This is a genomic window from Cupriavidus sp. SK-4, assembly GCF_000611125.1.
GTDB classification, from domain to species: domain Bacteria; phylum Pseudomonadota; class Gammaproteobacteria; order Burkholderiales; family Burkholderiaceae; genus Cupriavidus; species Cupriavidus necator.
In genome coordinates, this window is sequence record NZ_JFJW01000057.1 from 55,951 (window position 1) to 110,498 (window position 54,548).

Here is a 54,548-nt window from a genome sequence, read left to right on the forward strand (position 1 = left end):
TGCAATGGCGCCGCGACGACGCGCGCCTGCTGATCACGGAGATGCGCGACGTCATCAAGGACGTGATCGAATTCCAGGCGCCGCGTTGCCTGGTGTAGGCCGCCTCTCGCAGGGTAGATTTGGCGCAAGGTGCGCGGATTTCGCAGACGGCTGTACAACCGTTGCCTCCATGAGTGGCGGTGGCACGCCAGTTGCGAGCCTGGAACGACATTTGCGTGGGAATCTTCAACCCGCCGGCAGATGGCGGGCCCTGAACAGCGCCGCGGACATTGCATCTGCCATGGCCCATGCCGGATGACCGCGGCTGTCATGGAGACGACCATGCCAAGGGCATCGAGCATAGCCCAAGCCAGGGCAGACAAGAGAGCAGGCAAGTCGCCGACCACCCAGGCCGGCCATTTCGTTCACGACGAAATCGAAGCCGTGCGCAAGGGTAAGCACGGCGTGCGCTCGGCCAAGCAGGCCATAGCGATCGGTTTGTCGGAGGCGCGCCGCGCCGGCGTCGACGTGCCGCCGAAGAAGGGCGCGACCAAGGCGGAAACCAAGTCCGCCGCCGCCGCCAAGGCCGCGCCGCAACGCGCGAGTTCAGAAAGCACGGCCAAGCGGTCCCAGGCCGCGCTCAAGGCACTCAAGCGCGAGAGCACCGCCGGTGCTTCTCCCAAGGCGCTGTCCGCCCAGGCCAAGAGCGCAGCAAGCAAGCGCACCGCGACCGATCGCTCGGCTGCCGCGAAGAAGGCCGCCAGCACCAAGGGCGCTGCCGGTCGCTCCGAAGCGGCCCGCAAGGCCGCTCGCACGCGTGCGGCAAAGAAGGAGTCAGCCCGTTAGCGCCACGGCCTTGCAGGCCCGCTTATCCTTTGCGGAGCCGCGGGTCTTGAATCGCCGTTTGGGTGCTCCCCCTCCCGCAAGTGAACTGACCCCCGGAAGTTGGAGACAACTTTTGGGGGTTCTTACATGGGCAGGTACCCCGAGCAGTTCAAGCTGTCGGCTGCGCCGCACGCGAGCGCAGCCATGACCCTGATGGCCGCCGGCGGCGGGGCTTCATGGAGGGGCGAGAAATTCCGAGATCCGTTCCCACATCGCTGGCGGGTTCGAATACATCGGGAAATGCCCGCATCGCGGAATCTCGGCAAGTTCCACGCCGTTGCGCTGCAGCAGTTCCAGGTAGGACAGCGTAGCGTTCTGCTCGCCATACATGAACATCCGCGGGCAGGGCAGCCCCAGGAACTTCGTCATCAGGTCGCCGTGGTCGGACAATGCCACCATGGATTCGAAGATGCCGCGGACCGCGTCGGCGCGAACCTTGTGCCGCAGGCTCGCCGCATACAGCGGACTGGAAAAGCAGGGGGACTGCCAGGTACGCTCAATGAAGTCCGCAAAGAAGGCTTCGGCGTCATCCGTGCGGTGCGAGATGAGCTGCCGGCTCAGGAAGCAGTCCTCCGGCGCCACATTGCCTTCGATGTCGATGAAACTGAGGACCCGGTCCGGGACGCGATGCGCCAGCATGAGGGCCGTCAGCCCACCCATGGAATGCCCGATCAGGTGGAAACGCTGGACACCGTAGTGGTCCAGCACGGCGAGCGCGATATCGACGAGGAAGGGAATCGAAACCCGCGACAGGTCTTCGCAAGCCGTTTCCCCGCAGCCGGGCGCGTCGTACGCGATGATCGCGCGGTGCGCGAGCCTGGGCTGCAGTACGACGTCCGCATAGTCCTCCTTGGTCGATCCGAAGCCATGCAGGAAGACAAGGGGAGGGCCTTCGCCGGCCGAACGCAGGCATGACAGGTCGATGCTGGCGCCATCCACGGATAAGGGCAGGCGTTGCTTGGTGAGTGCTGTTGGCAATGACACGCTGGTGACCTCTACAGGCGGATGGGAGCAGGGGGCAGGCTGTGACGATCCTGCCGGCCTGGCTGGTTGGCGTAAAGGCTGCCTAGTCCTTCAGTGACAGGCAGAACTGCCGGATTGCCCGACACGCCTGGCGCAGCGAATCGGTGTCGAGGGCATAGGCAATCCGGATATAGGGGCCCAGCCCGAACGCGCTGCCATGCACGACCGCCACGTTGGCTTCATCCAGCAGCGCGCCGGCGACGTCCTCGTCGGTGGCCAGCAAGGTACCTGCGGCCGTGCGCCGGCCCAGCATGCCTGCGCAGGATGCGAACGCGTAGAACGCGCCCGCAGGCACCGGGCATGCCAGCCCCGGGGTCTCGTTGAGCATGCCGACCATCAGGTTGCGGCGTTCCTCGAACACGGCACGCGATTCCCGGATGAAGTCCTTCGGCCCGTTCAGCGCGGCCAGTGCGGCATGCTGGGAGATCGAGGAGGCGCCGGAGGTCTGCTGGCCCTGGACCTTCTCCATCGCTTCCAGCAGCCAGCGCGGTCCGGTGCCGAAGCCGATGCGCCAGCCAGTCATGGCGTAGGCCTTGGACACGCCGTTCATGGTCAGCGTGCGCGCGGCGAGGCGCGGTGCCACTGCCGCGATCGTATGGAAGCCGGCACCGTCGAAGGTCAGGTGCTCGTAGATATCGTCCGACAGCACCAGCACATGCGGGTGGGCCAGCAGGACCTCTGCCAGCGCCGCCAGTTCATCGCGCGTGTAGACAGCGCCGGTAGGATTCGATGGCGAATTCAGGATGAGCCAGCGCGTGCGCGGGGTGATGGCGCGGGCCAGCGCGTCGGGCGTCAGCTTGAAGCCGACATCCGCGCCGCACGAGACGATGACGGGAACTGCCCCGGACAACTGGACCATCTCCGGGTAGCTGACCCAGTAAGGCGCTGGCACGATCACTTCGTCCCCGGCATTCAGCGTCGCCGACAAGGCGTTGTAGATCACCTGCTTGCCGCCGCTGCAGACGATGGTGTCCTGCCAGCCTACGTCAAGGCCATTCTCGCGCTGGAACTTGGCGGCAATCGCCTCGCGCAGCGGGCGCATGCCTGCCACTTGCGTGTAGCGCGTGTGGCCCGCACGGATCGCTTCGATCGCGGCGTCACAGACATGTGCCGGGGTGTCGAAATCGGGTTCGCCGGCGCTCAGCGAAATGATCCGCGCGCCGGCGGCTCGCCGCGCGGCCACGCGATCCATGATCTTGTAAGTCGCCGAAGCCTGCGCGCTGGCCAGGTTGAGGTTCAGTCGTGCAAGGTCGGGCTGCATCACGCTTTCCTCTGCAGGGTGTGATAACCAAGGGCCTCACGCGCCTGGCCCAGCGTCTTGCCGCCGGCGATGTGCTCGCGGATCCTTGACTCGACCGCCTCGATCGTCCGTGCCAGTTCGGCGACTTCACGCGCGCGTTCGCGCGGCACCACCACGACGCCGTTGGCATCGGCCACCACGATGTCGCGCGGACAAACGCGGGCCGTGCCGATCGAGACCGGGGTGTTGACGGCTTCGACCTGGACCCGGTCCTTGCCGGTACGCATGAAGCGTCCCCGTGTAAAGAGGGGATAGCCGTCGCCCAGTGCCCTGGAGACGTCGCGGCAAACGCCGTCGATCACGGTGCCGGCAATGCCGCGGGCGCCGGCGTATTGCGTCATGATGTCGCCCCAGACCGTGCAGTCGGTGCGGCTGTCGTTGTCGATGACCACCACGTCGCCGGCGGCCACGTCGTCAATGAAGTCCCCGACCGTGCCCGGCGGCGTGCTTGCCGGCACATACCTGACCGTGTAGGCCGGCCCGACCACGGTCTGGCGGTAGTTGTCCAGCGGCGCAATGCCCAGGCACTGGCCCGGCAGCCCGAGCTTGTCCATGGCGTCAGAGACGCCTGGCGTATCCAGGCCTTCGAACAGGGAAACCAGTTCCTTGTCCAGCGCGCTCATTTTGCTTCCTTTGCGTTGATGGCTTCGAATTCCTTGTCGTGCATGACTTCGGCCACCGAGCGGCCGGCACGTACCGCCTGGACCATGCCGTCCTGGCGGCGGGCGATGCGCTCGCCCAGGTCAAGCACTTCCTCGATACGCGCAGCGGGCACGAATACCGTGCCGCAGCGGTCTGCAATCACGTAGTCGTCCTGGTTCACGACGACGCCGCCAAAGACCACTGGTTCGCCGGATCCCACCTGCACCACGCGATTGCGCGCGCTGACCATGGTCACGCCGCGGCCGAAGACCGGGTAGCCGATGGATTCGCTGCCCTCGATGTCGCGGCTGACGCCGTCGATCACGGAGCCACGGATCTTCTTCGCGGTCGCCGCGTTGGCGAGGATGTCGCCCCAGCAGGACACACCCTCGGTGCCGCCGGCAATCACCAGGATGCGGTCGTCGCTCCGGACTTCGGCGATGACGGGGGAGATCAGATGTACCGTCGGCTTCGCATCGGTTTTCGGTCCGAGCTGGATGGTACTGGCACGGCCGACGATCTTCGGGCAGTCCCAGAGCGGCCGGATTCCGTAGGTGGCGCCGCGCAGGTCAAGAAAATCGAGCGCATCGGAAACGGTGTTCGTGTCCAGGGAAGCAAGGCGGTCAAGCAAGGCGGCTGTCATGCTGGGGTCGACTCAGGTTGCAGGGCTTTCACTTTGGGCGCTACAGTTGAATCTGTAAATTCCGAAGATTGGAAGCTTTCCATAGGTTCAACGTATCAGAGAAAAATGATCAACTTCAGACTGGTTCGACATCTGTGGCTGTTCCTGGCGGTTGCCGAAGAAGAGCACTTCGGGCGTGCGGCGAAACGGCTGGGCATGTCCCAGCCGCCGCTGACGGAGCAGATCCAGACGCTGGAGAGTGCGCTGAAGGTCAAGCTGTTCGAGCGGTCGCGCCGAGGCGCAAAGCTGACACCCGTCGGGGCCGCGATACTGCCGGCAGTGCAGAAATTCGCCGAGCAGCTTGAGCGGCTCGAACTGGCGGTCAGAGAGGCGGTCCAGGGGCAGAGCGGCATGCTGACCATCGGCGCCATCTCGTCCGCCATGGTCGATACGTTGCCGGGACTGATCGAGTATCTCAAGGCACAGCATCCGCAGCTGACCATCTCCGTCAAGGAAATTGACAGCGTGGAGGCCGTGCCGGCCCTCGAACGGGGCGACGTGGACCTGGCGTTCGCCCGGCTTGAAGGCGAGCTGGGCGCATCCATCCAATCCGTGCCGCTCAAGGAAGACCGTCTCGCCGTTGCCCTGCCGAGGACGCACCGGCTGGCCGAGATGCCCCGCATTCGCCTGGCTTCGTTGGCGGATGAGGCGTTCGTCATCTTCTCCAGGCACGTGAGCCCGGTCTACTATGACAGCCTCATCATGACCTGCAGGGAAGCCGGCTTCTCGCCCCGTGTCCTGCACGAAGTGCGCAGCGTCTCGTCCCAGATTGCCTTTGTCGGATGTGGGCAGGGGATTGCGCTGGTGCCTGCCTCACTGAAGAAGGCCGCGCCGGAGAATGTCGTGGTCAAGCCGCTGAAAGAGGCTGTCAAGGTGGTGACGACTGCGATGGCCTGGTCGACCAGCCGGGAGAATCCGATGGTCGAGGCCGCGATCGCCGCAATCTCGGCCGGAAAAGTTCGGGGAATGCCTCGGTAGCCAAAGCATTCCGCAATCAATAGGTTTGGCAGAATGAAACGTTCTATTCATCGGAATTTACAGAACACTCCAGGTGGGTGAGAGTGCAAGCCAATGTGCCGCTGGCGAAATTTTCGTGAGCAGGCGAAACCCTAAGGCAATGGAGTCTGACCTTGGCTGCCTCAGCATTCGTTATCAATCCCGCTCCCCAACTGGCACCGGCGCGAGTGGTGGAAGCACTCCAGGATGTGGTTACCGCGCATATCAGCGATAATTTGCAGCGGTTGTCGGGGGTGACCGGATTGACCCGCTTCAACCGTAGCAGGAAGCTTCTTGGGACGGCATTCACCGTCAAGGCCAGGCCTGGCGACAACCTTCTCATTTACAAGGCATTGATGGAGCTTCAGCCGGGGCACGTACTGGTGGCCGATGGCGGTGGCGACTGCACCAATGCACTGGTGGGCGAACTCATCATGCTGTATGCGCAGCAGAGAGGCTGCGCTGGCTTTGTGCTCGATGGCGCCATCCGCGACACCGCAGCGTTTCATGAGGCGGATTTCCCCTGCTATGCGCGCGGGGTCAGTCACCGTGGTCCCTACAAGCTGGGGCCAGGTGCGATGAACGTGCCGGTCTCCGTGGGCGGCCAGGTGATTTCACCGGGCGATATTGTGGTGGGCGATGAAGACGGCGTGGTGACGTTCCCCGCCGCGGAGGCAGACGCCATCCTCGATGCTGTCAGGGCTACTGCCATGAAGGAGAACGCCATCAAGGCCGAGATCGGTACTGGACTGCGCGAGCAGGAATGGCTGCACAAAGTGCTTGTGCCGCACGGACTATAACCAGGGCAAGTCAAGGGACGGTTCGCGCTGGCCGGCCGGCTGCTCACACCGATGGTCTTTCACGTTGTGTATCCGGGGCTTCCCCATGGAAGCAACTTTGCCGACCACCCTGAATCGAGAGCCACAGATGCAATTGCCCCGCAAGCTGTTTCACATGGCCGCCCTGCTGGCCTCACTGGCTGCAGTCGGGCAGGCGCCCGCGGCGCCCTACCCGGACCATCCTGTCGAACTCGTGGTGCCAAGCACGGCTGGCGGCGGTACCGACACCGTTGCGCGGGCCTTCAGCGAAGCCATGCGCAAGTATCTGCCGCAGCCGCTGACCGTGGTGAACAAGCCGGGTGCCAGCGGCGCCATCGGCATGACGGATGTGGCTCGCGCCAGGCCGGATGGCTACAAGCTCGGCATCATCATCGCCGAAGCCGTGATCGTCCCGCATCTCGGGCCGACCACCTTCGACGCCGCCGAGCTGGTGCCGATCGCACGCCTGAATGCCGATCCGTCTGCCATCACGGTCAAGGCCGACTCGCGCTGGAACACCATCGAGGTGTTCCTGGAATTCGCCAAGGCGCACCCGGGGGAGGTGCAGGTCGGGAATTCCGGGCCGGGCTCGATCTGGCACCTGGCGGCGACGGCGCTGGAGGACAAGGCGTACGTCAAATTCAATCATGTGCCGTTCTCCGGTGCGGCGCCGGCCCTGGTGGCGTTGATGGGCGGGCATATCGACGCGGTGGCCGTCAGTCCGGCCGAGGTATCGGCCTATGTGGCCGCAGGCAAGGTGAAGACGCTCGCGGTGATGGCCGGGCAGCGTGTCAGGGGCTTCGAGAACGTTCCGACGCTGCGTGAGCGCGGTATCGACCTCTCGATCGGCACATGGCGCGGACTGGCCGCGCCCAGGGGCACGCCACCTGAAGTGCTCGAAACTCTCGCGGCCGCCCGCCGCAAGGCGGTGGCGGATCCTGTCTTCGTGGCGGCGCTGGGCCGGCAGAACCTTGGGATTGCCTATGCCGACGCCGCGAGCTTCAAGGCGATGATCGCGGCAGACAACGCGGTGATGAAGGCACTGGTGGCCAGAACCAACCTGCGGAAGTGAGGCAGCGCGTCCGCATCGATCCAGAAGAGCCAAGGGCGGCAGCGGGGCTCAAGACAGGCGCGCAATCTCCTCGAGCAGCGCCGCCTCCATCGCCTCGATCGGCGCGCGTGCGCAGCCGGTGTAGAACTCGACCTGGGCGCAGGCCTGGTGCAGCATCATGCGCGTGCCGTCGATGGTGCGGCAGCCAAGCGCGGCGGCATCGCGGATCAGCTTGCTCCTGACCGGGATGAAGGCAGCGTCCATGACGATCAGGTGTGCGGCGAGCTGTCCGGCGACCGGGTTGACGTCGGGTGCCCGGAAGCCGGCAGCGGTAGCGTTGGCGAGCATGTCAAAGTCCGCCGCGCGGAAGTCCGTCAACCCGCCGCCAAAGCGCAGGCCAAGCGAGGCGGCCAGTTCCTCGCCGCGTGCCGCGGTGCGGTTGAACACGGTCACGCTGGCGCCGGCCTCGCGCAGGCCATAGGCCATCGCCCGCGCCGCGCCGCCCGCGCCCAGCAGCGCAATGCCCTTGCCGGCCACTTCGGTCACCTCCCGGAACGCCCGTACGGCGCCGATGCAGTCGGTGTTGCAGCCGGTCAGCACGCCATCGATATTGTTGATGGTGTTGACCGCGCCGATGGCGCGGGCGGTCTCGTCGAGATGGTCGAGGTGCGGGATAACGGCCTGCTTGTGCGGCATCGAGACATTCATGCCGCGCACGCCGAGCGCGCGGATCGATCGCACCGCGCCGGGCACGTCCTGCACCCCGAAGCACACAAAGGTGTAGTCGATCCCGAGCGCCCGATAGGCGGCATTGTGGATGCGGACATTGAAGGTGAAGGGCTCGCCCATGATCGAGCCGCACAGCGTGGGAATGGAACCGGGCATTGCGGGGTGTCCTTGCGGGGAGAATCAGGCGGCTGCCTGGGCGGCAAAGGCCGCGAGGTCGAAGCGCGCGGCGGGCTGCCGCCCGGCGAGCGCGTCCAGCAGGTTGCGCGTGGCGAGTTCGGCCATGGCGCGCCGGGTCTCATGCGTGGCCGAGCCGATATGGGGCAGGGCTGTGACCCTGGGGTGGCTGCGCAGCGGTGAATCCTGTGGCATCGGCTCGATGGCGAAGACGTCCAGCCCGGCCGCGCGCAGGTGGCCGCTGTCGAGCGCCGCGAGCAGCGCGTCTTCCTGCACGATCTGGCCTCGCGCGCCGTTGACGAAGATGGCGCCCGGCTTCATCAGCGCGAACTCGCGCAGGCCCATCAGGCCGCGCGTGCTGTCGGTCAGGGGCAGCGTGACGGCGACGATATCGGCGCGCTGCAAGGCATCGTCGAGATTCGTCCGGGTGGCGCGTCCCGCCAGGTCGGGCGGCTCCGCAGCAGTCTCGTTGACATAGAGCACCTCCATGCCGAAGCCGAGCGCCGCGCGGCGCGCTACGGCCTGGCCGATGCGTCCGAAGCCCAGTATCGCCAGGGTCTTGCCGTGGACGTCCCAGCCGAACAGGCTTTCACCGATATTGGCAGTCCAGCGGCCTTCGCTCACGTGGGCCGCCAGTTCGACCAGCCGACGGCTCGTGGCCATGATGAGCGCGAAGACGGTGTCGGCGGTGGTCTCGGTGAGTACGCCGGGCGTATGGCACAGGGTGATGCCGCGCCGGTGCAGGCAGGGTAGGTCGTAGTTGTCGACTCCGACCGAAATACTTGAGATCACCTCCAACCGGCCGGCGTCGGCCAGTTCCACGGCGCCGAGCTTCACGCTGGAGCCGATCAGGCCATGGGCGTTGGCCAGCGCGGCGCGGAAGGCCGACCGTTGTGCCGGCTGGCGCGGATCCGCCACGATCACGTCATGCTCCGACTCGATCCTGGCGAGCAGGTCGTCAGGAATCGGGCGGAACACCAGGACATTCTTGCGCATGGGTAATCCTTGCAGTGGCTTCATAAACTGGCGGCCGCCAGCTGGGCATGGGTCGGCAGGCCTTCGGTATCGCCGCGCACCTGCACCGCGCGGGCGCCGATCCAGGCGCCGCGCCGGACGGCGTCGCTTACTGACCGGCCCTCCAGCAGTGCGCTGATTACGCCCACGGCAAAGCCATCGCCGGCGCCAACGGTGTCGACGACACGCTCGACGCTGAATGCCTCGACATGGCCGGTGCCGGCCTCGCCATCGAAGTAGGCGCCGTCGGCGCCCAGCTTCACCACCACCAGCCTGGCGCCGCGGGCACGGTAGAAGGCGGCAATGCGCTCCGGCTCGGCATGGCCGGTGAGGAAGCGGCCTTCCTCGATGCCGGGCAGCACCCAGTCGCACTGCTGCGCCAGGTCGTTCAGCGTCTCCCGCATCACCTCGGGCGTGGCCCACAGCGTGGGCCGCAGGTTGGGATCGAAAGAGATCGTGCGGCCGGCGGCCTGCATGGTGGCGATGGCCTGGCGCGTGACAGCCTGCGTGCCTGCGGCCAGCGCGGGGAACACTCCGGTGACGTGCAGGTGCCGCGAGCGCCGCAGCCACCTGCCGTCCAGGTGCTCCGGGTTCATGCGGCTCGCCGCCGAGCCGCGGCGGTGGTATTCGACGGGCGGATCGCCCCCGTCGTCGACCCGGCCCTTGAACTGGAAGCCGGTGCGCTCACCGGGCTCGCACACCACCTGGCTGCAATCCACGCCTTCGCGCTGCATTTCACCGAGCAGGTAGCGCGCCATCGAGTCGTCGCCCAGCCGGCTGGCCCAGCCGACCTTCAGGCCCAGGCGCGACAGGCCGATGGCCACGTTGGTCTCGGCACCGGCGGTGCGCTTGTGGAAAGTCTGCGCGCCTTCGAGCGGCCCGGCTTCGCCGGCGACCAGCATCAGCATCGCCTCGCCCAGCGTGACCACGTCAAGATCGGTGCTCATGCGGGGACCTCCACCGAACGCAGCAGTTCGACATGATGGCGCGTGACCTGCACCAGGTCTTCGCCTTGCAGCGGGAATTCGATCGCACGCGCAACGTGCGAGGGCAGGCGGCGCAAGACGCTGCGCCAGGGTGCCGCCGACTGGTCAAGCGGCACTGCGATCCATTTGGCGGGCGTGCGCTGCACGCCTTTGCAGTGCACGTAGTCGACGCCGGCGCCGAGGACTTGCGCGGCGTCGAGCGGGTCTTCGCCGGTCCAGTGCCAGTTGCCCATGTCGAAAGTCATCGGTACGGACTCGCCGAGCGCCCTGGTACGCGCGAAGAAATCGCGCAGCGGCGGTACGGTGCCGGCCTGGGCGGTCTGGTCGTTTTCCACGACGAGTTCGATGCCATCGTGCCGCAGCCAGGGAAGCAGCGCTTCCAGCGCCGTGCCTTGCCGATAGCCGCCAAGCGACATCTTGACCCGGGTCGCATCGAGCGCCAGCGCGGTCGTGAAGGCACGGTCGAGCGCGGCGGCATCGAGGCTGCCTGCGTCATTCCACAGGCCTTCCGGGCTGGACCAGACCACGCTCAGTCCATGCTCCCCGGCGACCTCGCGTTGTTCCCTGACTTCATCCTTGTGCCCGCGCTGGAGTTCGCTGCGGAATTCCACGCCGTCCGCGCCAGCGGCCGCGGCGATCCGTGCCAGCGCAGCCTGTCCGTCGCGCAGGGCGAGGTCGGCGCCATAGGCTGTCAGCGAGATCAGCACCGGCGGGCGTGAAGAACCATCTGCTTGCCACTGGCTCATTTCAGTGCTCCCGCGCTGAGGAATTGCTGCAGTTCCGGCGTCCGCGGCTGCGCGAACAGCGCTTTGGACGGGCCCGCCTCGTGCACCTTGCCCTGGTGCATGAAGATGGTGGTATGCGCCATGCGGCGCGCGAACTCCATCTCGTGCGTGACCAGCACCATGGTCATGCCGGAGGCGGCCAGGTTCTCCATGACCCGAAGCACTTCCGCCGTCAGCTCGGGGTCGAGCGCGGAGGTGACCTCGTCGAACAGCATCACCTTGGGCTCCATCGCCAGCGAACGGGCGATGGCCACGCGCTGCTGCTGGCCGCCCGAGAGCTGCTCGGGGTAGCAGTCCTTCTTGTCGAGCAGGCCGACCTGGGTCAGCACCTGGGCAACGATGCCGTCGATCTTGCTCGCAGCCATCTTCTTCACGATGGCCGGAGCCAGCGCGATGTTCTGGCCCACGGTCAGGTGCGGAAACAGGTTGTAGCTCTGGAACACCATGCCCACGTCGCGGCGCAGGTCGAGCAAACGCTTGCGGTCGTGATCCAGCTTGTGCCCGGCGACGGTGATGTTGCCGGCGTTGATCGTCTCCAGGCCATTCAGGCATCGCAGCATGGTGCTCTTGCCGGAGCCGCTGCGGCCGATGATGGCGACCACCTGGCCCGGCTCGATCGCAAACGAAACGCCCTTCAGGACTTCGACGGCGCCATATGACTTGTGCACGCCTTTTGCTTCAACGATTGACATGGAGCCTCCTTTCCATGCGCCGGGCTGCCGCCGACAGCGGGAAGCAGAGCGCGAAGTAGATAAGTGCGACGACGACGAAGACCGCGAAGGGCTGGAAGGTCGCGTTGTTGATCAGTTGGCCGGCGCGGGTCAGTTCGATGACGCCGATGATGGAAGTGATCGAGGTGTTCTTGACCAGCTGGACCGAGAACCCCACCGTGGGCGGCAAGGCCAGCCGCACGGCCTGCGGCAGCACCACGAAGCGCAGTTGCTGCCAGCGGGTGAGGGCGAGCGCCTCGCTGGCTTCCCACTGCCCCTGTGGCACGGCCTCGATGCAGCCGCGCCAGATCTCGCCAAGATAGGCGCTGGCGTAGATCGACATCGCGAGCATGGCCGCGACCATCGGCGACAGCTTGAGCCCGAGCACGGAGAGTCCGTAGTAGCTCAGGAACAGCACGATCAGCACCGGCGTCCCTTGCACGACCTGGATATAGGCCGTGCTGGCCAGGCGCAGCAGCGGGCTTCTGGAGGTACGCGCCAGCGCCACCAGGAAACCGGCCAGCGTGCCGCCGACGAAGGCGAGCAGGGTTACCCAGAGCGTCCAGCGCGCTGCCAGCAGCAGGATTTCAAGATGATTCCAGGAGAACTCGGTAATCATTTCGCGCTCCCTGCAACCGCCGCCGTCAGATCCGTTTGCGCCACGGGCACGACGCGGGCTGTGCGGGCCAGCTTTCGTGCGCGCGCCACCACGCGGCGCCGCTTGAACACCAGGTTGCCGATCAGCCCGAACATGGCGCGCAGCAGCAGTGCCAGCCCGATGTAGATGAACATGACCAGGATGTAGCTCTCGAAGGTGCGGAAGGTCTGCGAATCGACCTGGCTGGCGACCGCCGTCAGCTCTTCCACCGAGATCGTCGACACCACGCTCGACGTCAGCATCATCAGCGTGAACTGGCTGGTCAGGGCCGGATAGACCTTCTCGAAGGCCGGCACCAGGGCCACGTGGCGGATCAGCTGCCAGCGCGTCATGCCCAGCGCGGCGGCGGCCTCGAGTTGCGAGCGGTGAACCGCCTGCAGGCCGGCCCGGATGATTTCCGTCGAGTAGGCGCCGAGGTTGACGGTCATGGCAATCACCGCGGCGGTGACGGCATCGATCTGCAGGCCCACGGTTGGCAAGCCGAAGAAGATGATGAAGAGCTGGATCAGGAAGGGCGTGTTGCGGATGGCTTCGACGTAGGCCCTGGTGGCACGCTGCAGCCACGGACCGCCAAACGCGGCCGCAATGGCGCCGGCGGTGCCGATCACGGTGCCAAGCAGGATCGAGCCGAAGCTGAGCGCCAGCGTCATCGCCGCGCCTTCCGCGAAGCGGTCCAGCTGCGACAACACCGGCGTCCATTCGAATTGATAGTTCATGCGGGTCTCCTGGCATGCCGGCTGGCGCTGGCGCGCAACGTCAGACGGCCTGGTTCAGAACGCTTGCAGCGCGGGCAGCGCCTTGCCGGTCCACTTCTGTGCAATGGCATCGAGTTCGCCGTTCAGCTTGACGTAGGAGATGGTGGTGTTGAGCCATTGGCGCAGCTCGAAGGCGTCGCGGCGCACGGCCATCGAATTGGGTTGCACCGAGAACGCGAACTTGGCGTCGAACTTGCCGGCGCCGCGCGCCTTCATGATCTCGTTGCCGGTGATATTGGGCAGGGCAATGGCTTCGACCTGGTTGCTGATCAGCGCCTGCGCGCAGGTGGCATCGTCCTCGAAGCGGACGATATTCATGCCGGGCACGGCCAGCCGGGTCAGCGCGGTGTCCTGCGTGGTACCACGCGTCACGCCCACCTTCTTCTTTCCGAGCTCCGTCAGCTTGGCGTACTTGGCAGCGACGGGCGCGAAGATGGTCAGCTCGAACGCGCTGTAGGGCGCACTGAACATGATGGCCCGCGCCCGCTCGGGCGTCGGCGCCAGCGTCGCGACCAGGAAATCGACCTTGCCGGCCTCCAGCGCCGGAATCCGGCTGGGCGAGGTGAGCGGAACGATATCGACCGGCACGCCCAGGTACTTGCCGAGCAGGTTGGCCACGTCGACGTCATAGCCGGCGGGTTTGCCGGTGGCGTCCGTGGTGCCGAAGGGCGGGGCGCCGGTTACCACGCCGATGGTGACCTTGCCCTTCTTGACGATCTCGGCGACGGTCTGCGCCTGGGCGGGGAAAGCGGCGCTGGTCAGGACCAGCAGAGTCAGCACGGGCGCGGCTACGCGGCGCAACAAGCGTTGGACGTTCATCAGTGTCTCCTGCACGGTTATGGAATGTGTCGCTGGCGTCGCAGCGTTTGGCAAGCACCGTCGTGAAACCGGTTTCAGAATTATAGGAAACCGGTTTCAGAGATCCAGCCGTGGAAACCCTTACGGGCAAAAACTGCGTTTGGCGGATGCGGAAACAGGCACGTCAGGCACCCGCTGGACGTGCGAAGCGGGTGCAGGCGTGGATCAGGCGGGCACGGCGGACGCCGGTGGGGAAGGGCTCTGCAATCAGGCGCGGCGGGTGGATCCGCGCGTGACCAGCGTGCCGGGCAACAGCACCCGGCGTGGCGGCAGTTGCGCGCCTTGCAGGCGCTCGATCAGGCAGTTGGTGGCAACGCGCCCAATATCGTCGGTGGGCTGGGAAATGGCGCTGAGGCCAGGACCGACCAGTGCAGCCCATTCCGGATCATCGAAGCCGATCAGGCCCAGGTCGGCGCCAAGTTGCCACCCCAGTCTGGCGGCTGATGCGGCCACGCGCAGCGAGATCACTGCGTTGGCCGCCAGCACGGCAACGGGTGCCTGTCCGGTGCCACGGCGCATCGCGAGCAGCGCTTCATCCAGGGCATCGTCGTCACCCCGCTGGGCTTCAAAAACAGTCCCGCTTACCGTGCCCGCGTGTTCGGCGACAAAGGCCTGGAACGCGCGCGCCCGCTCGTTGCGCGAGCTGATGGCCTTGATCGGCTCGCTGATGAACAGCAGGCGCCGATAGCCGGCTTCGACCAGGTGGCCGGCGGCTTCCTGGACGGCGGTCTGGTTGTCCAGGGCCACCAGGTCGACTTCGGCATCGCCGACCTTGCGGTCGACCAGTACCACTGGCTTGCCCAACTGCGCCGCATCGGCCAGGGCGCCGGCATCGTGGCCCAGCGTGTGCAGGATAAAGCCCTCGACCCGGTAGGCCGACAGCGAGCGAATGGCTTCGCGCTCAAGTTGCTCGTCATTGCCGAGGTTGAACAGCATCACCATATAGCCGGCGTCGCGGCAGGCCTTCTCGACGCCGCGCAGCACGGCCACCGAGAACGAATTGGAGACATCCGCGACCACCAGCCCGATCAGGCGCGACTTGCCGCGCTTGAGCCCCTGCGCCATCGGGCTGGGGCTATAGCCGAGCGCGCGGATGGCCGCGGCGACGCGCGCCTCGACGTCCGCGGACAACTGCTCGCCGCCCCGGTTCAGGTAGCGCGATACGGTTGCCTTGGAGACGCCCGCATAGTCGGCAACGTCCTGGATGGTGAATTTCTCTGCAGGTTTCTGGTCGGACACAGGTCGGGTAACTGGGCGCGGCATAGGATTCGGGTCTCGGTGAAACCAGTTTCACGATTATGCCTCGGGCGTGTCGGGATGTGCCAGCATCCGGGGCGATTGGGCTCCGATACCTGGTGCGGCGAACCGTCGAAGGGCCAGATGCCCTTCGACGCTCTCCGAATGAGCCAGCGCTACCGCATCGGCACCTGCCGGAAACCGAAGCAGCCCGGACCTGTCGCTGGTGGCACGCCACACCGCTTCGGCCACATCGGCCTCGGTCGTCACCGCTGCCGGTTGCGAGAGTGAAGCGAAGATGCGCTGCGCGAAAGGCGCGTACGCCTCGGGGATCAGGCCCTCCATGCGCGGTCCCCCGTTGCTGGTAAAGCGCGTGGTCGGTCCGTAGCCTGGCTCGACCAGCTTCACGCTCACGTTGAACGCTTCGAGCTCGAACGCGATCGACGCGGTGAAGCCTTCGATGGCCATCTTGCTCGCGGTGTAGACGGCCACCATCGGCATCGGCGCCAGCGTCGTGCTGGAGGTCACGTTCACCACCACGCCCGACCTGCGCGCACGGAACTGGGGCAGCACCGCCTGGGTCATCGCCATTACCCCGAACGTGTTGGTCTCGAACACCTCGCGCGTCGTGGCCATCGGCGTGGCCTCGAAGGCGCCAAACAGGCCAATGCCCGCGTTGTTGACGAGCACGTCGATGGGCCCGCTCGCTGCAAGCGCGGCGGCGATGCTTTCGGGCTTCGTCACGTCGAGCGCCAGCACGCGGATCCGGTGGGATCGGGGCAAGAGGTCTTGGTTCGGCGTTCGCATGGTGGCGATGACGTTCCAGCCCTGCGAGTGGAAGTGGCGCGCGGTTTCAAGGCCATAGCCAGAGGAGCAGCCGGTAATCAGCACGGTTTTCATGGAGGTTTCGGTGTTGGTTTTGATGTCGGTAACGATAGCGGGCATGCGACGGACTTCCTACAATGAAAAGTCCAGATTTCATTTGCAATCGTCCGCCGATGAGCGATCCCCTGTCAGAAGTCATCTCGCTGCTCCAGCCGCGTGCCGTGTTCTCGAAGCGCATCAGCGGCGCCGGCCGCTGGGGTGTTCGCTACGCTGACTACGGCCAGCCAAGCTTCTGCGCCGTGCTCGAGGGCAGTTGTCGTCTCGCCGTCGACGGCCAGCATGCCCTCACGCTTGAGGCGGGCGACTTCGTGCTCCTGCCGGCAACGCCGGGCTTCACCTTGTCGGGCTTTGAGCCGGTGGCGCCCGAGTGCATCGACCCGAAAGTGACGTCCGCGCCGATGGGCGAAGTTCGTCACGGCAGGCGCGGTGGACGCCCCGATGTGCGACTGCTCGGCGGCTACTTCGTCTTCGACTCGTCCAATGCCGCGTTACTGGTGTCGCTGTTGCCGGCGCTGGTGCATGTGCGCGGCGCCGAGCGGCTTTCGGCCATCGTCCGGCTCGTCGGCGAGGAATCGGGTGAACGGAGGTCGGGCCGCGAGCTCGTGCTCACGCGCCTGGTGGAGGTGCTGCTGATCGAAGCGCTGCGCTCAACGTCGGGGGAGGACGCGCCCCCGGGGTTGCTGCGCGGCCTGGCCGATGCGCGACTCGCGTCGGCGATGCGGCAGATGCACGCCGATCCCGCGCGCTCGTGGACGGTGGCCCAGCTCGCAAGGAAGGCCGCGCTGTCGCGCTCGACCTTTTTTGAGCGCTTCACGCGCGCCGTGGGAATGCCACCGATGGAATACCTGGTCGCCTGGCGCATGGCCGTGGCGAAGGACCTGCTCCGTCGCCATGACTTCGGGATCGCCGAAGTTGCTGAACGCGTCGGCTACGGCTCGGCGAGTACCTTCAGCACCGCGTTCAGCCGGCACGTCGGCCAGCCACCGAGTCTCTACGCGCGCAAAGGTTAGGACGTCACATGGAAAGCGCTTCTGAAGGTGACCGGGCAGCGAGCTGTTGAGGCACGTCATCCCCCAAGACTGTGCGGGGACGTTTTATGCACTTGTCACGGACAGTCACTTCACTGTCATCGTTTAGTCACAATGCATTCATAGAACTAGATTTGCAGAATCGCAGTTTCCATTCTGGCTCTGTCCACCCATCGAGACGAAGGGGGTTCAAGATGCGCTTCAATCCTCACGCTGCACTGGTGGTTGCTGCGTTTGCGATCAGCACCCAGGCCGCGCACGGCCAGGCCATTGTCAAGATCGACGGCTCCAGTACCGTCTATCCGGTCACCGAAGCCGTAGCGGAAGATTTCCAGAAGGCCAGGAAAGGGGCGGCCAAGGTCACTGTGGGCATCTCCGGCACCGGCGGCGGCTTCAAGAAGTTCTGCCGCGGCGAAACCGATATCTCGAACGCCTCGCGCCCTATCCTGAAGCAGGAAATGGAAGCGTGCGCGCAGACGGGCGTCAAATACTACGAGCTTCCTATTGCCTTCGACGCGCTGACTGTCGTCGTCAACCCGAAGAACACTTTCGTCAGGCAACTGACTGTGGAGCAGCTCAAGAAGATGTGGGAGCCGGCGGCACAAGGCAAGGTCACGACCTGGAAGCAAGTCGATCCTTCGTTCCCGGACGCATCCCTGAAGCTGTTCGGCGCAGGCTCGGATTCGGGTACTTTTGACTATTTCACGGAAGCCATTGTCGGCAAGGCCAAGTCTTCCCGCGGCGACTACACCGCCTCCGAAGACGACAATGTCCTGGTGCAGGGCGTCTCGCGCGATGTGAACGGCCTCGGGTATTTTGGCTACGCCTATTATGAAGAGAACAAGGGCAAACTGAGGGCCGTCCCTATCGTCAACAAGAGCGGCAAGGCCGTGGCTCCGGGCGCCAGTGCCGTCCTGGATGGTTCATACAATCCGCTTTCGCGGCCGATCTTCATCTACGTCAATGAGAAGTCGCTCGAGAAGCCCGAGGTCAAGGACTTCGTTGCCTACTACCTTCAGCACGGGGCGCGCCTGGCTTCCGAGGTGAAATATGTTCCCCTCCCCGCCAGGGCCTATACGATTGCAGCGGAGCACCTGGCGAAGAAGAAGCTTGGCACGGTGTTTGGCGGTGAACCCGACGTGGCGGCCACCATCGATTCCCTGCTGGCTCGCGAAGCAAAGCTGTAACCGATGCCTGGCGCGGGCCGGCACCCGCGCCAGGGCCAGGATGCTCGCCTGAAGGCTGCCATGCCAGAACCCTCTACCGCAACCGCTCCCACGGACATCACCCCACATGTGGTCAGCGAGCGGCTTGCCAGAAAAGCCTTCCGGAACACAAAGGAACGCGTGATCGAGGGCGTCCTCTTTCTTGCCGCCTCGGTTTCCGTTATTGCGACCGTGGGCATCGTGGGGGTCCTGGTCAGCGAGTCGGCGCATTTCTTCGGCAGCATTCCCGTCTGGCAATTTTTCACCGATACGCTGTGGACGCCGCTCTTCGCAGAACCCCGCTACGGCATCCTGCCGCTACTGCTGGGCACCTTGACCACATCACTGGTCGCGCTGGCCGTCGCCATTCCGCTTGGCACCGTGATTGCCATCTATCTCTCGGAGTTCGCCAATCCCTCGCTCCGGGAAGTCATCAAGCCGTTCCTTGAATTGCTTGGCGGCATCCCCACCATCGTCTACGGCTACTTCGCCCTTACGGTCATCACGCCGCTGCTGCAAGCGCTGATCCCTTCGCTGCCGGGCTTCAATATGCTTTCGGCCGGGCTCGTGATGGGCATCGCCATCATCCCCTACGTCAGTTCGCTGGCCGAAGACGCGATGCGGGCGGTGCCAATGAGCATCCGCGAAGGCTCCTATGCCATGGGCGGCACACGCTTCCAGACCTCGGTGCGAGTCGTCGTGCCTGCCGCGTTGTCCGGAATCCTGTCCGCCTACATCCTGGGGATCTCCCGTGCCGTGGGCGAAACCATGATCGTTGCGGTGGCCGCCGGCATGCAGCCAAATTTCACCATCAATCCCATGGAGCCTGCCCAGACCATCTCCGCTTACATCGTGCAGGTGGCGCTGGGCGACCTCCCGCATGGCTCCATCGGCTACCAATCCATCTTCGCCGCGGGGTTGACGCTGATGCTGATGACGCTGTTCTTCAACATTCTGGGGCACATCATTCGCCGCCGCTATCGCGAGGCCTATTGAAGGGTACTTCCATGCACCAGCCGCCACTCGACGCGATGCGCGTCATCATCAAGTCCAATAAGCGTTGGGACCTGTTCTTCGCCATTGCAGGCTTTATCGCCCTGCTTGTCGGCATCCTGACTTTCGTTGCGCTCTTCGTCCAGATGGCCTATACGGGCTGGGAACGTCTCACACCGGAGTTCTTCGCCAACTTTCCGTCGAGGCGGGCTGCGCAGGCCGGCATACTTTCCGCCTGGGTCGGCTCCTTGCTGGTGATGCTGGTGACGGCCATGGCAGCCGTTCCGTTGGGGATTGCCGCCGGCACCTACCTGGAAGAATACGCACCCAAGAACCTGGTCACCGACGTGATCGAGATCAACGTCACCAACCTGGCTGGCGTGCCCTCCATCGTCTATGGCCTGCTCGCACTTGGGATCTTCGTCTATGCCTTTGGCTTCGGCCAGAGCATCCTCTCCGCTGGCCTGACGCTCGCACTGCTCATTCTTCCGGTCGTTATCGTGGCCACACGCGAGGCGATTCGCGCCATCCCGCAGCATATTCGTGAAGGCGCGTACGGGCTGGGTGCCACCCGGTGGCAGGTAACCCGTGACCACATCGTCCCATACTCCATGCCCGGCATCATGACCGGCGTCATCATTGGCATGTCGCGCGCCATTGGCGAGACCGCCCCCATCATAACCATCGGCGCACTCACCTTTATCGCATTCCTGCCACCGTCGCCCTTCGAGCCAGGATTCCCCTGGATCAATCTTGATTGGCTCTGGTCAGGGTTCACCGTGATGCCGATCCAGATGTTCAACTGGACATCCCGCCCCGAGGAAGCCTTTCAGCAGAACGCCGCTGCAGCCGGGTTTATCCTGGTCCTGATGACACTTTCGATGAACGGACTTGCGATCTGGATTCGCTATCGCCTGAGGAGGGACATCAAGTGGTAAGCAACGCCATTCCCGTGTCAGACCAGGCCGGTTACGCCGCTCCGGCACGCAATGCCATCGCGCAAGAGCTGAAGGCGCATGCCCTGGATCCGACTCCCGTGAAGGCGGCTGCGATCAACTTCAGCTTCTACTATGGAACCTTCCAGGCGCTCAAGGACGTCAACCTGCCCATCCAGGAGAAGCGTGTCACTGCCCTGATCGGCCCCTCTGGCTGCGGCAAGTCGACCTTGTTGCGATCTTTCAATCGCATGCATGACCTCTACCCGGGCAACCGGTACGAGGGCGACATCCGCCTCTATCCCGACAACACCAATATCCTCGATCCCAGAGTCGATCCCATAGAAGTGCGCATGCGCATCGGCATGGTCTTCCAGAAGCCAAATCCCTTCCCCAAGTCGATCTACGAAAACGTTGCCTATGGGCTGCGCCTGCGGGGGGCGAAGAGTCGGTCCATGCTCGATGAACGCGTCGAGGTGGCCCTGCGGGATGCTGCTCTGTGGGCCGAGGTCAAGGACCGTCTTCAGGCCCAGGCTATGACCTTGTCCGGCGGACAGCAGCAGCGTCTTTGCATCGCACGATGCCTGGCCACCGACCCTGAGATCCTGCTGTTCGACGAGCCAACCTCGGCACTGGACCCGATTGCCACGGCCAGTATCGAAGAACTCATCAGCCAGCTGCGGGCACGCGTCACCATCCTGATCGTGACCCATAACATGCAGCAAGCGGCTCGGGTGTCCGACTACACCGCCTATATGTACATCGGCGAGCTGATCGAACATGGCCAGACCAACCAGATCTTCCTCAAGCCAACTCAGCAGGCCACGGAAGACTACATCACCGGACGTTTCGGCTGAACGGGGACGCCCCATGACCGAGAAACACTTGTCCAGCCAGTTCGATGCCGACCTCGCCGATATCTCCACGGAAGTCTTGCAGATGGGCGGGCTGATAGAGGCGCAGGTTCAGTCGGCAATCCGTGCATTGGAGACATTCGATGTGAGCCTTGCGGAGAACGTCATCGCGACGGAGGCGCGTGTCAACCGGCAGGAAGTCGAAATTGACGCGCATTGCAGCGACATCATCGCCCGGCGGCAGCCCACGGCTCGCGACCTGAGACTGCTGATGGCAATCTCGAAGACCATCACCAACCTGGAGCGTGCAGGAGACGAGGCCTACCACATCGCGACGCGCTCGAAGCACATCATCTGCGAAGTGTCGCGCCCGACCATCGACTTTTCCGAGTTCCGCGTCTCCACTGCACTCGCTGTCGAAATGCTCCGTAAGGCCCTGGATGCCTTTGCCAGGCTCGACGCCGCTGCCGCGGCAGAAATCGTGCAGGAAGATCGCGCCCTCGATGAAGAATTCCGCGGCTTCGTGCGCAAGCTCATGAGCTACATGATGGAGAACCCGAAGCTGATCTCCGTGTCGCTCGACTATCTCTTCATCGCCAAGGCGATCGAACGCATCGGCGACCACGCCACGAACATCGCTGAATTCACGATCTACATCGTCAAGGGCACCGATGTCCGGCACATCGGGCAGGAAGCAAGCAAAGATTGAGCAGCGCTCTGCGCTTGTTTCGTAGTGTCCTGTCCCGCAAATAAACTCGATATGAAATCGCCCAGTTGCCCGCCATGCGTCGTTGCTCGTCGTTGCCATAGCTACGGCTATGGCGCCTCCTCGCGCCTAGCCTGACGAGCACAAGCTATTTGCGGGACAGGACACTAGCCGAAGGTGAAGGCATAAGCCTGGGCACCGGGGTCCAGGAACCGGATCGTGAAAGTGCGCTCGCCTACGTCGCCCTCCTGGCGTACCAGCTGATAGAGCCGTGTCTGTGTGACCGCGCCATTGCCGGCTGCATCGGTGTCCGAGCCGTGGCTGTCGCCTGGGGGCTTGCCGTCGACCGTTACTACAAAACGCACTGCCCGGCCATCGGCTGCAGGCCCCAGCACAAGGTGCAGGTCGCGCGCGTGAAAGCGATAGGCGATTCCGCCGCCGGCGCGGTTGAGCGTTGCCTGCTCGGCGCCGACGGTCCAGCTGCCTGACAGGCCCCACTCGTTGAGGCGAAGCTTGCTGACTGTGTACGCGCGCGGTGCGTCCTGCCGGGTGCCCCCAGGAGAGGCGAAATTCTCCGCTTGCATGTAACCGACGTAGGTTTCGACGGAGCGAACGTTGTCAAGGTCCGGTGCCGCCTGTGCGCCACGCGCGTCGGGGGCGACCACATCGCGTGCCACCGACCGATTGCCGGCCTCCGCCAGCAGCGACTGGATGACGCGCTCGGAATTGGCGTAGTTGCCCTCGCCGAACTGGTGGTGGCGGATATTGCCGCGGGCGTCGACAAAGTAGGCGGCCGGCCAGTAGCTGTTCCTGAATGCGCGCCAGATGCGGTAGTCGTTATCGACTGCCACGGGGAAGCCAATGCGGAAATCTGCGATCGCGCGGCGGACGTTCGCCGGTGTCTTCTCGAAGGCGAACTCGGGCGTATGCACGCCGACTACCGTCAGGCCCCGATCATTGTACTTCTCCGCCCAGGCCCGGAGGTAGGGGAGGGTGCGAATGCAATTGATGCAAGAGTAGGTCCAGAAATAGACCAGTGTGACCTTGCCCTGCAGCTGGTCGCGCGACAGCGGCGGGGAGTTGATCCATTGCGTTGCACCACCGAGCGAAGGCAGGCGACCCTCCACGGGCAAGTGGCTCGGGACGAGCACGGGTGTTTCATTTGTGGCAAGCAGCACGCCACCGCGGTTGGCGTCATTCCTGGCTTGCGGCGCAAGCCGCTCCTTGCGCAGCGCATCGACCAGCGCCTGCTCGATCCGTGCCGGTCCGGCTGCGGACAAGCGTGCCAGCAGGCCGGTGTCGGCACCGAGTCCGATGACAAGTACCCCGCCCAGCACACCCGCACCCAGACATCGACGCAGCCATTCGCCAGCGCCCATTGACCGCTTCATTGCAGTGAGCACGTGGCCGACGATGCCGAGCGCGGCGGCTAGAGAGGTGGCTGCCCCGGCGGCATAGGCAGCCAGCGTCAGCGAAGTCGATAGGCTCGCGCCATTCAGGGCCGCACCTGTCAGCACAAGACCGAGGATAGGGCCGGCGCATGGGGCCCACAGCATGCCGGTGGCGACGCCAAGCAGCAGCGAGCTCCATGGAGAAGCCTGCGAGGACGAAGGCGCCGTGGTCGAGTTGCTGGCAGCCAGCCGGTTGCCGAGCGCCACCACAGGCCGCGCGAGGGTACTCGCCAGCTTCGGCAGGAGCAGGGACAGCCCGAAGACTGCCAGCAGGACCAGGGCGGCGAGGCGCCCGTACTCGTTGAAGCGCACGGCCCATGCGCCGCCCACCGACGCCAGCGTGGCTATGGCGGAAAAGGTCAGTGCCATGCCGGCCAGCATCGGCAGCTTGCCGCGCAGGAACGGCTGGCCGGTGCGGCTGAGGACAAAGGGCAGGACGGGCAGGATGCACGGGCTCAGGATGGTCAGTACACCCCCAAGGTAGGCGAGTATCAGCAGGGTCATGATCAGTGTCCTTTCCTAAAGACTTGGCCTGCCTTCGATCAGGCACCGCTGCGGTCCGCCAGCAGCTTGCGGATGGCTGCTTCGGTTTCGGCGTAGCCTCCCTCTCCGAAGTGCTGGTAGACGATCCGGCCGTTGGCATCAATCAGGTACTTGGCCGGCCAGTACTGGTTGCGGAATGCCGACCACGTGGCATACGCATTGTCCTGTGCAACCGGATAACGGATATCGAAGCGCTTGAGCGCTGCCTGCACGTTGTCGGTCGATTTTTCGAATGGGTACTCTGGCGTGTGCACACCCACGACGACCAGCCCCTGGTCCTTGTACTTCTCGTGCCACTGCTTTACGTACGGCAAGGTGTTGATGCAGTTGATGCACGAATAGGTCCAGAAGTCGACCAGCACGACCTTGCCGCGCAATGCGTCCATCGACAACGGCGGCGAGTTCAGCCATTGGTTGATGCCCGCGAACTCGGGCGCGCCGCCCTGGTCCCCGACGCTGGGGCGGAGGGCGTTGGCGCCCGTGCCGATGAAATAGATCGCGGCGATGCCGGCCGCAACCATTGCGGTGCGAAGAAGCGTGCGCATGATTCGTGCTCGTGGAAATTGGAAGGGATGTCAGGAACCGGGAAGGAGGCGCCTGCGACGGCCGTCGCAGGCGCAGACAACCCGGCTCAAGCTGCGCGCGCAAGTCGCGCTTGCAGCACGTTGCTGATACCGGCGCCGATCGCGCCGAGCACACCGGCAGCGGCCAGCGCCCCTAGCAACATCAGCGACGGTGGCTGGCTCGCAGCAAAGAAACTGATCAGGCCAAGGAAATAGGCAAGCGGATTGTTGATCCGGGGCAGCGCGCGCAGGCTGAGCACGAGTACCACGTCGCCGAACACCGCGAGCGGTGTAGCCAGGTCACCGAAGCGCGGCGTCAGCCATCCAATCAGCAGTCCGGTCGCAGCACCGAAGACAATGCCGAGCAGGAATGCCGCAAGGTTCGCTGCGCCTTCGCGCGCCGTCTGCGAGCCTGTGTTGAATGCGACCCAGCCCAGGAACATGGCCCAGGCGGGTAGCGCTGCGGTGAGCGTCAGGAAAGTCGTAACGGCAGCCACCACGGCCCCGATCAGGGTAATGCCATGGAACGTGCCTGGCGGGATATTCAGTGCCGCAGCCTGCACCGAAATGCCAATCTTCGGCATGGGAGCCTCCTTCTGGAAGATGACCTGCCCGGTTGCCTCAGGCAGGTCACGGTGTGCGTCAGACCAGGTTGGTTTCGACGTGGATGTTGCCGTGCAGGGCCTTCGAGTACGGGCAGGTCCGGTGCGCGGTATCCACCAGTGCCTGGGCCACTTCACGTTCGATGCCGGGGATGTGGACATTGAGCCGGGCCTGCAGCAAATAGGCCTCGCCAGCCATGCCCAGGTCAATCTCGGCGTCGACCGAAAGCTCGGCCGGCAGCTTCACTTTCATCTTGCCGGCGGCCAGCCCGATCGCGCCGATAAAGCACGCCGACCATCCCGTGGCGAGCAATTGCTCCGGGTTCGTGCCCGGGCCTTTGGTGCCCGGCGAGGACAGCTGAAGGTTCAGCCGGCCGTCATCGCTATGGGCTTCGCCGTCGCGTCCGCCTGCGGTGATGTGGACTTTGCCGGTGTACAGCACGTTTTCGATACGGGTCATGATGCGTTCCTTGGTCATTCAGAAAGTTGGGGTTTAGGCGTAGGCGCCGTCAAGATAGGGATCGACACTGCGCGCTGGGTCCGCTGAAACGCCGGTGCGGTCCAAACCGGACAGGGTGCGCGCGCCGTCGTAGTACGGGTCAACGTTGCGCGCACCGTCCGTGAACGGGTCGGCTGCACGCGCGCCATCGCTGTACGGGCTGCGTGCCTCTTGCACGGAGCGGGCCCCGTCGGTGAAGGGGTCGCGTGCGCCCGCCTGGGACAGTGCGGCGGCCTGCGCACCGGCAGCCGCGGCAACCAGGGCGATGGCGAAGACAAAACGCTTGGCGATGTGGGTAGTCATGATCGTTTTCCTTAAGGGTTTGGGTTCGGTATTGCGCGGCAGGGACTGGCTTCGTTGATGTTCGCCGCCGGGCCACGGAATGCATTTAAGGCGATCGATGTATCAGGCCCGTAGCGCATAAGGGGTGTCTCTGTCGGAACACGTATCGTTGCGGCTCCGTGATACTGACGGGTACAAATTCATGCGCGAACGGGTTGGGGAGCCGCATCGGCAGGGGACTCGGACAGGCCTATGCGCCACATTCGGAGCCTCTGCGTTCACCTAGGGTTTCTCCCGAAAATCCTCCATACCCCCTTGTTTTGATTGTGATTTCGGTCGAGCGGCAGCCGTTGCAAGTCGTGGCGGTGACCAACTTCGACCTTGACCATCCGTCGAAACCGCCGATAATGCAAACGTTTGCAAAGGAGACGAAAGATGGAAACTTCCAGCGAGTGGCAGGCGCCACAAGGCGAGCGTCTGGCGCTGATCGAGGACGAACACTCGGTGACAGGCGTGGTCCAGGCGGCCATGGCCAATACCACCAATCCACGCCTGCGCTTCGTCATGGATTCGCTGGTGCGGCACCTCCACGGGTTCCTGTCCGAGGTGCGGCTGTCCGACGAGGAATTCGAGCTTGCCCTGGGGTATATCGCCAGTCTCGGCCATGCGACCAATGCCAAACACAACGAGGTTGTCCTGGCTGCCGACGTGCTGGGGCTGTCGACGCTGGTGACGGTCATGAACAACAGCACCAGGGACGGGCGCACGCCCGGCGCGTTGCTTGGCCCGTTCTATCGCGCCAACGCGCCGCGTTATGACTGCGGTGACTGCGTGGTGCAGGACGACGCGCCTGGCTTGCCGCTGCTGGTCAGCGGCACCGTGCGGGCGACCGATGGCACGCCGCTGCCAGGCGCGCTGGTCGAGATCTGGCAGGCGTCGCCGGTGGGGCTGTATGACAACCAGGATCCGACCCAGCCCGACCGCAACCTGCGCGGCTGCTTCCATACCGATGAAAGCGGCGGCTATCACTTTCGCACGGTGCGGCCTGCAGGGTATCCGGTGCCGACCCACGGCCCGGTAGGCACCTTGCTGGCCGAGCAGCAGCGCCATCCGTACCGGCCGGCGCATATCCATTTCATCGTCGCTGCGCCGGGCTACCGGACGCTCGTCACCCAGGTGTTTGCCGACGCGCCGGACAAGCTGGAATCCGATGTCACGTTCGGCGTGCATCGGCAGCTGGTTGGCGATCTCCGGCTGCACCACCAAGGCCCCAGCCCGTGGGGCGATGTGCCGGCGCCGTTCTACACGCTGGCGTTCGATTTCACGCTGGAGCCCGGCGAGCAGACCTTCCCGAAGCCGCCGATCGACTGATGGCCCGACCGACTTACCCTGACCCATTCCCAAAAGACCATGAGTGCTACTTCTCTTTCCGGCAAGGTGGCCGTGATCCTCGGCGGCACCGGTGCTATCGGCTTTGCCGCCGGTGAAACGCTGGCGCGCCTTGGCGCGAGCGTCGTGCTGACCGGGCGCGACGCCGACAAGGCGGCCAGTGCCGCGGCGGCCTTGCCGGCCGGCAATCATCTTGCCGCCGTGGCCGAGGTTGCCGACAGCGCCTCGCTGCGCGCGCTGGCCGACGAGGTCAGCCATCACTACGGCCGCGTCGATATCCTGGTGAACACCGCAGGCTTTACGCGGGCGATCTCGCACGCCGACCTCGACGCCCTGGACGATGCGCTGATCGATGAACTGTTTGCCATCAACTGGCGCGGGCAGTTTGCCGCGATCCGTGCGTTCGCGCCGCACCTGCGCGCCAATGGCGACGGGCTGGTGGTCAATGTCGGGTCCATCGCCGGCCGCACCGGGCAGGGCAGCAACGTTGCGTACTGCGCTGCCAAGGCCGGGCTCGATGTCATGGCGATGTCGCTCGGGCGCGCGCTGGCGCCGCAAATCCGCGTGCTGAACGTTTCACCGGGCGTGGTCGATACCGCCTTCGTGCCGGGACGCGACAGCGGTTTCAACGAGCGCGCCGCCAAGTCGACGCCGCTCAAGCGCGTCGGCCAGGCACAGGACGTGGCCGATGCCATCGCGGCCTGCGCGACGTCGCTGCGCTTTGCCACTGGCACCACCATCGTTGTGGACGGCGGCCGCCAGCTCGGATAGGCCAGGCCCCGCTTGTTTACCCAACCGCATTTCCATCACCGACCTTCGCTCATGCACGCACGCAAGACCATCATCACCTGCGCGGTGACCGGCAATATCGTCACCCCGGAGCAGCACCCCGGCTTGCCGGTCACGCCGGCCCAGATTGCCGACGCCGCGCTGGAAGCCGCCGAGGCCGGCGCAGCCGCCGCCCACATCCACGTGCGCGACCCCGAAACGGGGCGCCCGTCGATGTCGCTCGACTACTACGCCGATGTCATCGACCGCATCCGCAAACGCAACCGCTCGCTGATCATCAACCTCACCACCGGGCCCGGTGGCCGCTTCGTGCCGAGCGAGGACGAGCCGCGCGTGGCCGCGCCGGGCACCACGCTGCTGCATCCCGCCAAGCGCGTCGAACACATCGCGGCGCTGCGCCCGGACGTCTGCTCGCTCGACCTGAACACCATGAACTCCGGTGGCGACGTGGTCATCAACACGCCCACCAACGTACGCAAGATGGCCAGCGTTATCCGCGCGGCCGGCGTCATGCCCGAGCTGGAGATCTTCGATTCCGGCGACCTCAACATGGCGCTCGACTTCATCCGTGAAGGCGTGCTGGACGGCCCCGGCCTCTGGACCCTGGTGCTGGGCGTGAAGTACGGCTTTGCGCCCACGCCGGAAACCATCTTCTACGCGCGCAACATGCTGCCCGCCGGCGCCCACTGGTCGGCCTTCGGCATCGGCCGCGCGGAGTTCCCGATCGTGGCCCAGGCATGGCTCGCAGGCGGACACGTGCGCGTCGGCATGGAAGACAACATCTATCTGGAGAAGGGCGTGTTGGCGCCAAGCAACGCGGCGCTGGTGGCCAAGGCGCGCGACATCGTCAGGTCGCTCGGCGGCGAGATTGCCTCGTCGGCCGAGGCCCGGCGCACGCTTGGCCTGCGCGAGGCCTGATCCCCGCCATACAGAACTAAACATTTCAGGAAGGAATCACCATGAACACCATTCGAGTCAGCGAGAAAGCCGCCAATATCGATGCCCTGCAACTGGAGCTGCTCGGCGTGCCGCGCCCGGAAGCGGCGCAGGGTCAGGTCATCATCGAAGTGGCCAGCGCCGGGGTCAACCCGAGCGACGTGAAGGCAACGCTCGGCCTGATGCCGCATGCGGTCTGGCCGCGCACGCCAGGCCGCGACTACGCAGGCCTGGTGGTCGACGGACCCTCCGAGCTGCTGGGCCAGCAGGTCTGGGGCAGCGGCGGCGAGCTCGGCATCCGCCGCGATGGCACCCATGGCAAGTACCTGCGCATCCAGGCCAGCGCGGTGCGCGCCAAGCCGGCATCGGTGTCGCTGCTGGAAGCCGGCGCCGTGGGTGTGCCGTTCATCACCGCCTATGAAGGGCTGCGCCGCGCGGGCATGCCGCAGGCTGGCAGCACCGTGCTGGTGTGTGGCGGCAATGGCAAGGTGGGGCAGGCAACGATTCAGATCGCCACCGCGCTCGGCGCGCGCGTTTTTGCGGTGGAGCGCACCGCGGAGGCGTATCGCGGCCATGCCAGCGGCGACGTGCGCATGATCGATGCCAGCAGCGAATCCATTGCCGCCGTGGTGCGCGAAGAGACCGACGGACACGGTGCGGACATCGTCTACAACACAGTGGGAAGCCCCTACTTCGAACAAGCCAACCAGGCCATGGCGATCGGCGCGGCGCAGATCTTCATCTCGACCATCGAGAAACCGGTGCCGTTCGACATCTTCGCCTTCTATCGTGGCCAGCACACCTATGTGGGCGTCGACACCCTGGCACTGGACAGCGACGCCTGCGCGGGCATCCTTGACCAGCTGGCGCCGATGTTTGCCTCGGGGGCGCTGCGGCCGTTCCCGGTCCTTTCCGACTACACCTATGCGCTCGCCAACGCCAAGGAAGCCTACCGTGCGGTCCTGCAAGGCGCGGCCGAGCGCGTGGTGCTCAAGCCGTGAACACAACCCGGTTCGCACAGGCGCCGGCCTACTTTCCGGCCAACCACGAAGGCATGCACTGCCTGCGCCTGCAAGGGCATGAAGCGGGACCGTCCGAAGCCTTGTGGATGGGGGTCTCGGTGCTGTTGCCGGGCGGCCATACGTCGATGGATGCCTCGCCGGTGGAAAAGCACTACATCGTGCTGGAAGGCGAAGTCTGCATCGCCACCCCCGACGAGCGCGTGACGCTGGGCCAGTTCGATTCCGTGCGCCTGGCGCCGGGCGAGGCGCGGCAGGTGTCGAACCCGGGCAATCGGCCGGCGATGCTGCTGCTGGCGATGCCGTATCCCAAGAGCTGATGTTTTCGGGCCGGACTGCAAACGATTGCAAAAGAGCGGAGCGGACGGCCCGCCCACAACAACCACGACAAACCAAGGGGAGACAAATGAAATTCATCAGAATGCGCAGCCATCTGCTCATGGCGGCCATGGCCGCAGCCTGTGGCGGCGAGGCCTGCGCGCAGTCAGCCGTGACCCTGTACGGGCGCATCAATACGGCACTGGAGTATTCCTATGCCAACACCGCGACCGACGGCACCCGCCTTGGCGGCGTGGGGCGCCTGACCAACAACCGCTCGGTCTTCGGCATGCGCGGCGAAGAAGGCCTGGGCGGCAGCCTGAAAGCCATCTGGCAGATCGAAAGCAATTTCTCGCTCGATACCGGCCAGGGCCAGGTGGCCGGGCGCAATACGCGGGTGGGGCTGCAGGGAGATGCCGGCACGCTGTTCCTGGGGCATTGGCAGACCCCATACACCGAATCGACAACGGCCTACGATCCGTACTATCCGACCACCGCCGGCTATATGGCGCTGATCGGCAACGGCTCCACGTCCAGCTCCGACAACGTCCAGGACACCAGCTCTTTCGACCGCCGGCAGAAGAACATCATCGTCTACAAGTCGCCGTCGTTCGCCGGCTTCAGCGGCGCCGCGGCGTGGGGCGTGAACGAGGAGAAGACCACCGTACCGCGCAATCCCGGCTTGTATTCGTTCTCGGCCGCCTACGACAACGGCCCGCTCAACGTGGTGCTGGCCTATGAAGTCCACCAGCACTACCAGACCGCCGGCCGCAACGATGACGCGATGAAGGCGGGCGTCTCGTACAAGTTCCCCACCACCACCGTGGCGCTGCTCTATGAACGGCTCCACTACCGCACCGCGACCGGCGACCTGACCCGCAACGGGTACTACGCGTCGCTGGTGCAGAAGCTCGGGCCGGGCAGCGTGCGCGTCGGTTTTGGCCTTGCCAGCAATGGCGCGGGCAATGCGACCGAAACGGTGGGCTTCTTCCGCAGCGGGGCGGAAACGGGCGCCACGCAGATCACGGTCGGCTACGACTATCCGCTGTCCAAGCGCACCGCGCTGTATGCGTACTACAGCCGCATCAACAACAAGCGCAATGCGATCTACGACTTTGCCATCAACGAGCTTGGCGTGAGCGCGGGTGCAGACCCGCAGACGGTCGCGCTCGGCATGCGGCATTTCTTCTGAAGCAGGACGGCATGCCCGGCATGGGCGCGCCGTATTCAACGGCGATGCGCGGTGCCCGCGCTCGCTTCTGAAGTGAGGAGACACAGAATGATTCGATCCATCCAAGGCACCGTGCTGGCGCTGGCGTCATCGCTCATGCTGGCGGCCGCACCCGCCGCCCACGCGCAACCGCAATATCCCAGCAAGCCGATCCGGCTGGTGGTGCCGTTCTCGGCGGGCAGCGCCACCGACATCCTGGCGCGCATCATCGGCAGCAAGATGGGCGAGGGCGGCACCTACCAGGTGATCGTCGACAACCGCCCCGGCGCCGGCGGCACCCTGGGCGCCACCGGCGTGGCCAAGGCGGCGCCGGACGGCTACACGCTGATCCTGGTTTCGGTCGGGCACGCCATCAACGCCACGCTGTATCCCAAGCTTTCGTATGACACGGTGAAGGACTTCGCGCCGATCTCGCTGGTGGCCACGGTTCCCAATGTGCTGGTGGTCAATGCCGGCAGCAAATACAAATCGGTGCGGGACGTCGTCAACGCCGCCAAGGCGACGCCAGGCGCGCTGAATTTCGACTCGGCGGGTTCCGGCAGCTCCACCCATCTGAGCGGCGAGATGTTCAAGATGCAGGCCGGCATCGACATCGTCCATATCCCGTACAAGGGCACGGGCGAAGCGTTGACCGATGTCATGGCTGGCCGGGGCGACATGATGTTTGCGCCCAGCGTGTCGGCCATGCCGTTCGTCAAACAGGGCAAGCTGCGGGCGCTGGCGGTCACCACGGCCAGGCGCGCCAGCGCGCTGCCGGATATTCCCACGGTGGCTGAGTCCGGCTTCCCCGGCTACGCATTCGACTCCTGGTTCGGCGTGCTGGCGCCCGCCGGCACCCCCAAGGAAGTCGTCGATGCGCTCAATGCCGAGATCGGCAAGGCCTTGGCCGCGCCGGATGTGCGCGAGCGCCTGGCCGCCCAGGGCGCGGAGCCAAAGCGCTCGTCGCCGCAGGAGTTTGCCGCCTATATCCAGGCGGAGATCGGCAAGCTGGCGCCGGTGGTCAGGCAATCCGGCGTGAAAGCGGGGCAGTAGCGGCAGCCCGCAGGCGCGCGGCGACGGCGCGGGGGTGGCTTAGAATGGCGTATTCCAATTCTCCCCGGGCTGCCGCCCCGCCAACTGCCGTCATGCCCGAGCGCAAGCGCCTCACCCTGAAAGACCTGGCTGCCGAGATCGACGTGCATTACTCGACCATCTCGCGAGTGATGAACCCGGCCACGCGGCACCTGGTGGCTGAGGACGTGGCGGCCCGCATCCTGGAGGTTGCCGAGGCCCGCGGCTTCCGCCCCAACCGCATCGCGGCGGGGCTGCGCACCCAGCGTTCCGGACTGGTGGGCGTGGTGCTGCCCGATATTTCCAACCCGGTGTTTCCGCCTATCCTGGCCGGAATCGAATCGGTGCTGGCGCAGCAGGGCTACGTGCCGATCGTGGTCAATGCCGGTACCGACAAGAGCCGGCAGCGCTTTGTCATCGACCAGATGATCGGCCGGCAAGTCGAAGGACTGGTGCTTGCCACCGCGGAACGGGACGATCCGATACTCGCCTACTGCCTCAAGCAGCATATCCCCGTGGTCACGGTCAACCGGGGCGAAGACACGGGCCGGGTGTCCTGCGTGGTGAGCGACAACCTGCTGGCGATGCGGCAGACGGTCGACCACCTGGTCGGCCTGGGCCACCGCCGCATTGGGCATATTGCCGGGCCAGCCACGCTGTCGACCGGCTTCCTGCGTCGCGAGGGCTTCCTTCAGGCAGTAAAGCGCCACCGCCTGCGCCGCGGGGAATGGCAAGTCATGGAAGCCGCCAGCTATTCGCGTGAAGCCGGCCGGCTCGCTTGCGAGCAACTCTTCGCGGCATTCCCGCAGGTGACCGCCATCGCCGCCGGCAATGACCTGGTGGCGATGGGCTGCTACGACTTCCTGCGCGAGCGCGGCATGCGTTGCCCCGAGGACGTCTCGGTGGTGGGCCACAACGACATGCCTTTCGCCGACGCCCTGACGCCGCCGCTGACCACCGTGCGCATTGCCGTCCATGAAATGGGCGAGGAAGCAGCCCGGCTCCTGCTCAGGAAGATCGACAAGCCAGCCTCCGATGCCGTCACCGTGCAACTGACGCCGAAACTGATCGTGCGGGGTTCCACGGCTGCGCCGCGCGCAGCGGAATAGCCGAGGTCAATGCCCTGCTATCAGGCGTGGGCGCCGTCCAGGTAGGGATCGAAGCTGCGCGCCGGATCGGCGGACGGACCCGTGCGGTCCCACCCGGCCAGGATGCGTTCACCCTTGTCGTACGGGTCGACATTGCGCGCGCCCTCGGAGTACGGGTCGCGTGCGTCCTGCACGGCGCGGGCGCCGTCGGTGAACGCGTTGCGTGCGTCCTGCACGGAACGTGCGCCTTCGCTGAACGGATCGCGCGCGCCGGGACCGGCGGCCTGGGCGCCGGCGGCGGCAGCTGCCAGGGCGAGGGCGAGAACAATGCGCTTGGTGAGATCGGTAATCATGGTCGGTTTCCTTGAGGTCTGGGTTGAACTGCGCGGCCGGGGATCGTCTTGTTGACGCATGCCGTCGGTCCACGAGATGCATTAAAGGAAACCGGTGTATCTGCGCTATAGCGTGGAGACCCTGTTTCTGTCAGGGCACGTATCGATTCCTGCGCTTGATACATAGCGGTACAAAAGGACCATGGGAGGCGCCTGCTGGCGTAGGTGGCAGGGAGGAGGCGCGCGGCGGCCGGAGCGCTTTCCGGATACCGCGCGCCCGGGGGAAGGTGGTGTAAGGGCCGCGCGCGTCCGCGAGCCGTCAGTTACCGGGCAACGCCGTACCGGGCAGCGGGCTGGTCACGCGAAAGATTGGGGCCGAGCGCGGCGCGTGCTGCCTCGAACGTGTTCCAGTCAGCCACTTCGGGCAACGACGGCACGGTAATCACCTCGCCCTGGTCCAGCCCTGCCAGGGCCGCGTCGACCAGGTCGTCGCCGCTCATGACAATCGATTGCGGCAGGTTCTCGACCGGCTGGCCGGCGGTGTCCCAGAACTCGGTGCGGGTGGCCCCCGGCAGGACCGCCTGGATGCGCACGCCCTTGCCCGCAAGCTCATGCTGCAGCGACTGGGTAAAGGCCAGCACATACGCCTTGGAGGCGCCGTAGACACCGTTCAGGACCTCGGGCGCGACCGCCACGATCGAGGCGATATTGATGATCGTGCCCTCGCCGCGTGCGACGAAGGCCGGGGCGGCGGCGTAGGTGAGCCGGGTCAGGGCCGTGACGTTGAGCTCGATCATTGCCTGCATCGTATCGACATCCGAATCCAGCAGCGGTGCCGCGCCGCCGAAGCCGGCGTTGTTGACCAGCGTCGTGATGCTCGCATCCGTGCGCAGGATCTCTTCGATGCGTCGTACATCGGCTGCCTGGCCAAGATCCGCGGTCACGATCTCGACCGAGCGGCCGGTATCGTCGGTAATCCGGCGGGCCAGTGCTTCCAGCCGCGCACGGTTGCGCGCCACCAGGATCAGGTCGTGGCCCCTGCGCGCCAGGCGCTCCGCATAGATGGCGCCGATGCCGGAAGAGGCACCGGTGATGAGGGCGGTGCCGGAATGGTTGTGCGTGGTCATGTGAAAGCTCCAGATTCAGTGAGGGAGGGAGTATTCGTGGCGGTCGGCCCGGATCGGCCGGCTGCGTGTAACGAAGATTAGGAGCACAATGGCGGTGGCACCAATGTCATAGATGCCACCTTTTCTGCCATGCGCGCAGAATGCCTTTCACTGCCCCGAGGAGTTCGACATGCATCACGTGGCCCTTGCCCTCTATCCAGGCTTCCAGGTGCTGAACCTTGCGGTCTCGACAGTGCTGGAGTTCGCCAACCGCGCGCTTGGAGAGCCGCTGTACAAGGTCCACCTGCTGTCCGAGCATGGCGGCCCCGTGTTGAGTTCCGGTGGCTTTTCCGTCAGCACCGAGCCGTTCGGCAGGCGCCGCTTCGATACCGTGCTGGTGGTGGGAGACAACGAAGTGCTGCCCACGGCGCCAGCCCTGGTGAAGTTCCTGCAACGTGCGGCGCGGACTTCGCGGCGCATCGGCGCCACCTGCACCGGTGCCTTCAACCTGGCCGAGGCCGGGCTGCTGGATGGCCGCCGCGCCACCACGCACTGGTACTACGCGGAGCAGTTGCGGCGGCGCTTCCCGAAAGTCGGCGTGGAAGAGGACCGCATCTTCATCATCGATGGCCCGGTCTGGACCTCGGCCGGGATGTCGGCCTGCATCGACCTGGCGCTGGCGCTGGTGGAGAAGGATGCGGGCGCCGCGCTTGCGCGCGATGTGGCGAAGTCACTGGTCGTGTATCACCGGCGCGCCGGCGGGCAGTCGCAGTTCTCGGCACTGCTGGACCTGGAACCGCGCTCGGACCGCATTCGTGCCGCGCTCGATTTCGCAAGGCAGAACCTGCAACAGGAACTTTCGGTGGAACAACTGGCGGATGCGGCGCACCTGAGCCCGCGGCAGTTCGCGCGCGCATTTCGTGACGAGACCGGGCAGACCCCCGCCAAGGCCGTGGAGCACCTGCGCGTGGAGGCAGCCAGGCTGATGATGGAAAGCGGCCGCCATGCCATCGATGTGGTGGCGCGGGATACCGGCTTCGGCGACCGCGAGCGCATGCGGCGTGCGTTCCTGCGGGCGTTCGGCCAACCCCCGCAAGCGATCCGGCGCATGGCGCGCGGCGACGAATTGCAGACTGCGTAGGGGCGGCCGTGCTGGTGCTGCAAGCCAGCCGGGCATCCGACTTGTTACCCTAGGTACCAATTCCTGTTCGCCGCCATGCCTTTATCCCAGGCCGGCGCGCACATAGAGTGAGTCGCGTGACCTTCACCTGATTGGAGCCAGTATGTCTGTGCAAGAACGACTCGCAGCGCGCGGCCTGGTGCTGCCGCAGCCCCCGCAGCCCCTCGGCAGCTATACCGCGGTCAGCCAGGCCGGCGACCTGCTGTTCATCTCCGGGCAGTTGCCCTTGCAGGATGGCAAGGTGGTCTGGCAAGGCCAGGTCGGCAAGGACCTGGATGTCGGGCAGGGCAAGCGTGCCGCCGAGCTGGCGGCGCTCAACGTGCTGGCGCAGATCGATGCCTATCTGGGTGGCTTCGAGCGCCTGGACCACATCGTCCGCGTCGACGGGCACATTTCCAGCGCGCCCGGCTGGTTCGGGCAGCCGGCGGTCCTCGACGGGGCCTCCGACCTGTTTGGCGAGGTGCTGGCAGAGAAGGCCGGCCACGCGCGAAGCATTTCCTCGCACTTCCAGCAGCCGGCGAATGCGGCCGTGATCCTCGTGGTCATTGCCCAGATCCGGCGCATGAGCGCGGCGTGAGCCGTTACGCCGAGAATTTCTCGACCAGGAAGTCGACGAACGCCCGTACCCGGCGCGAGACGTGGCGCGCGGACGGGTATAGCAGCACAAAGGGGCGCGTACTGCCGCCGTAGTCCTTCAACACCTCCACCAGCGTGCCGTCGCGCAGGTCCTGTTCCACCACGAAGTGGTAGGTCTGGAACAGGCCCGCGCCGGCGCGCACCAGCGTGGCCCCGCCCAGGATGTCTTCTGACGCCGCATACGAGCCGGTGGTCACGACATCCGTGTCCTCGCCGTTGACCTGGAACGTCCATGGGATCCGCCGGCCGCTGCTCGGGCGCTCGAACTGGATGCACTCATGCCTGAGCAGGTCCTCCAATGACTGCGGCGTGCCGGCACGCCGCAGATAGCCAGGCGTTGCCACCACCACCAGCTCAGCGTCTTCCAGCTTGCGCGCGATCAGGTTCGAGTCGTCCGGCGCACGCCCGCGCACCGACAGGTCATAGGTGTCATCGGCGAAGTCCACGTTGCGGTTGCTGATGTGCACGTCGATCTCGACTTCCGGGTAGCGCTCGCGGAATGCCGGCAGCACCGGCAGCACGCGATAGTGCGCGTAAGGGGTCGGCAGGCTGATCCGCAAGCGCCCCGCGGGGGCAGCCTGCTGGCCGCTGATCTGCCGCTCCGCGTCCACCAGCTGCGCCAGTGCGCCGCGGCTCTGCTCGAAATACACCCGGCCTTCGTCGGTCAGGCGGATCTGCCGCGTGGTCCGCACGAACAGCCGCACCCCCAGGCGCTCTTCCAGCCTTTGCACAGTGCGGCTGACCGCGGGCGGTGTCACGCCGGCGGCCACTGCCGCCGCGGTGAAGCTGCCCAGCTCCGCGGCCAGGCAGAACAGCTCGATGCTGCCAAGCTGAAGGTCATCGAATTGCCGTTTCATTGCTTTGCTTGCGACCGCAGGCCGCACCGGATCAAGCGATGTATCCATCATATGTGCGCGACTGGCAGAAGTCGATGTCCGGGCCGTGGCCAGCGCCGAAGTGACCGCGAGGCTGCGCGCGCCAGGCGCGCCGGAGGATTCGTCCCGCTCTATTTGTGCTTGCGGCGCAAGACTGATTGTGCCGCCAGGGTCTTCGAATGCGAAGGGGAAATGCCTAGATTGGAACCCATCGGAGCCGCCGGCCCGATCGGCAAGCAAGCCGATTCAATCTACATCGAGGTTCAAGAAAATGAGCGCAGCACAGAAAGTCGTTGTCATCACGGGCGCATCGCAAGGCATTGGCGCTGAACTGGTCAAGGCGTTCCGGGAACGCGGCCATCGCGTCGTCGCCACGGCGCGCACCATCAAGCCGTCGGACGACCAGGACATCCTGGCAGTCGCCGGCGACATCGCCGATCCGTCCACGGCGCGCCGCGTCATCGCCGAGGCCGTGGCAAGGTTCGGCCGCATCGACACCCTGGTCAACAACGCCGGCATTTTCGTCGCCAAGCCGTTCACCAGCTATACCGACGAGGACTACGCGGCCGTCACCGGCATCAACCTGACGGGCTTCTTCCATATCACGCAGCTGGCCATCGCCGAAATGGAGAAGCACCGCAGCGGCCACGTGGTCAGCATCACGACCAGCCTGGTCGACCATGCGATCAGCGGGGTGCCGTCGGTGCTGGCCTCGCTGACCAAGGGTGGCCTGAACGCCGCGACCAAGTCGCTGGCCATCGAGTACGCCAGGACCGGCATCCGCGCGAATGCTGTCTCGCCCGGCATCATCAAGTCGCCGATGCATCCGCCCGAAACCCATGCGGGGCTGGGCGCCCTGCACCCGGTGGGTCATATGGGCGAGATGCGCGATATCGTCGATGCTGTCCTGTATCTCGACAACGCGCCGTTTGTCACCGGCGAGATCCTGCATGTAGACGGCGGCCAGAGCGCAGGGCATTGAGCGGACACCCCCGCGGCGCACGCCGGCGCACCGCGGGTGGTTCCCGACGGCGCGATGGGGGAATACCCGTCGCGCCGTATTGCGTTAATCTTTCGGTGCCCGGCGCCGCGCCTGGCGGTTTTCAATCAATCTGCCAAGGTGACGCCGATGGACGCACACACCGACCACATCCTGATCGTGGATGACGACCGCGAAATCCGTGAACTGGTCTCAACCTACCTCACCAAGAACGGCTTGCGCGTTACCGTGGTGCCTGACGGGCGGCACATGCGCTCGTTCCTGGATGTCAACAGCGTCGACCTGATCGTGCTCGATGTGATGATGCCGGGCGACGATGGCCTGGTGCTGTGCCGTGAACTGCGGGCAGGCAAGCACAAGGCCACCCCGGTGCTGATGCTGACCGCGCGCAGCGACGAGACCGACCGCATCGTCGGCCTGGAAATGGGCGCCGACGACTATCTTGCCAAGCCTTTCGCCGCACGCGAGCTGCTGGCCCGCATCAAGGCGGTGCTGCGGCGCACCCGGATGCTCCCGCCCAACCTGCAGATCACCGAGGCCGGGCAGCTGCTTGCATTTGGCGACTGGCAGCTGGACACCACGGCGCGCCACCTGATTGACCAGGATGGCGTCATCGTCGCGCTGAGCGGCGCGGAATACCGGCTGCTGCGCGTCTTTGTCGACCATCCGCAGCGCGTGCTTAACCGCGACCAGCTGCTCAGCCTGACGCAGGGCCGCGAAGCGGAAATGTTCGAGCGCTCGATCGACCTGCTGGTCAGCCGCTTGCGCCAGCACCTCAGGGACGATGCGCGCGAGCCCCGCTACATCAAGACCGTGCGCAGCGAGGGCTATGTCTTCTCGACGCCCGTGGAGATCCGGGAGGCACGGCAGTGAATCTCCGTGCCATGCCCTGGCCCCGTACGATGGGCTCGCGGCTGTTCCTGATCCTGCTGGCCGGGCTTATCGTCGCCCACGGCCTGTCGTTCGGCGTACTGTTTGCCGAGCGCTACATCACCGCGCGCAAGGTCATGCTCGGCACCCTGGAGACCGACGTCTCCACCTCGATCGCCATCCTGGACCGGCTGCCCGCGGCGGAGCGCCCGCAGTGGCTGCGCCACGTGAATCGCGGCGCCTACCAGTACATCCTGGGGCCGGGCCTGCCAGGCGTGCCAGAGATGTCCGCGCAGGCCACGGAAGTTGCCGATCGGATCATGGAGGCGAGCGGCGGCCGCTTCCCGGTCAGGGTCGAGTCCATCCCCGGCCAGGGCAAGCGCATGCAGGCCCACCTGACCCTCAGCGATGGCAGCCCGCTGACCATCGACGTGCATCCGAAGCCGACGCCGGTCGCGCAATGGCTGCCTTATGTGCTGCTGATCCAGCTGCTGCTGCTGGTCCTGTGCTGCTGGCTTGCCGTGCGCCTGGCGATCCGCCCGCTGGTGGCGCTGGCCAACGCCGCCGACGCGCTCGACCCGAATGCCAGGACCCAGCCGCTGGGCGAGACCGGGCCCACCGAACTGGTACGCGCCGCACGCGCATTCAATGCCATGCGCGAGCGCATTGCCCGCTTTGTCGAGGAGCGCGTGCAGATCCTGGCCGCGATCTCCCACGACCTGCAGACGCCGATCACGCGGATGAAGCTGCGCGCCGAGATGACGGAAGACTCTGAAGACAAGCGCAAGCTGGTGCAGGACCTTACCGAGATCGAGACGCTGGTGAAGGAGGGGCTGGCCTACGCGCGCGCTATGCATGGCGATGGCGAGACGCCGTCGCGGATCGACATCGGGTCGTTCGTCGAGAGCCTGGTCTACGACTACCAGGACACCGGCAAGGCCGTCACCATCCTGCAGCGTGCCAGCGGCGCCATCGAGACGCGCCCGCACGCCTTGCGCCGCATCCTGACCAACCTGACCGACAACGCGCTCAAGTTCGGCGGGGCGGCGCAGCTGAGCGTGCAGCGCGAGGATGGCGGCGCGGTGACCATCAGCGTGCTGGACCGCGGGCCCGGCATCCCGGCGGAGCAGCTCGAGGCCGTGCTGCAGCCGTTTGTCCGGCTTGAGGCATCGCGCAACCGGGAAACCGGCGGCACCGGCCTTGGCCTGGCGATTGCCCACCAGCTTGCGCTGGCGATCGGCGGCTCGCTGACGCTGCGCAATCGCGAGGGCGGTGGCCTGGAGGCGCGGCTCAGGGTGGGTTGAGCCGCCGCCCGCCACATTACCAGCCGCCCCCCAGCGCACGGAACGTTGCCACTGCCGCGCGCGCATTGTCGGCGCCCACACGTGCCTGCTGGTCGCGCGCGGCCAGCAGCAGGCGGTCTTCCTCCAGCACTTCGAACAGGCTGACCGCGCCGCCCTTGTAGGCGTCCTCGGCGGCGCCGCGCGAGCGCGCGTGGGCAGCCACTTCCACGGTCAGCTCCTTGCCCTGCAACTCCAGCTGGGTCAGCGTAATGATCGCGTTCTCCACGTCCTCGGTGGCGCGCAGCATGGCCTTGCGGTAGGTGGCCAGGGCTTCGGCGTTGGCGCCCTTGGCCTGCGCCACTTCGGCGTCGACCCGGCCGAAGTCGAACAGCCGCCAGCGCAGTCCCGCGATCGCGGCGGGCTGGAAGGCGGACCCGGTGAACAGCTTGCCGGCGGAGAGGCTCTCGAAGCCGAGCAGCGCTGACAGCGACAGCTTCGGGTAGTACTCGGCAGTGGCCACGCCGATGCGGGCACTGGATGCCGCCAGCCGGCGCTCCGCGGCAATCACGTCCGGGCGGCGTTGCAGCAGGTTGGCCGGACCTTGCGCCACGGCGATCTGCGGCACGGCGGTGCGTTCGGTCGGCGTCAGGAGTTCGGCGGCATAGGTGCCTGGATGCGCGCCCATCAGTACATCGAGGCGGTTCAGTTGTGTCTCCAGCTCGATCTGCAGCGGCGGGATGGTCACGCGGGTCTGTGCCAGCTGTGAACTAACTTTCAAATTGATAGCAACCCCATTTTCGGAGGAAGCCAGTCATGCAGAGAAAGCCGCTTGCTGAAACCCCGTGCCCCGTCGCTCGCACGCTGGCCCGCGTCGCCGACAGCTGGAGCGTCCTGATCCTGCGCGAAGCGTTCTACGGTGTGACGCGCTTTGACGAGTTCCAGCACAACCTGGGCATCGCGCCCAACATGCTGACCCACCGCCTGAACTCGCTGGTGGAGGAGGGCATGCTGGTGCGGCGCCCGTACTGCGACCGCCCGCCGCACTCGGAGTACGTCCTGACCGAGCGCGGCAACGACTTCCGCCCGGTCTTGCTGGCCATGCTGGCCTGGGGCAACAAGCATCTCGCGCCCGAAGGCGAAAGCGTGCAGCTGGCCAACCGGCTTACCGGCGAGCGTGTCGAGCCGGTACTGGTCGATGCCGCCAGCGGCCGCCCTGTCACCGACCCCGATTTCCACATCGCCCCCGGCCCGGCGGCTACCGACGGCCTGCGGCGACGGCTGAACCGCTCGGCCGAGGCCTGACCCGAACTCTCCCGAACCCTCCACCTATTCCGCCTCGCAGGCGGGGTAAGCCTTGAAAGCAGAAAGGAAGTGCCATGAGCAGTAATACGCTGACTGATAGGGCGGGTACCGAACCCGTTCCCGCTTCGAAATCCAAGGCCAGCCCCAGGCGGCTGCTGGCGACCGGCGCGCTGGTTGTCGCCGGACTGGCCGCGATCGGCTACGGCTACCACTGGTGGACAACGGCTCGCCACCTGCAGAGTACCGATGACGCCTATGTCGGCGGCGATGTCACGGTGATCGGCGCCAAGGTCGGTGGCTACATCGCGGAAGTCACGGTGACGGACAACCAGACGGTCCACGCGGGCGACGTGCTGGTGCGTATCGACGACCGCGACTACCGCGCCGCACTGGCCAAGGCGGAAGGCGCCGTGGCCGCGCAACAGGCACTGCTGGCAAACCTGGATGCCACCGCGCGCCTGCAGGAGGCGGTCATCGCCCAGGCCAGGGCTGGCATCTCGGCTACTAATGCAGACACCGTACGGGCGCGCGACGACCAGGTGCGCTACGCCAGCCTGGTGGCGAAGGCGGCTGTCTCCATCCAGAGCTCGCAGAAGGCTGACTCGGACTACAAGCAGGCCCAGGCCAATGGCGAGAAGGCGCGTGCCTCGCTGCTGGCCGCGCAGCGCCAGCTGGACGTGATCGGCACGCAGAAGCAGCAGGCGCAGGCGTCATTGGCGCAGGCGATTGCCGAGCGCGACATCGCCAAGCTGAACCTTGGCTATACGGAACTGCGCGCGCCCGTGGACGGCACCGTGGGCAACCGGCGCGCGCGTGTCGGCGCCTTTGCCGGTGCCGGCAGCCAGCTGCTGTCCATCGTGCCGGCCAGCGGGCTGTGGGTCGACGCCAACTTCAAGGAAGGGCAACTGGCGCGCATGCGCCCGGGCATGCCGGTCGAGATTGAAGCCGATGTTGTGCCGGGGCGGGTCTTCCATGGCCACGTGGTCAGCCTGGCGCCCGCCACCGGTGCGCAGTTCAGCGTGCTGCCGCCGGAGAATGCCACCGGCAACTTCACCAAGATCGTCCAGCGCGTGCCGGTGCGGATCCGCCTGGACGAGCAGGACGCCCGGCTTGGCGTCCTGCGCCCGGGCCTGTCGGTGATCGCCCAGGTCAACACGCAGCCAGGCAAGCAGGTGCAGTGATGACCACGGCCACCCAGACCACCGCTGCGTCCGCCGTGGCGGCGATGCCGGACGAGATGTCCACCGCCGCCAAGGTGTTCGCCTTCAGCACGATGTGCGTGGGCATGTTCATCGCCTTGCTGGATATCCAGATCGTATCCGCCTCGTTGCGCGATATCGGCGGCGCGCTCTCGGCCGGCGCCGATGAAACCGTCTGGGTGCAGACCAGCTACCTGATCGCCGAGATCATCGTCATTCCCTTGTCCGGCTGGCTGTCGCGCGTGATGTCGACGCGCTGGCTGTTCGCCGCCTCCGCGGCGGGCTTCACGGTGGCCAGCCTGCTGTGCGGGGTGGCGTGGGACATCAACAGCATGATCGTGTTCCGGGCGCTGCAGGGTTTCCTGGGCGGCTCGATGATCCCGATGGTGTTCACCACGGCCTTTGCCTTCTTCGTCGGCCCCCAGCGCGTCATCGCCGCCGCCACGGTGGGCGGGCTGGCCTCGCTGGCGCCGACGCTGGGGCCCACCATCGGCGGCTGGATCACCGATCACTATTCCTGGCACTGGCTGTTCTTCATCAACCTGGTGCCGGGCATCTTCGTCACCATCGCCGTGCCGCTGCTGGTCAAGGTCGACCGGCCCAACTGGTCGCTGGTGCGCGGTGCCGATTACCTGGGCATGGTGCTGATGGCGCTGTTCCTGGGTTGCCTCGAATACACGCTGGAGGAAGGGCCGCGCTGGGACTGGTTCGGCGACGACGTGATCCTGGCCACCGCCTGGATCTCCGGCTTGTCGGGCGTGGCGTTCATCTGGCGCACGCTGACCTATGCCAACCCGCTGGTGGACCTGCGCGCGCTCAAGGACCGCAACTTCGCGCTTGGCTGCTTCTTCTCCTTTGTCACCGGCATCGGCATCTTTGCCACCATCTACCTGACGCCGCTGTTCCTGGGGCGCGTGCGCGGCTTCAGCGCGCTGGATATCGGGCTGGCGGTGTTTTCGACGGGCGTGTTCCAGATGGCGTCGATCCCGCTCTATGCCTTCCTGGCCAACCGGGTCGACCTGCGCTGGCTGATGATGATCGGCCTGGGGCTGTTCGCGGTGTCGATGTGGTACTTCGCGCCCATCACGCACGACTGGGGCGCGGCGCAATTGCTGCTGCCGCAGGCGCTGCGCGGCATGGCCCAGCAGTTCGCGGTGGCGCCCACGGTGACGCTGACCCTGGGCAGCCTGCCGCCGGAGCGGCTCAAGCTTGCGTCCGGGCTGTTCAACCTGATGCGCAACCTGGGCGGGGCCATCGGCATCGCGGCCTGCGCGACCGCGCTCAACAACCGCGGCAACATGCACTTCCTGCGCGAGGCAGAGCACCTGAACATCGGCAATGAAGCCATGGGCAGCCTGTTGCAAGGGATCAGCGACCAGTTCGTCGCGGTCGGGCACGATGCGCTCGATGCGCAGACCGCGGCGCTCAGGCAACTGTGGGGGCTGGCCTGGCGCGAGGCGCAGACCCAGACCTTTGGCGACATCTTCCTGCTGATCCTGGTCTGCTTCGCGATCGCCACCGCCATGGTGCCGCTGATGCGCAAGGTTGGGGCGCCGAAGGGCCCGTCGGCAGATGCGCATTGATGAGGGCAAGACCATGCAAATCAATCTGTTCAAGCGGTTCCTGTCTGTCGCGCTGATCGCGGGGAGTGCCACGGTGGCGTATGCGGGTGAGCGCCCGCGCGACACCGGTGTAGCGTGCGCTCGTGCAGCCAATGCTTATTGCAATCTTCCAGATACGGGTAGCAGGCCAATGCCCCGAGGCGTGCTGCCGGGAGAGTCGTCCGACTGACTGGCGTGCCAGTCCTTCAGCCGGGCCGCTTTGTATCCTCGTATCTCGCAATCGCGGATAAATACACAGCGATACAAATCCCCTGAAATCCGACACATGCCGCTTGCCATGGCCTCCTAGACTCGTGCTCACATTGATCACGCAAACCGGAGAAGAAAATGTCGAAGACAGTCGATTTGCCTCGCCGAGGCTTTCTGGGTGCAGCGGCAGCGACGCTGGCCACCGTGCCGTTCGGGCTGCCGCAGGCCGCGCGCGCGCAAACCGGTGTGTCGAAGGCGGCGCCGCTGCCCTTGACCACGCCGGGCACCCATGCCAGCTTCGCGCCGGTCAAGCACGTCAACGCCGGCGTGCTTAATATCGGCTACGCCGAGGCCGGCCCCGCCACAGGGCCCGTCGCGCTGCTGCTGCACGGCTGGCCCTACGACATCCACAGCTTTGCCGACGTGGCACCGCTGCTGGCGGCCCGCGGCTATCGGGTGATCATTCCCCACCTGCGTGGTTTTGGCTCGACGTCCTTCCTGTCTGCCGACACCATGCGCAACGGCCAACCCGTAGCGATAGCCGCCGACATGATCGCGCTGATGGACGCGCTGAATATCCGCAACGCCGTCGTGGCCGGTTTTGACTGGGGCGCGCGCACCGCCGACATCATGGCGGCGATCTGGCCGGACCGCTGCAGGGGGCTGGTCTCGGTCAGCGGCTACCTGATCGGCAGCCAGGCAGCCGGCAAGCAGCCGCTACCGCCTGAGGCCGAGCTCCAGTGGTGGTACCAGTTCTATTTCTCCACCGATCGGGGCCGCGCCGGCTACCAGAAGTACACGCACCAGTTCGCCAGGCTGATCTGGAAACTGGCATCGCCGCAATGGAAGTTCGATGATGCGACGTTCAACCGCAGCGCCGCCGCCTTCGACAATCCCGACCACGTCGAAATCACCATCCACAACTACCGCTGGCGGCAGGGCCTGGCCACCGGCGAAGCCAGGTTCGACGACATCGAGAAGCGGCTCGCCACGGCACCCGCCATCGGCGTGCCCACCATCACCATCGAAGGGGATGCCAACGGCGCGCCGCACCCCGAGCCCAGCGCCTATGCCAGCAAGTTCACGGGCCGCTACGAGCACCGGGAACTGACGGGCGGGATCGGCCACAACCCGCCGCAGGAAGCGCCCACGGCGTTTGCGCAGGCGGTGCTCGATGTCGACAGGCGCTGACGCATGCGGGGCGCAATGCGCAGATTGCTGATGCTGGCTGCCATGACGCTGTCGGCGCTGGCATCGGAGCTGGGCGGCGCAGGCCATCGGTGCGCATGGTCGGGCATGCCCCGGACCATGCGCGCGGAGAAGCGGGCACGAAACTCGGGCGGCTCGGGCGCTGAAGGCATTGCCATGCCTCAGCGCCCGCCGCCGCTCGCCGGCCGCGCTCAGCGCAGCGATTTGAACGCTGCGCGCAACTCCTGAGCGAACAGCTGCGGCTCTTCCCATGCCGCGAAGTGTCCTCCCTTGTCGACCTTGTTGAAGTAGGTCAGCCGGGGGTAGGCGCGCTCGGCCCAGGTGCGCGGGGCTTGATAGAGCTCGCCGGGAAATACCGTCACGCCTACAGGGACCTTGATCTGCGCGGTCATCTGCTCCGCAACGTTGAAGTTGTTGGTGTTGTTCTCCCAGTAAAGCTGCGCTGACGAAGTGGCGCTGTTGGTGAGCCAGTAGAGCGTGATGTCGTCGAGCATCTCGTCCTTGGTCAACGATCCGTCGGCAAAGGCGCCGTGCACGAACACCACCGTGGTAGTGCGGCTGTCCCCAGCCGGTGCGGCTGCGGCCGTGCCCGCAGCGGCTGCAATGCTGCTGACAGCGGCAACGAGCGCTGCAGTCTTGATGAACGTTTTCAATGTCCTCATGCGATTCCCCTTCAGGGTTAGGTACTAATGGGATTGGACAGTGGCCGCTCTGCCGGCATCGGCAGCCCGGCTCAGACGGCGAGGGCGGCAACGCAAAGGGCTGTCCCGAAGGCGTACGTTCCCAAGGCACCAATGGCGCGCGCCGGATTCGGTTTGGACATGGAGGGCCAGGCAAGCAGTGCAACCACCAGCAGCACGCGGCAGGCAGTTGCACCTGCCATGCACCAGATCGCCCAGCCAGGCGGATGCTGAGTTCCGAGGTACAAGAAGAGCACCGCAAGGAACGGCGCGTACTCGGTGGTGTTGCCGTGAGCGCGAATCAGCCGTGCCAGCAGTTGATCGGGCTCGGATGGGTAGCCGCTCAGCACGCCGACCCTGGATCGCTGCACCGAGGTGACAGTTTCAGGATAGGGTCCTGGCCTATGTCCCGAATGACGAACTTCCCTCGTTTCAGGACAACATGAACCGAATCGGACTTGTCCAAGATGCGCTCGTCTTCGACGCGAACCGCGGGAAAGCGCTGCGGGAGCGCATCAGAAAGCCGGGGAAGAGGCGACCTTGCACTGGCGCTGGCAGACCAGTTCCGACAGCATCGAGAACTGCGACTGCCCCCGGTCCACGCTATTCGGGACACCGGGTGCGTGATAAGATTCGCATGCGAATCAAATCTTATCCCTTGTGGCGCCCCAGACATGGAACATCGCCTCGTCTACTTATTGAATGTGGGCCAGCGGCGCCTGCACCGGTGGTCACAAGCGCGCACTGCGGCGGGTGGCGTGACATCAGCCCAGGCCGGGCTGCTTTTCTTTCTGGGCAGCAACGATGGCGCGCTGACGAGCGAGGCTGCCGCGGCGCTGGACCTGGGCGCGCCTGGGATGAGCGGCCTGGCCGACCGGACCGAAAGGGCCGGCCTGATCGAGCGCCGGCCGGACGAGAACGATGGCCGTGCCTCGCGCCTGTGGCTGACGGAGGCGGGGCGCCTGGCGCGCCAGCGTTCCAAGGCGAGCATGAAGGTATTGAATACCAGGCTGACTGAAGGTTTCACCGCGGCCGAGATCGACGTGGTGGCGCGCTGGCTGACCAGCCTGCAGACAAAGTTTCCGGCCGCCGACGAGGGCGAGGTTTAGCCTGGCAGCGGCCGGAAAGCGAGACAGTCGACTTACTGCCCGGCAACCCTGGTGAAGTCTGGTTTGCGTTTTTCGGCGAAGGCGGTGAATGCCTCCCGGGCTTCCGCACTGGCCAGCCGCTCCTCGAACCTGGCGCTTTCGCTGTTCATCTGCGAAACCAGTTTTTCCGCATCGCGCATGAGCTGTTTCATTGCGCTCAGGGAGCCGGCCGGCCTCGCGGCAATCTTCTCGGCCATCCGGCGCGCGTCCGTGCGCAGCTGGTCATTGGCGCAAACCTTGTTCGCGATGCCCCATGCCACGGCGGTCTGCGCGTCAAGCGGCTCGCCCAGCGCGAACATCTCGAAGGCCCTGACGTGGCCGATCCGCAGCGGGAGCAGGTAACTCGACGCCGCTTCGGGAACCAGGGCGAGATTGACGAAAGGCGTGATCAGCTGCGCGTCCTGGCCGAGCACGACGTAATCACAGTGCAGCAGCATGGTGGTCCCGACGCCGACGGCCTTGCCATTGACCGCGGCGACGATCGGTACGGTCGAATTGGCAAGGGCGCGCAGGAACCGATGCACGTGACGTTCGCCGGGGCCATTTCCCGATGCGATTGCCGCAAATTCGCCGAGATCATTGCCGGCGGTAAAGGTGTTCCCGTCCCCCTGCAACAACAATACCCGGACAGCCCGGTCCTGCTGTGCCTGCTCGATAGTGTCGGCAAGCGCGCCGTACATCTCGTTCGTCAAGGCGTTCATCTTGTCCGGCCGGGCAAGCGTGATGGTCAGCACGCCGCCGGTGAGGTCTATGCGGATTTCCGGGGTCATTGGTCGGTCTCCAGGTGAGGGTTGCACGCCTGCCGTGCAGGTATCGCGATTAAGTTCGCATGCGAAGTATATAGATGGTTCGCGTGCGAAGTAAACCCGTTGGGACCGGGCAATGTGCGGAATCGGCGCCCGGGCAGCGGCGCATCGAGGGCAAGGAAGACAGCACAATCAAAAAACGAACTTGCATGATGATAGTGACTACTCTAGACTAACTTTCAAATCGATAGCAAGTAGGTCTTTCATGGAAGCCGGTCATGCAGAGGAAGCCACTTGGTGAAACGCCATGTCCGATCGCACGCACCGCGGCCCGCGTTGCCGACAGCTGGAGCGTGTTGATCCTGCGTGAAGCCTTTTACGGCGTGACCCGGTTCGACGAGTTCCAGCAAAACCTGGATATCGCGCCCAATATGCTCACGCGCCGCCTGAACTCGCTGGTCGAAGAAGGCATGCTTGAGCGTCGCCAGTATTGCGACCGCCCGCCCCGCTCCGAGTACATCCTGACCGAGCGCGGGCGCGATTTCCGCCAGGTGCTGCTGGCGATGCTGGCTTGGGGCAACAAGCATCTCGCGCCCGAAGGCGAAAGCGTGCAGTTGACGAACCGGCGCACCGGCGTGCGCGTGGAGACTGTGCTGGTCGACGCCGCCAACGGGCGCCCGGTCACCGATGCCGACTATCACCTTGCGCCCGGCCCCGCCGCCAGCGACCGCGTGCGCCAGCGGCTGTCCCGCTCGGCAGAAGCCTGAGCCGGATTTCCCGCGCAGCCAATTCCTATTGCAACCTTCAAGACCCGGCCACCGGGCGTATTCCGCATGGCGCCTCAACTGAAGTGCGTGCGACCGATGGATACTGGGTGTTCGGCAAGGAGAATTCGATGAATGCAAGAGATGTCGTGCTGTGCCAGCCGGTGCGGACCGCCATTGGCGCTTACAACGGCTCATTGAAGGGAGTTCCGGCGGCTGATCTCGGCGCCGCAGCGATCAGGGCAACCGTGGCACGGGCGGGAATCGATCCAGGCGAGGTCGGCAGCGTGGTGTTCGGCAACGTGATCCAGGCCGGCAACCGCATGAACCCGGCCCGTCAGGCTGCCATCGGGGCAGGGCTGCCGGTTTCGGTTCCGGCGATGACCGTCAACCGCGTCTGCGGCTCGGGAGCGCAGGCGATCGCCACGGCAGCGGACGAGGTGCGGCTCGGTTATGTCGACATCGCTGTCGCCGGCGGCATGGAGAACATGGATCGCGCGCCATACCTGATGCCGTCCGGCCGCTGGGGGCAGCGCATGGGCGATTCCGTCCTGTACGACAGCATGCTGCACGACGGGCTGTTCGACGCCTTCTCCGGCGAGCACTCCGGATGGCATACCGAGGACCTTGTCGCCCGCTACGCGCTGACCCGCGAGGCCCAGGACCGCTGGGCCGAGCGTTCGCAGCGGAATTTCGCGCTGGCGCAGGCGAACGGGCGATTCACCGGCCAGATTGCCGGGGTGGCCATCAATGGGAAGGGCGGCACGGTCATGTTCGAAGTGGACGAAGCCAACCGCCCCGATACCAGCTTCGCTACGCTCGGCCGGCTCAAGCCGGCGTTTCGCCCGGACGGCACCATTACCGCCGGCAATGCGCCCGGACTCAACAGCGGCGCAGCGGCCATGATCGTTGCCGAACGTTCGCTGGCTGAAGCCAGGGGGCTGGAGCCGAAGGGACGATTGGTCGCTTATGGTGTCGGGGCCGTGGAGCCCGGCATGTTCGGGCTGGGCCCGGTCCCGGCGGTGCGGCAGGCGCTGCAACGCGCCGGCTGGGAGCTGGGCGACATTGAACGCATCGAGATCAATGAAGCATTTGCCGCGGTGCCGCTGGCTGTCGCGGCCGAGCTCGGATTGCCGCACGACATCATCAACGTCGACGGTGGTGCCATTGCCCACGGCCATCCGATCGGTGCGACCGGCGCGGTGCTGACGACGCGCCTGCTGCATGCCATGCGGGCCGACGGCATACGGCGCGGCATCGTCACGCTCTGCATCGGCGGCGGACAAGGGATTGCCCTGGCGCTCGAGGCGCTGGCCTGATCCGTCTGTTCTCGTAACGGGCGTGCATTGATCGCAGAGGTCAGCACAAACCATCTGGAGGAGAAAATGAACATTCAATACATTGAGGACCTCGCGGCGGGCCAGAAATACGGTTCGGGGCGGCTGACCGTCGAGCCTGAAAGGATCAAGACCTTTGCCGCCGAGTTCGACCCGCAGCCTTTCCATCTCGATGAAGCCGCCGCCCGCGACACGCTATTTCGTGGACTGGCTGCGAGCGGTTGGCATACCGCCGCGCTGACGATGCGCCTGCTGGTCGACGGCGAATTCCGGCCCGCAGGCGGCATCCTCGGCGCGGGCTTCGAGGAACTGCGCTGGCCAAAACCGGTGCGCCCCGGCGATGAGCTGCATATCGAGAGCGAGATACTGGAAGTGCGGATTTCGAAATCGCGCCCTGACCAGGGCATCGTGAAGGTGCGTACCACGACCTTCAACCAGGCCGACGAGCCAGTGCAGGTTTTCACCGCCAACCTGATCGTCCAGCGACGCCCCGCAGCCGCCGCGCAGGCAGAGGCATCATGAAGATTCTTGTACTCGGCGCCGGGGCCATGGGCGGCTACTATGGCGCGCGCCTGATCGAGGCGGGCGCAGATGTCACCTTCATGTTGCGGCCCGGCCGCGCGCGGGCACTGGAACGGGTTGGCCTGGCCGTGCGCAGCGAGCTTGGCGACTTCCATCGCCCGGTAAAGATGGTCCTGGCCGGCCAGGTCGGCGCGCAGTTCGACCTGGTCCTGCTGGCATGCAAGGCCTACGACCTTGCCGACGCGATCCGGGCCATCAGCCCGGCCGTTGGCCGGGACACTGCGGTATTGCCCCTGCTCAACGGCCTTGACGCCTATGACCGGCTCGACCAGTGCTTTGGCAGGCAACGCGTGCTGGGTGGAGTCGCATACATCGCGACCACGCTGGCGGCGGACGGAACCGTCGTGCACGCCGGCCGCATGGACCGGCTGGTAGTCGGCCCCCGCGCCGCGCAGGCGTCGGCATTGGCCGCGGATTTCCATGCGCTGGTGTCCAGGTCGGCGGGTACGCGCGAGCTGTCGGGCGCCATCGGGCAGGAGCTGTGGAACAAGTGGGCCATGATTGCCGCCGGCGCAGTGATGACATGCCTGATGCGCGGGACCGTGGCGGACATCATGAAGACACAGGATGGCCGCCGCCTGATGCTTGACGCGATTGCGGAGTGCCGCACGGTGGCGCAACTGTACGGCCATTCCATCCCCGAACCCGTTGCCGCTGCCATGCACGCCCGACTGCTGGACGAAGCATCGACCTGGGCTGCCTCGATGATGCGGGATATTGCGCAGGGCGCCCCACGCATAGAAGCCGACGCCATCGTCGGCGACCTCATCAAGCGCGCGGCCGGGTACGGGCATGAGCTTCCACTGAGCCGTGCGGCATATTGCCACCTGCAGGTCTATGAGCGCCAGCGCGCTGCGCACCAGACTGCTGGCTGAGCAGTCTTCGCTCATTCATCAAAATCACGAATCACGACATGACTACCTTTTCCTCCCTGTTGCAGCGCACGGAAGGCAGCGTGCTGGTCCTTGCCATCAACAATCCGGGCAAACGCAACGCCATCGCGGCGGATCTCTACGACAATATCCGCGCCGCGCTGGCCAACGCCGCAGCGGATCCGGCGGTTGGCGCGATTGTGCTGACCGGGGCCGGCGATTACTTCTGTGCGGGCGGCGACCTGGAATTGATCAGCAAGCGGCGCGAGCTGACCTACGAGGAGCGCATCGAGCGGCTGGGGCATCTGCACGACGTGGTGTGCAAGCTGCGCGACTTTCCCAAGCCGATCGTCGCAGCGATCGAAGGCGGTGCGGCAGGTGCGGGCTTCTCGCTGGCACTGGCCTGCGATTTGCTGGTGGCTTCCGCCGGCGCAGCTTTCTCGATCGCCTATGTGAAGGTGGGGCTGACACCGGATGGCGGCATCACCGGCCTGCTGGCGCAGAGCCTGTCGCGGCAGGTGCTGACGCAGCTGGCGTTGACTGGCGACCGCATCACGGCAGAGCAACTGCAGCACTTCGGCGTCGTCAATCAACTGGTTGAGGCGGGACGGGCCAGCGCAGCGGCGATCGCGCTGGCGGCGCGGCTTGCCCAGGGCCCCCAGCAGGCACTGGGTTCAATCAAGGCGCTGTGCCGCCATGCGCACGAGCGCTCGCTCGATGAGCAACTCGAGGCTGAACGGGGCGCGATGGCCGTGGCCCAGGGCAGCGCCGAAGCCGCGGAAGGCATTGCCGCCTTCCTGGGGAAACGTCCTGCGGATTTCGCCAGACTGCGCCGCGGCGATCCGGCATAGCCGCGGCACAGGCTGACCGCAGTGCCATCGGGCCTTATTGCCCGGCCAGCTTGAGGCTCTTGGCAATGCGGGTCAGCTTGGTGTGTTCGTTGCTCAGGAAGGCTTGCGCCTGGGCCATTGTCATCGGCTCGATCGCGCGCTGGAGATTGACGGCGCGCCGGGTACGGTTTTCCGGGCTGCCCACCCACGCATTCATGGCCTCCACCACCCGTGCCGTCACGGCATCCGGTGTATTCGGCGGAGCCAGCACGCCCGCCCACTGGCTGTACTCGAAGTCGGCCAGGTCCTTGTATTCCGACAGCGCCGGCACATCGGGCAACGACGGATGCCGGGCCTTGCTGGCGACACCGATCGGCCGGAAGCGGCCGGCCTTGATCATCCCGTAAGTCGGACCTCCCATGGGAATGAAAGTCAGGTCTACCTGTGCACCGGCAATGTCGCTGGTGACCGGCGCCGCGCCCTTGTAGGGGACTTCCAGGAAGCGTACGCCGGTGCGGGCCTGGAAGTCGGCCCCGACCAGGTGGGGTCCCGAGCCGGGGCCCCAATGCGCCAGCGACAGCGGGCGGTTCTTCGGGTTCTTCGCGTAGGCAATGACCTCGTCGACGTTCTTGAACGACAACGAGGGATTCGACACCAGGATGAAGTCCGAAATCCCGCTGAAGCCTGCCAGCCTGAACTTGTCCGGCGAATACTTCGCCGATGCGATGGTAAGTGGCGCGACCAGGAAGTCGATGCCGGTCGTGCCCAGCAAGGTGTAGCCATCGTTGGCGCCGCGCAGCACGTTCATGGCGCAGATCGATCCGCTTGCGCCGGGAAGGTTGTCGGCAAGAACATTCTGCCCCAGGCTCCTTTTCATCACGACGGCTGCCGCGCGGATCGATTCGTCCGCCGGGCCTCCAGCGGGAAATGCGACCTTGACGACGATCGGCTTGCCCGGATAGGCTGCTTCAGCCCGCAGCAAGGACGGCACAAGCATTGCCGGTGCGGCGCACGCCGCCTGCAGCAGGCGCCGGCGCGAAAGCTGGATAGTCATGGTTGTCTCCATTATTGGTTCTGCAAGCCGGCAGCTCATACCCGTGGTGACGGATACGTCGGGGTGAGGCGCTGCCGGCCTGCAC

The 54,548-nt window shown here is 65.6% G+C and carries 59 protein-coding genes and 2 pseudogenes (1 of these 61 running past the window's edge); 34 read left to right on the forward strand and 27 right to left on the reverse strand.

The window, feature by feature from the left end; translation table 11 throughout:
• Together CF68_RS11460 and CF68_RS11465 are read left to right on the forward strand one after the other, a co-directional pair.
• A protein-coding gene (locus CF68_RS11460) for a LysR family transcriptional regulator (RefSeq protein WP_035818638.1) crosses the window boundary here: on the forward strand, window positions 1–98 show its 3' portion. 805 nt of this gene lie to the left of the window's left edge; only the last 98 of its 903 coding nucleotides appear in the window; the start codon falls outside the window, past its left edge; its stop codon occupies window positions 96–98.
• Window positions 99–321: 223 nt separating this feature from the next.
• Window positions 322–825, forward strand: a complete 504-nt coding sequence (locus tag CF68_RS11465; protein WP_035818640.1) for a DUF6496 domain-containing protein — start codon at window positions 322–324, stop codon at window positions 823–825.
• Window positions 826–1,038: 213 nt separating this feature from the next.
• Here CF68_RS11465 and CF68_RS11470 read toward each other — a convergent pair whose 3' ends face one another.
• The 4 genes from CF68_RS11470 to CF68_RS11485 form a co-directional block, all read right to left on the reverse strand.
• Entirely contained in the window at window positions 1,039–1,803 is a 765-nt protein-coding gene (locus CF68_RS11470; RefSeq protein ID WP_235205741.1) for an alpha/beta fold hydrolase, read from the reverse strand.
• A 127-nt stretch (window positions 1,804–1,930) separates the two neighbouring features.
• Entirely contained in the window at window positions 1,931–3,148 is a 1,218-nt protein-coding gene (locus CF68_RS11475) for a pyridoxal phosphate-dependent aminotransferase (RefSeq protein ID WP_035818646.1), read from the reverse strand.
• Window positions 3,148–3,810, reverse strand: coding sequence for an RraA family protein (locus CF68_RS11480; protein WP_035818649.1), 663 nt, complete (start codon window positions 3,808–3,810; stop codon window positions 3,148–3,150). The genes CF68_RS11475 and CF68_RS11480 overlap by 1 nt, the downstream gene beginning before the upstream one ends.
• Window positions 3,807–4,472, reverse strand: coding sequence for an RraA family protein (locus CF68_RS11485; RefSeq protein WP_035818652.1), 666 nt, complete (start codon window positions 4,470–4,472; stop codon window positions 3,807–3,809). The genes CF68_RS11480 and CF68_RS11485 overlap by 4 nt, the downstream gene beginning before the upstream one ends.
• A gap of 105 nt (window positions 4,473–4,577) precedes the next feature.
• Here CF68_RS11485 and CF68_RS11490 point away from each other — a divergent pair, with 105 nt between their 5' ends.
• The 3 genes from CF68_RS11490 to CF68_RS11500 all read left to right on the forward strand — a co-directional run bounded on the left by CF68_RS11490 (window position 4,578) and on the right by CF68_RS11500 (window position 7,397).
• Window positions 4,578–5,489: a LysR family transcriptional regulator gene (locus CF68_RS11490; RefSeq protein ID WP_035818654.1), complete on the forward strand. Its 912-nt coding sequence runs from the start codon at window positions 4,578–4,580 to the stop codon at window positions 5,487–5,489.
• 152 nt (window positions 5,490–5,641) lie between these two features.
• Window positions 5,642–6,307 carry an RraA family protein gene (locus CF68_RS11495; RefSeq protein WP_035818656.1) on the forward strand — a complete coding sequence of 222 codons (666 nt, stop codon included), beginning with the start codon at window positions 5,642–5,644 and terminating at the stop codon, window positions 6,305–6,307.
• Between the two features lie 127 nt (window positions 6,308–6,434).
• Window positions 6,435–7,397 carry a tripartite tricarboxylate transporter substrate binding protein gene (locus tag CF68_RS11500; RefSeq protein ID WP_051591494.1) on the forward strand — a complete coding sequence of 321 codons (963 nt, stop codon included), beginning with the start codon at window positions 6,435–6,437 and terminating at the stop codon, window positions 7,395–7,397.
• A 48-nt stretch (window positions 7,398–7,445) separates the two neighbouring features.
• Here the strand turns inward: CF68_RS11500 and CF68_RS11505 are convergent, their stop codons facing one another.
• The 10 genes from CF68_RS11505 to CF68_RS11550 form a co-directional block, all read right to left on the reverse strand.
• Window positions 7,446–8,261: a shikimate dehydrogenase gene (locus tag CF68_RS11505; protein WP_035818658.1), complete on the reverse strand. Its 816-nt coding sequence runs from the start codon at window positions 8,259–8,261 to the stop codon at window positions 7,446–7,448.
• 24 nt (window positions 8,262–8,285) lie between these two features.
• Entirely contained in the window at window positions 8,286–9,275 is a 990-nt protein-coding gene (locus CF68_RS11510) for a D-glycerate dehydrogenase (RefSeq protein ID WP_035818661.1), read from the reverse strand.
• 20 nt (window positions 9,276–9,295) lie between these two features.
• Window positions 9,296–10,240, reverse strand: a complete 945-nt coding sequence (locus tag CF68_RS11515; RefSeq protein ID WP_035818664.1) for a sugar kinase — start codon at window positions 10,238–10,240, stop codon at window positions 9,296–9,298.
• A complete protein-coding gene (locus CF68_RS11520; RefSeq protein WP_051591495.1) occupies window positions 10,237–11,025 on the reverse strand; it encodes a sugar phosphate isomerase/epimerase in 789 nt (262 codons plus the stop codon). The genes CF68_RS11515 and CF68_RS11520 overlap by 4 nt, the downstream gene beginning before the upstream one ends.
• Window positions 11,022–11,756 carry an amino acid ABC transporter ATP-binding protein gene (locus tag CF68_RS11525; RefSeq protein WP_035818667.1) on the reverse strand — a complete coding sequence of 245 codons (735 nt, stop codon included), beginning with the start codon at window positions 11,754–11,756 and terminating at the stop codon, window positions 11,022–11,024. The genes CF68_RS11520 and CF68_RS11525 overlap by 4 nt, the downstream gene beginning before the upstream one ends.
• Window positions 11,743–12,393 carry an amino acid ABC transporter permease gene (locus tag CF68_RS11530; protein ID WP_035818670.1) on the reverse strand — a complete coding sequence of 217 codons (651 nt, stop codon included), beginning with the start codon at window positions 12,391–12,393 and terminating at the stop codon, window positions 11,743–11,745. Before CF68_RS11530 ends, CF68_RS11525 begins: the two co-directional genes overlap by 14 nt.
• Window positions 12,390–13,148: an amino acid ABC transporter permease gene (locus CF68_RS11535; RefSeq protein WP_035818673.1), complete on the reverse strand. Its 759-nt coding sequence runs from the start codon at window positions 13,146–13,148 to the stop codon at window positions 12,390–12,392. Before CF68_RS11535 ends, CF68_RS11530 begins: the two co-directional genes overlap by 4 nt.
• Window positions 13,149–13,202: 54 nt before the next feature.
• Window positions 13,203–14,006, reverse strand: a complete 804-nt coding sequence (locus CF68_RS11540) for a transporter substrate-binding domain-containing protein (RefSeq protein WP_035818677.1) — start codon at window positions 14,004–14,006, stop codon at window positions 13,203–13,205.
• Between the two features lie 246 nt (window positions 14,007–14,252).
• The gene (locus CF68_RS11545; RefSeq protein WP_051591496.1) at window positions 14,253–15,308 is read right to left on the reverse strand and encodes a LacI family DNA-binding transcriptional regulator; all 1,056 of its coding nucleotides are present in this window, start codon (window positions 15,306–15,308) and stop codon (window positions 14,253–14,255) included.
• Window positions 15,309–15,341: 33 nt separating this feature from the next.
• Window positions 15,342–16,181: an SDR family oxidoreductase gene (locus CF68_RS11550; RefSeq protein ID WP_235205744.1), complete on the reverse strand. Its 840-nt coding sequence runs from the start codon at window positions 16,179–16,181 to the stop codon at window positions 15,342–15,344.
• A 98-nt stretch (window positions 16,182–16,279) separates the two neighbouring features.
• Here CF68_RS11550 and CF68_RS11555 point away from each other — a divergent pair, with 98 nt between their 5' ends.
• The 6 genes from CF68_RS11555 to phoU all read left to right on the forward strand — a co-directional run bounded on the left by CF68_RS11555 (window position 16,280) and on the right by phoU (window position 21,890).
• Complete coding sequence (locus CF68_RS11555) at window positions 16,280–17,176, forward strand: AraC family transcriptional regulator (RefSeq protein WP_200872552.1); 897 nt, start codon at window positions 16,280–16,282, stop codon at window positions 17,174–17,176.
• A gap of 212 nt (window positions 17,177–17,388) precedes the next feature.
• Window positions 17,389–18,381 (forward strand): PstS family phosphate ABC transporter substrate-binding protein, encoded by a 993-nt coding sequence (locus CF68_RS11560; RefSeq protein WP_084187187.1) that lies wholly within the window; start codon window positions 17,389–17,391, stop codon window positions 18,379–18,381.
• Window positions 18,382–18,441: 60 nt separating this feature from the next.
• Window positions 18,442–19,395: a phosphate ABC transporter permease subunit PstC gene (pstC, locus tag CF68_RS11565; RefSeq protein ID WP_084187195.1), complete on the forward strand. Its 954-nt coding sequence runs from the start codon at window positions 18,442–18,444 to the stop codon at window positions 19,393–19,395.
• Window positions 19,396–19,406: 11 nt separating this feature from the next.
• A complete protein-coding gene (pstA, locus tag CF68_RS11570; RefSeq protein WP_035818688.1) occupies window positions 19,407–20,330 on the forward strand; it encodes a phosphate ABC transporter permease PstA in 924 nt (307 codons plus the stop codon).
• Between the two features lie 68 nt (window positions 20,331–20,398).
• Complete coding sequence (pstB, locus tag CF68_RS11575; RefSeq protein WP_035818950.1) at window positions 20,399–21,184, forward strand: phosphate ABC transporter ATP-binding protein PstB; 786 nt, start codon at window positions 20,399–20,401, stop codon at window positions 21,182–21,184.
• Between the two features lie 13 nt (window positions 21,185–21,197).
• Entirely contained in the window at window positions 21,198–21,890 is a 693-nt protein-coding gene (phoU, locus tag CF68_RS11580; RefSeq protein WP_035818691.1) for a phosphate signaling complex protein PhoU, read from the forward strand.
• A gap of 164 nt (window positions 21,891–22,054) precedes the next feature.
• Here the strand turns inward: phoU and CF68_RS11585 are convergent, their stop codons facing one another.
• The 5 genes from CF68_RS11585 to CF68_RS11605 all read right to left on the reverse strand — a co-directional run bounded on the left by CF68_RS11585 (window position 22,055) and on the right by CF68_RS11605 (window position 25,848).
• Window positions 22,055–23,842 carry a cytochrome c biogenesis protein DipZ gene (locus CF68_RS11585; RefSeq protein ID WP_035818694.1) on the reverse strand — a complete coding sequence of 596 codons (1,788 nt, stop codon included), beginning with the start codon at window positions 23,840–23,842 and terminating at the stop codon, window positions 22,055–22,057.
• A gap of 38 nt (window positions 23,843–23,880) precedes the next feature.
• On the reverse strand, window positions 23,881–24,426 hold the full coding sequence (locus CF68_RS11590) for a thioredoxin family protein (protein WP_035818697.1): 546 nt from the start codon (window positions 24,424–24,426) through the stop codon (window positions 23,881–23,883).
• Between the two features lie 86 nt (window positions 24,427–24,512).
• Window positions 24,513–25,028 (reverse strand): DUF1097 domain-containing protein, encoded by a 516-nt coding sequence (locus tag CF68_RS11595; protein WP_051591497.1) that lies wholly within the window; start codon window positions 25,026–25,028, stop codon window positions 24,513–24,515.
• 58 nt (window positions 25,029–25,086) lie between these two features.
• A complete protein-coding gene (locus CF68_RS11600) occupies window positions 25,087–25,506 on the reverse strand; it encodes an organic hydroperoxide resistance protein (protein ID WP_035818955.1) in 420 nt (139 codons plus the stop codon).
• A 33-nt stretch (window positions 25,507–25,539) separates the two neighbouring features.
• Window positions 25,540–25,848 (reverse strand): hypothetical protein, encoded by a 309-nt coding sequence (locus CF68_RS11605; protein WP_035818700.1) that lies wholly within the window; start codon window positions 25,846–25,848, stop codon window positions 25,540–25,542.
• Between the two features lie 414 nt (window positions 25,849–26,262).
• Here CF68_RS11605 and CF68_RS11610 point away from each other — a divergent pair, with 414 nt between their 5' ends.
• The 8 genes from CF68_RS11610 to CF68_RS11645 all read left to right on the forward strand — a co-directional run bounded on the left by CF68_RS11610 (window position 26,263) and on the right by CF68_RS11645 (window position 33,668).
• Complete coding sequence (locus CF68_RS11610) at window positions 26,263–27,198, forward strand: dioxygenase (protein WP_035818703.1); 936 nt, start codon at window positions 26,263–26,265, stop codon at window positions 27,196–27,198.
• A 39-nt stretch (window positions 27,199–27,237) separates the two neighbouring features.
• A complete protein-coding gene (locus tag CF68_RS11615) occupies window positions 27,238–27,987 on the forward strand; it encodes an SDR family NAD(P)-dependent oxidoreductase (protein ID WP_035818706.1) in 750 nt (249 codons plus the stop codon).
• Window positions 27,988–28,038: 51 nt separating this feature from the next.
• A complete protein-coding gene (locus CF68_RS11620; protein WP_035818708.1) occupies window positions 28,039–28,923 on the forward strand; it encodes a 3-keto-5-aminohexanoate cleavage protein in 885 nt (294 codons plus the stop codon).
• A 41-nt stretch (window positions 28,924–28,964) separates the two neighbouring features.
• A complete protein-coding gene (locus tag CF68_RS11625; protein ID WP_035818710.1) occupies window positions 28,965–29,942 on the forward strand; it encodes a zinc-binding alcohol dehydrogenase family protein in 978 nt (325 codons plus the stop codon).
• Window positions 29,939–30,280, forward strand: a complete 342-nt coding sequence (locus CF68_RS11630; RefSeq protein WP_035818712.1) for a cupin domain-containing protein — start codon at window positions 29,939–29,941, stop codon at window positions 30,278–30,280. The genes CF68_RS11625 and CF68_RS11630 overlap by 4 nt, the downstream gene beginning before the upstream one ends.
• Window positions 30,281–30,366: 86 nt before the next feature.
• Entirely contained in the window at window positions 30,367–31,470 is a 1,104-nt protein-coding gene (locus CF68_RS11635; protein WP_035818714.1) for a porin, read from the forward strand.
• A gap of 87 nt (window positions 31,471–31,557) precedes the next feature.
• Window positions 31,558–32,541 (forward strand): tripartite tricarboxylate transporter substrate binding protein, encoded by a 984-nt coding sequence (locus CF68_RS11640; protein WP_035818716.1) that lies wholly within the window; start codon window positions 31,558–31,560, stop codon window positions 32,539–32,541.
• A gap of 92 nt (window positions 32,542–32,633) precedes the next feature.
• On the forward strand, window positions 32,634–33,668 hold the full coding sequence (locus tag CF68_RS11645) for a LacI family DNA-binding transcriptional regulator (protein WP_235205742.1): 1,035 nt from the start codon (window positions 32,634–32,636) through the stop codon (window positions 33,666–33,668).
• A 20-nt stretch (window positions 33,669–33,688) separates the two neighbouring features.
• On the opposite strand, the gene CF68_RS11650 is transcribed toward CF68_RS11645, so the two are convergent.
• Window positions 33,689–34,000: a hypothetical protein gene (locus tag CF68_RS11650; protein ID WP_035818722.1), complete on the reverse strand. Its 312-nt coding sequence runs from the start codon at window positions 33,998–34,000 to the stop codon at window positions 33,689–33,691.
• A 302-nt stretch (window positions 34,001–34,302) separates the two neighbouring features.
• Complete coding sequence (locus CF68_RS11655) at window positions 34,303–35,106, reverse strand: SDR family oxidoreductase (RefSeq protein ID WP_035818724.1); 804 nt, start codon at window positions 35,104–35,106, stop codon at window positions 34,303–34,305.
• Between the two features lie 169 nt (window positions 35,107–35,275).
• On the opposite strand from CF68_RS11655, the gene CF68_RS11660 reads away from it, so the two are divergent.
• Together CF68_RS11660 and CF68_RS11665 are read left to right on the forward strand one after the other, a co-directional pair.
• Complete coding sequence (locus tag CF68_RS11660) at window positions 35,276–36,226, forward strand: GlxA family transcriptional regulator (protein ID WP_035818727.1); 951 nt, start codon at window positions 35,276–35,278, stop codon at window positions 36,224–36,226.
• Between the two features lie 142 nt (window positions 36,227–36,368).
• Window positions 36,369–36,842 (forward strand): RidA family protein, encoded by a 474-nt coding sequence (locus CF68_RS11665; protein WP_035818730.1) that lies wholly within the window; start codon window positions 36,369–36,371, stop codon window positions 36,840–36,842.
• Between the two features lie 4 nt (window positions 36,843–36,846).
• On the opposite strand, the gene CF68_RS11670 is transcribed toward CF68_RS11665, so the two are convergent.
• Window positions 36,847–37,758: a LysR family transcriptional regulator gene (locus tag CF68_RS11670; protein WP_035818732.1), complete on the reverse strand. Its 912-nt coding sequence runs from the start codon at window positions 37,756–37,758 to the stop codon at window positions 36,847–36,849.
• 289 nt (window positions 37,759–38,047) lie between these two features.
• Here CF68_RS11670 and CF68_RS11675 point away from each other — a divergent pair, with 289 nt between their 5' ends.
• The 3 genes from CF68_RS11675 to CF68_RS11685 all read left to right on the forward strand — a co-directional run bounded on the left by CF68_RS11675 (window position 38,048) and on the right by CF68_RS11685 (window position 40,950).
• Entirely contained in the window at window positions 38,048–38,758 is a 711-nt protein-coding gene (locus CF68_RS11675; protein ID WP_035818734.1) for an SDR family NAD(P)-dependent oxidoreductase, read from the forward strand.
• 147 nt (window positions 38,759–38,905) lie between these two features.
• A complete protein-coding gene (locus CF68_RS11680) occupies window positions 38,906–39,649 on the forward strand; it encodes a response regulator (RefSeq protein ID WP_013953371.1) in 744 nt (247 codons plus the stop codon).
• Window positions 39,650–39,660: 11 nt separating this feature from the next.
• Complete coding sequence (locus CF68_RS11685; RefSeq protein ID WP_035818738.1) at window positions 39,661–40,950, forward strand: HAMP domain-containing sensor histidine kinase; 1,290 nt, start codon at window positions 39,661–39,663, stop codon at window positions 40,948–40,950.
• A 16-nt stretch (window positions 40,951–40,966) separates the two neighbouring features.
• On the opposite strand, the pseudogene CF68_RS11690 reads toward CF68_RS11685, so the two are convergent.
• A pseudogene (locus tag CF68_RS11690) lies at window positions 40,967–41,695 on the reverse strand (TolC family protein); the annotation flags it as partial.
• A 47-nt stretch (window positions 41,696–41,742) separates the two neighbouring features.
• On the opposite strand from CF68_RS11690, the gene CF68_RS11695 reads away from it, so the two are divergent.
• The 4 genes from CF68_RS11695 to CF68_RS11710 all read left to right on the forward strand — a co-directional run bounded on the left by CF68_RS11695 (window position 41,743) and on the right by CF68_RS11710 (window position 46,432).
• Window positions 41,743–42,231, forward strand: a complete 489-nt coding sequence (locus tag CF68_RS11695) for a helix-turn-helix domain-containing protein (protein WP_035818741.1) — start codon at window positions 41,743–41,745, stop codon at window positions 42,229–42,231.
• 74 nt (window positions 42,232–42,305) lie between these two features.
• Window positions 42,306–43,412 carry an HlyD family secretion protein gene (locus CF68_RS11700; protein ID WP_035818744.1) on the forward strand — a complete coding sequence of 369 codons (1,107 nt, stop codon included), beginning with the start codon at window positions 42,306–42,308 and terminating at the stop codon, window positions 43,410–43,412.
• On the forward strand, window positions 43,412–45,013 hold the full coding sequence (locus CF68_RS11705) for a DHA2 family efflux MFS transporter permease subunit (RefSeq protein WP_035818749.1): 1,602 nt from the start codon (window positions 43,412–43,414) through the stop codon (window positions 45,011–45,013). Before CF68_RS11700 ends, CF68_RS11705 begins: the two co-directional genes overlap by 1 nt.
• A 366-nt stretch (window positions 45,014–45,379) precedes the next feature.
• Window positions 45,380–46,432 (forward strand): alpha/beta fold hydrolase, encoded by a 1,053-nt coding sequence (locus tag CF68_RS11710; RefSeq protein WP_035818752.1) that lies wholly within the window; start codon window positions 45,380–45,382, stop codon window positions 46,430–46,432.
• A gap of 209 nt (window positions 46,433–46,641) precedes the next feature.
• On the opposite strand, the pseudogene CF68_RS11720 reads toward CF68_RS11710, so the two are convergent.
• Both CF68_RS11720 and CF68_RS11725 read right to left on the reverse strand, forming a co-directional pair.
• Window positions 46,642–46,980 (reverse strand): annotated as a pseudogene (locus tag CF68_RS11720) (alpha/beta fold hydrolase); the annotation flags it as partial.
• Between the two features lie 203 nt (window positions 46,981–47,183).
• Window positions 47,184–47,480 carry an MAPEG family protein gene (locus CF68_RS11725; RefSeq protein ID WP_369798861.1) on the reverse strand — a complete coding sequence of 99 codons (297 nt, stop codon included), beginning with the start codon at window positions 47,478–47,480 and terminating at the stop codon, window positions 47,184–47,186.
• A gap of 324 nt (window positions 47,481–47,804) precedes the next feature.
• Here CF68_RS11725 and CF68_RS11730 point away from each other — a divergent pair, with 324 nt between their 5' ends.
• On the forward strand, window positions 47,805–48,239 hold the full coding sequence (locus CF68_RS11730; RefSeq protein ID WP_035818757.1) for a MarR family winged helix-turn-helix transcriptional regulator: 435 nt from the start codon (window positions 47,805–47,807) through the stop codon (window positions 48,237–48,239).
• Between the two features lie 32 nt (window positions 48,240–48,271).
• Here CF68_RS11730 and CF68_RS11735 read toward each other — a convergent pair whose 3' ends face one another.
• The gene (locus CF68_RS11735; RefSeq protein WP_035818758.1) at window positions 48,272–49,048 is read right to left on the reverse strand and encodes an enoyl-CoA hydratase; all 777 of its coding nucleotides are present in this window, start codon (window positions 49,046–49,048) and stop codon (window positions 48,272–48,274) included.
• 254 nt (window positions 49,049–49,302) lie between these two features.
• Between CF68_RS11735 and CF68_RS11740 the strand changes: the two genes are divergently transcribed.
• The 5 genes from CF68_RS11740 (at window position 49,303) to CF68_RS11760 (ending at window position 53,430) form a co-directional block, all read left to right on the forward strand.
• The gene (locus tag CF68_RS11740) at window positions 49,303–49,791 is read left to right on the forward strand and encodes a helix-turn-helix domain-containing protein (RefSeq protein WP_035818759.1); all 489 of its coding nucleotides are present in this window, start codon (window positions 49,303–49,305) and stop codon (window positions 49,789–49,791) included.
• 128 nt (window positions 49,792–49,919) lie between these two features.
• The gene (locus CF68_RS11745; RefSeq protein ID WP_035818760.1) at window positions 49,920–51,107 is read left to right on the forward strand and encodes a thiolase family protein; all 1,188 of its coding nucleotides are present in this window, start codon (window positions 49,920–49,922) and stop codon (window positions 51,105–51,107) included.
• A gap of 66 nt (window positions 51,108–51,173) precedes the next feature.
• A complete protein-coding gene (locus CF68_RS11750) occupies window positions 51,174–51,647 on the forward strand; it encodes a MaoC family dehydratase (protein ID WP_035818762.1) in 474 nt (157 codons plus the stop codon).
• Window positions 51,644–52,582 (forward strand): 2-dehydropantoate 2-reductase, encoded by a 939-nt coding sequence (locus CF68_RS11755; RefSeq protein ID WP_035818764.1) that lies wholly within the window; start codon window positions 51,644–51,646, stop codon window positions 52,580–52,582. The genes CF68_RS11750 and CF68_RS11755 overlap by 4 nt, the downstream gene beginning before the upstream one ends.
• 38 nt (window positions 52,583–52,620) lie before the next feature.
• Complete coding sequence (locus tag CF68_RS11760) at window positions 52,621–53,430, forward strand: oxepin-CoA hydrolase, alternative type (protein ID WP_035818767.1); 810 nt, start codon at window positions 52,621–52,623, stop codon at window positions 53,428–53,430.
• Between the two features lie 34 nt (window positions 53,431–53,464).
• Here CF68_RS11760 and CF68_RS11765 read toward each other — a convergent pair whose 3' ends face one another.
• Window positions 53,465–54,463: a tripartite tricarboxylate transporter substrate binding protein gene (locus CF68_RS11765; RefSeq protein WP_035818770.1), complete on the reverse strand. Its 999-nt coding sequence runs from the start codon at window positions 54,461–54,463 to the stop codon at window positions 53,465–53,467.
• Window positions 54,464–54,548 lie beyond the last annotated feature (85 nt).

Coding starts and splice junctions, on each gene's coding strand:
- CF68_RS11465 (WP_035818640.1), top strand. CDS start 322: ATGCCAAGGGCATCGAGCATAGCCCAAGCCAGGGCAGACAAGAGAGCA.
- CF68_RS11475 (WP_035818646.1), bottom strand. CDS start 3,148: ATGCAGCCCGACCTTGCACGACTGAACCTCAACCTGGCCAGCGCGCAG.
- CF68_RS11480 (WP_035818649.1), bottom strand. CDS start 3,810: ATGAGCGCGCTGGACAAGGAACTGGTTTCCCTGTTCGAAGGCCTGGAT.
- CF68_RS11485 (WP_035818652.1), bottom strand. CDS start 4,472: ATGACAGCCGCCTTGCTTGACCGCCTTGCTTCCCTGGACACGAACACC.
- CF68_RS11490 (WP_035818654.1), top strand. CDS start 4,578: ATGATCAACTTCAGACTGGTTCGACATCTGTGGCTGTTCCTGGCGGTT.
- CF68_RS11500 (WP_051591494.1), top strand. CDS start 6,435: ATGCAATTGCCCCGCAAGCTGTTTCACATGGCCGCCCTGCTGGCCTCA.
- CF68_RS11505 (WP_035818658.1), bottom strand. CDS start 8,261: ATGCCCGGTTCCATTCCCACGCTGTGCGGCTCGATCATGGGCGAGCCC.
- CF68_RS11510 (WP_035818661.1), bottom strand. CDS start 9,275: ATGCGCAAGAATGTCCTGGTGTTCCGCCCGATTCCTGACGACCTGCTC.
- CF68_RS11515 (WP_035818664.1), bottom strand. CDS start 10,240: ATGAGCACCGATCTTGACGTGGTCACGCTGGGCGAGGCGATGCTGATG.
- CF68_RS11520 (WP_051591495.1), bottom strand. CDS start 11,025: ATGAGCCAGTGGCAAGCAGATGGTTCTTCACGCCCGCCGGTGCTGATC.
- CF68_RS11525 (WP_035818667.1), bottom strand. CDS start 11,756: ATGTCAATCGTTGAAGCAAAAGGCGTGCACAAGTCATATGGCGCCGTC.
- CF68_RS11530 (WP_035818670.1), bottom strand. CDS start 12,393: ATGATTACCGAGTTCTCCTGGAATCATCTTGAAATCCTGCTGCTGGCA.
- CF68_RS11535 (WP_035818673.1), bottom strand. CDS start 13,148: ATGAACTATCAATTCGAATGGACGCCGGTGTTGTCGCAGCTGGACCGC.
- CF68_RS11540 (WP_035818677.1), bottom strand. CDS start 14,006: ATGAACGTCCAACGCTTGTTGCGCCGCGTAGCCGCGCCCGTGCTGACT.
- CF68_RS11545 (WP_051591496.1), bottom strand. CDS start 15,308: ATGCCGCGCCCAGTTACCCGACCTGTGTCCGACCAGAAACCTGCAGAG.
- CF68_RS11550 (WP_235205744.1), bottom strand. CDS start 16,181: ATGAAAACCGTGCTGATTACCGGCTGCTCCTCTGGCTATGGCCTTGAA.
- CF68_RS11555 (WP_200872552.1), top strand. CDS start 16,280: ATGAGCGATCCCCTGTCAGAAGTCATCTCGCTGCTCCAGCCGCGTGCC.
- CF68_RS11560 (WP_084187187.1), top strand. CDS start 17,389: ATGCGCTTCAATCCTCACGCTGCACTGGTGGTTGCTGCGTTTGCGATC.
- pstC (WP_084187195.1), top strand. CDS start 18,442: ATGCCAGAACCCTCTACCGCAACCGCTCCCACGGACATCACCCCACAT.
- pstA (WP_035818688.1), top strand. CDS start 19,407: ATGCACCAGCCGCCACTCGACGCGATGCGCGTCATCATCAAGTCCAAT.
- phoU (WP_035818691.1), top strand. CDS start 21,198: ATGACCGAGAAACACTTGTCCAGCCAGTTCGATGCCGACCTCGCCGAT.
- CF68_RS11585 (WP_035818694.1), bottom strand. CDS start 23,842: ATGACCCTGCTGATACTCGCCTACCTTGGGGGTGTACTGACCATCCTG.
- CF68_RS11590 (WP_035818697.1), bottom strand. CDS start 24,426: ATGCGCACGCTTCTTCGCACCGCAATGGTTGCGGCCGGCATCGCCGCG.
- CF68_RS11595 (WP_051591497.1), bottom strand. CDS start 25,028: ATGCCGAAGATTGGCATTTCGGTGCAGGCTGCGGCACTGAATATCCCG.
- CF68_RS11600 (WP_035818955.1), bottom strand. CDS start 25,506: ATGACCCGTATCGAAAACGTGCTGTACACCGGCAAAGTCCACATCACC.
- CF68_RS11605 (WP_035818700.1), bottom strand. CDS start 25,848: ATGACTACCCACATCGCCAAGCGTTTTGTCTTCGCCATCGCCCTGGTT.
- CF68_RS11610 (WP_035818703.1), top strand. CDS start 26,263: ATGGAAACTTCCAGCGAGTGGCAGGCGCCACAAGGCGAGCGTCTGGCG.
- CF68_RS11615 (WP_035818706.1), top strand. CDS start 27,238: ATGAGTGCTACTTCTCTTTCCGGCAAGGTGGCCGTGATCCTCGGCGGC.
- CF68_RS11620 (WP_035818708.1), top strand. CDS start 28,039: ATGCACGCACGCAAGACCATCATCACCTGCGCGGTGACCGGCAATATC.
- CF68_RS11625 (WP_035818710.1), top strand. CDS start 28,965: ATGAACACCATTCGAGTCAGCGAGAAAGCCGCCAATATCGATGCCCTG.
- CF68_RS11635 (WP_035818714.1), top strand. CDS start 30,367: ATGAAATTCATCAGAATGCGCAGCCATCTGCTCATGGCGGCCATGGCC.
- CF68_RS11640 (WP_035818716.1), top strand. CDS start 31,558: ATGATTCGATCCATCCAAGGCACCGTGCTGGCGCTGGCGTCATCGCTC.
- CF68_RS11645 (WP_235205742.1), top strand. CDS start 32,634: ATGCCCGAGCGCAAGCGCCTCACCCTGAAAGACCTGGCTGCCGAGATC.
- CF68_RS11650 (WP_035818722.1), bottom strand. CDS start 34,000: ATGATTACCGATCTCACCAAGCGCATTGTTCTCGCCCTCGCCCTGGCA.
- CF68_RS11655 (WP_035818724.1), bottom strand. CDS start 35,106: ATGACCACGCACAACCATTCCGGCACCGCCCTCATCACCGGTGCCTCT.
- CF68_RS11660 (WP_035818727.1), top strand. CDS start 35,276: ATGCATCACGTGGCCCTTGCCCTCTATCCAGGCTTCCAGGTGCTGAAC.
- CF68_RS11665 (WP_035818730.1), top strand. CDS start 36,369: ATGTCTGTGCAAGAACGACTCGCAGCGCGCGGCCTGGTGCTGCCGCAG.
- CF68_RS11670 (WP_035818732.1), bottom strand. CDS start 37,758: ATGAAACGGCAATTCGATGACCTTCAGCTTGGCAGCATCGAGCTGTTC.
- CF68_RS11675 (WP_035818734.1), top strand. CDS start 38,048: ATGAGCGCAGCACAGAAAGTCGTTGTCATCACGGGCGCATCGCAAGGC.
- CF68_RS11680 (WP_013953371.1), top strand. CDS start 38,906: ATGGACGCACACACCGACCACATCCTGATCGTGGATGACGACCGCGAA.
- CF68_RS11685 (WP_035818738.1), top strand. CDS start 39,661: ATGCCCTGGCCCCGTACGATGGGCTCGCGGCTGTTCCTGATCCTGCTG.
- CF68_RS11695 (WP_035818741.1), top strand. CDS start 41,743: ATGCAGAGAAAGCCGCTTGCTGAAACCCCGTGCCCCGTCGCTCGCACG.
- CF68_RS11700 (WP_035818744.1), top strand. CDS start 42,306: ATGAGCAGTAATACGCTGACTGATAGGGCGGGTACCGAACCCGTTCCC.
- CF68_RS11705 (WP_035818749.1), top strand. CDS start 43,412: ATGACCACGGCCACCCAGACCACCGCTGCGTCCGCCGTGGCGGCGATG.
- CF68_RS11710 (WP_035818752.1), top strand. CDS start 45,380: ATGTCGAAGACAGTCGATTTGCCTCGCCGAGGCTTTCTGGGTGCAGCG.
- CF68_RS11730 (WP_035818757.1), top strand. CDS start 47,805: ATGGAACATCGCCTCGTCTACTTATTGAATGTGGGCCAGCGGCGCCTG.
- CF68_RS11735 (WP_035818758.1), bottom strand. CDS start 49,048: ATGACCCCGGAAATCCGCATAGACCTCACCGGCGGCGTGCTGACCATC.
- CF68_RS11740 (WP_035818759.1), top strand. CDS start 49,303: ATGCAGAGGAAGCCACTTGGTGAAACGCCATGTCCGATCGCACGCACC.
- CF68_RS11745 (WP_035818760.1), top strand. CDS start 49,920: ATGAATGCAAGAGATGTCGTGCTGTGCCAGCCGGTGCGGACCGCCATT.
- CF68_RS11750 (WP_035818762.1), top strand. CDS start 51,174: ATGAACATTCAATACATTGAGGACCTCGCGGCGGGCCAGAAATACGGT.
- CF68_RS11755 (WP_035818764.1), top strand. CDS start 51,644: ATGAAGATTCTTGTACTCGGCGCCGGGGCCATGGGCGGCTACTATGGC.
- CF68_RS11760 (WP_035818767.1), top strand. CDS start 52,621: ATGACTACCTTTTCCTCCCTGTTGCAGCGCACGGAAGGCAGCGTGCTG.
- CF68_RS11765 (WP_035818770.1), bottom strand. CDS start 54,463: ATGACTATCCAGCTTTCGCGCCGGCGCCTGCTGCAGGCGGCGTGCGCC.